This is a genomic window from Chitinophaga sp. 10T418 (genome assembly GCF_056394125.1).
The window spans coordinates 403,700-461,370 of record NZ_JBFTHG010000002.1 but is presented as its reverse complement, the minus strand read 5'-3'; the positions used below and the strand labels follow the sequence as shown (position 1 = coordinate 461,370).

Genomic DNA, 57,671 nt, shown 5'->3' with positions numbered 1-57,671 from the left:
TACAGATGCCGCCAGAATTACCACCGACAAAGCCGTAGCCCGGCTTGCATTTCCGACGAATTTTAAATTGTTTGACCTGAATTTCGCTCCTTTGCGGAATGAGGTATTCAAGGCTGTCGGTAATAAGTCAATACATGCAACAATTATCTCTCTGCCTAATGCAGACGGGCAAGTTGAACAGTTCGAAATTATAGAGGCTTCCAATTTCGAACCTGCATTGCAGGCTAAATTCCCGGAAATAAGGGCATTTTCCGGAAAAGGTATTACCGATAAGTATGCCACATTAAAGTTGAGCATTTCTCCGCAGGGGATACAAGCGATGATCTTCCGTACGGGAAAGGAAAATGAATTTATTGAACCTTATTCTGCAGACCATACTGTTTACACAGTATTCAAAAAACAGCCGAAGACTTTACCCTGGAAGTGTTCTACTCCGGAGCAAAAAATGGCCACTAATATAGGTAATCGCTTACCTGATGTGACTGCAAGAAACACCGGTGATATGAAAACAATGCGGCTGGCTCAATCAGTTACCGCCGAATACTCCAATTATTTTGGAGCCACCAGTGCTTCACAGGTTTCATTGGTACTGGCGGCTGTTAATGCTACGCTTACCCGTTGCAACGGTGTTTATGAAAAGGACCTGGCTATCCATCTTAACCTGATCGCGGCAGCCACCAATGTGTTTTATTATAATCCTTCAACAGATCCATATTCTGACGCCAGCTCAGGTGCCGGTGGAGCGTGGAACGGTGAGCTACAAAGCACCCTTACTTCTGTGATTGGTGCTGCGAATTATGATATCGGCCACCTGTTCGGTGCATCCGGCGGTGGCGGTAATGCCGGTTGTATCGGCTGTATTTGTGTGGACAATTCAAAAGGAAGTGGCTTTACTTCTCCCGCGGATGCTATTCCACAGGGAGATAATTTTGATATCGATTATGTAGTACATGAAGTAGGACACCAGTTGGGAGCTAACCATACTTTTTCCATGAGCAATGAAGGCACAGGCGTTAATGTGGAACCTGGTTCAGGTATTACTATTATGGGGTATGCCGGTATTACCAGCCAGGACATTGCTCCACATTCAATTGATATTTATCATGCTGCTTCCATTGCACAAATCCAGTCTAATCTTTCCAGCAAGACTTGCCCAATAACTACCAGTATAGCCGGCAATAACGCAACACCCGTTGCCAATGCCGGAGGTAATTTTACTATTCCTATCAGCACCCCGTTTGTGCTTACCGGTTCAGCTACTGATGCTAATGCCGGTGATGTGCTGACTTATTGCTGGGAGCAAAACGATAATGCTTCATCTTCACAAACAGGATCCAGTAGTGTGGCCAGTCCTACCAAAGCATCTGGTCCCAACTGGATATCGTTTGCACCTGGTACATCTCCAATAAGATATTTCCCCAAAATGGCCACCATTCTTGCCGGCGGTTTAGTGTCCGGCCCATTGCCTGGTGGTGATGCAGGAGCTAATACGGAAGCATTGAGTTCCGTTTCAAGAACTTTGAAGTTCCGGTTAACGGTAAGGGATAATGCTCCTTATAGCTCTACAGCTCCGGTAACTATCGGGCAGACCAATTTCGCGGATATGACCGTAACCGTGAGCAATTCATCCGGGCCTTTTGCAGTGACGGTTCCTAATACGAATGTATCATGGGCCGGCAATTCATCACAAACCATAACATGGAGTGTAGCGAATACCACGGCGTCACCTGTTAGTTGCGCCAACGTGAAAATATCCATCTCTACAGACGGAGGCACAACATTCAGCACATTGGTGGCCAGTACGCCCAATGACGGCAGTGAGGTGGTAACTATTCCTAATACACCCACTACCACCGCAAGAATAAAAGTAGAAGCCGTAGGAAATATTTTCTTTGATATTTCCAATACCAACTTCACTATTACCTCCGGTTCATCCTGTGCTTCTCCGGCAGGGTTAAATGCTTCTGCTATTACTACTACATCGGCAACAATAGGATGGACAGCAGTAAGCGGCGCAGTATCCTATGATGTGGACTATAAGGCTACCTCATCTGGTACATGGATCAATGCAGCAACGGGAACAACAGCCGTTTCTTTGGGCTTAACAGGTCTTACAACAGGAACTACTTATGATTACAGGGTAAGAACCAATTGCAGCAGCGGTAGCAGTTCTTATTCAGCTGCGCAGTTTACGACCACCTCAACAGGCACCTGTAACGCGCCTGCTGGTTTAACCAGTTCCGCTGTAACAGCTACCGGAGCTACTGTTAGCTGGACTGCTGTAAGCGGCGCCCTGAGTTATGATGTAGATTATAAGATTAATTCATCCGGTACATGGACCAATGCCGTAACCGGAACTACTTCTACTTCTGTTAATTTAAGCGGATTAACATCCGCCACATTGTACGACTGGAGAGTAAGAACAAATTGTTCAAGTGGCAACAGTACATACACTGCTGCACAGTTTACTACCTTAACGACAGGAGGTTGTTCCAATGTATTGGATAATTCAACCAATGGCACCATTGGCGGCGCAGCCACCATTCCATTTAATACGGATGTCACTGGTCTCATCAGCCCGAGTGGTGATATTGATAATTATAAGTTTGTAATCACTACAGGCGGTACTATTACGATTACATTGCGCACATTGCCTGGCGATTATGACCTGAAACTGTTGAACAGCGCAGGTACACAGATTGCTATTTCACAGGCAGGTGGTACCAGCAATGAAACCATCAGCAGAACCGTTGCTGCGGGTACCTATTATGCACAGGTGTACGGCTATAGTGGAGCCAACAGTAGTACTACTTGTTATACATTGCGGGTACAATTAGGTACTGCCAGTCGTGCAGCTGATCTTATTACCACCGATGTGAAAAAAGTGATTGTATATCCTAACCCTGCCAATAATATAGTGAATATTAAGCTTCCGGATTTCAAAGGAAAATCAGACGTTAGTATATTGGATGCGAACGGAAATGTGGTATTGCATCGTGTAGTGAGCACAGCCAGCACGCAGCTTGATATTTCCGGATTGCCTGCAGGTGTTTATATGGTAAGGATTACAGATGGAATAAAAGAAGTGAGTACAACGAAGATTATTAAACAATAAAGACAAATACAGATTCCGTTACCGAAAAGCCAGTGCCTGGAAAGGCACTGGCTTTTTTAAAATAAATTAATAAGCTGGTTTGTAAAACTGAAAATAAACGATGGGTATCATATATTGATCTTATTTCCGGTTATTTGGGCGAAACTAATTTTGGGATATTGTAATATGGAATAAATTATCCTATATTTAAGTGCTATATTTAGATGAATCTTATCCGGATTGAAAACGTTAGTAAAGAAATAAAATATCTTTAAGCCCCCGGCCTGTCAGCTATAGACATGCCAGGAATGATTCCACGAACATTAGTTCCAGCTTGTATTTGAAGAAATTAAGATTGTAAAATGATGTAGAGATGCGATTGTGCTGTTATGTGGTGCCAATTTTTTATTTGCCGCATAGATGGCTGGTCTCCATCAAAGTTTCAAAACATCTTTATCTATTGGTATTTTATTATTTAGCCCAATAATATCATACCAGATAATCATCCACTTCTGATAATATGTTTATCCAATGATGCCTGAGTACTATTCTGATAGCGTAGCGATCTTAGATGAGTTTCACCTGAGTAAAACGGAGGGACGGAGTGATTCCCGGTTTGAACAGGGAAGTTGTGTTCATTCATCAGCATAGCACCACCGCTATACTAACCATCTTTAGATTTTATTTTTTGACAACTTTCGTTTTATGAATCACAACGTTAGTGCTGTTTCCACGCAGCGTATATTTCCACGGCTAAAAGAATTCGTTGTTGTTAATAATGTAATGGCATCTGTGTCTGCATTAGTGTTTTTAACGCTGCTGGTTTACTCTCCCGTATTTTCTCATCAATTTCAAACGCATTGGGATGATCAATGGGTGGTGATTAATCCGTATACGGAAAATGGGTTGAATGTACAAAACCTATGGGCCATTCTGACCGAATTTTACAAAGGACAATATGCACCTCTTAACCAACTATCATATACAATATTATATTCCGCATTTGGCTATAACCCGTTTTGGTTTCATTTGGCTGGTGTGATGCTGCACCTGTGTAATGTGTTGCTCACCTATTTTCTCATCCGCAGCATTTTAATTCAATCAGGGCGTTTTAAACAGATTTCCATCACAAGGATTTCATTTTTCACCGCAGCTATCATGGCCCTTCATCCGCTGCTGGTGGAGTCGGTGGCATGGATATCGGCGTCAAAAATTCTTGTTTATAGTTTCTTTTACCTGGTTGGCCTCCTTTTTTATCTAAAGTATGTGTCATCAAATAAAATGATGTATTACTTACTTACAATACTTTTTTTCATCTTTTCCTTTGGTGGAAAAGAACAGGCGCTAACATTTCCGGTATGCCTGCTGTTAGTTGATTACGCCGTAAACAGGAGCCTGAAGAATAAATGGGTGTGGATGGAGAAAGTACCACTGTTTATGCTGGCATTCGTAATGGGGTATATTACTTTGCTTTCACAAAGCGCAGATAAGGTTGGGTTACTTTCCAATGCGCGCCATTATCCATTTTACCAGAACGTTATATTTGCAAGCTATTCAACTACTGAATACCTGGTGAAATGCCTGATCCCCGTTAAATTAAGCTATCTATATGTTTTTCCCAATGCTATCGGGGAGGAGGTACCTAAAAGATTTTGGATATACCCTCTGCTGTTGCTGATCATATTGTTTTCGTTCTGGGATTTCTGGAAAAAGCGATGGGTCTTTTTGGGTATTGCATTTTTCATGATTCACATTGGGATGGTGCTCCATATCATTCCCATGTCCAGATTTGCAATTGTTGCAGACAGATATGCCTACATCGCATCCATCGGAATATTTTTTTTAGTAGCATTTTTTGCAGATAAAGCACTTGACCATACAAAGTATAGCAAACTGACGCTGATCCTGGCTTTTTTATACGTCCTCTCTATTGGAATTTACGCACATGAGCGTAGTAAAGTCTGGCGAAACAGCGATACACTTAAACAGGAGTTAAAAGACTTACTTGAGAAAGAAAATGCTTCACCAGATAATCCACCAAAATGACACACTCCATGAATAATATAAGTGAGCACGGATCTGACCTGCCAGGGATAACAGTGGAATTATTTTTACTACAGTGTTGGTGACCCCAAGGGGGTCTAATTATACTTTACACACAAACAGCAAGGATTAATCAAGGATATTTTAATTTAAAATTATAACCATGAAAAAAATACTTAAAATCGCTGGCGGTATTGCCGTAGTAATAATATTGGTTTTCAACCTGCAGTATGCGCTTATTAGCTTTGATATTACAAATTCTTCAAACAAAGCATCTGCGGCATGGGTGGATACAAATGGTAATGGTAACAGGTATTGTGGATTTACCGGTGACAGGACTTTCCGGACCGGATCCTGGGTTTGGGTAGATGACAATTACTATGCTGTAGTTGAACACTGGATTGGTTACGACACCGGTTATTATGTATTTTATCCTAATAACTCAGGAAATCAGTGTGGCGCCGAATCCAACCCGTTCAGGCCGCATAATAATTACCATGATGTAACTAATATTCCACCTACGCAGGTACCTTAATGACTTTTATTTTAAATCTGCCATCCGATCCGGGTGGCAGATTTACCCGTATTCCTGAGCTGACTCAATCATCTATCAATGAAGCAACACCTATTGATCCTTTTGATACTGCTATTAGCCTCCTGCATTCAAAAAGGGAGTAACGGCAGGTACGACCTCCCCACTACAAAAATTAAAATAACTCCCCTGGATAGCCAGTCTGTGTTTATAGAAGATATCGCTGACAGTGTCTATTCTATTCGTTTGAAAACTACCAAAGACTTTTTCATTAATTATATCTCCAAATTTTTTGTGACCGACAGCCTGATCATTATAGCTGATGGTTCGCAAAGCGCTGTCATGATATTTGATCAACACGGTGTTCCCAAAACAAAAATTTATCAGTCGGCAAATACGCCTGATCAGTATGCAAGCATGACAGATGTTATTTATGATGAGCATCAACACCAGGTTGAAATATTAGATTTGAGCGTGAATAAAATATTCAGGTATGACATCAGTGGGAAACTAAATGATGTGGTTGAAATTATAGGTTCCAGGTACTTTGGGCTGACCTTTGCAAAAGGTAAAGAAATGTATGTAAGCGAGATTGTCAATAACAATAAAGAGATGACAAGGCTTAGGATCTACCGGGAGAAAGGCCAGATGGTGACCTATCATTCCCAGGAACTCTCCTATTTTCCGCTCATCCGGGAACTTGATATAGCTTTCCCTCATCAGTTTGAGAACTATAGGGATTCGGTTTTCTACTTTCCGCTGTTAGATGATAAAATTTACAACATAACGCTGGATGCGGCAACACCTATATACCAGATTGATGCGCCAAAAGAAAATATGATAACGGACGAAATGAAAGCTATCAAAACTGTCAGGGATCATTTTGCTTATTGGAAAAAAATGGAAGCTGCTGATATTATTTATGATAATAACTCCTTGTTTATTACAGACGAGTGGGTGTCGTTCAGGTATAGTTTCCAGTCAAGAATCAGCCCCAGAAATGTATTCTTTTCAAAGAAAACAGGGAAGGTACTTCAGTTGACAACATTTAACAGTAGAAAAGATACTGCTTTCCATTCGCGGAATAGAATAATAGGGAAGTTGCGGGACTATTTTGTAATGAAGGTTCCTCCGTTGATGCCGCCAGTACCGGGAAGCGATGCGGTACATGAAGATGTCAGTTTTATGTTTTTTAAACTAAAAGCTTTTTGAGCTTTCCTCGGCAAGATCTGGTATATATCAAATAAAAACAGCCTGGCACACGAAAGTGCCAGGCTGTTTGGGTAAAATTAACCTGCCTTTATATGCTCTTTCATAATGGGAGGTGATGGCCGTTATGGTAATACTGCGCAAACGCCATTGAAATATTCAAAGTAGTTACCGCTTACGGAACCATCACTCCATTCATAATGGTAAGTTCTCTTGCAGCGCGGATGTCCGCCAACTGATGAATTCTGTACATCGGTAATAATTTTTGTTCCTGTCCGGCATATACCATTAATTAACTTTTTACCTTCACCAACACAAGGGGGAGGAGGACCATAAAGGTAATTGATCGCGATGATGTCATTGGCGTTGAATGGCCGGTCGCCACCGCTGGTACATGCCAGCATCCAGCTGTTGGGATCTTCAGCTGTAGGTGTTCCCGGGATATTGATAGCTCCTACACCGGCATCTCCTTCATTGCCACCCCAGCCGCAGCTGTAGGTACGGTTGAAATAATCAGTATGCCGGAAGCCTATACAATGCCCTATTTCATGTGCAATGATGGTAGTTATATAGCCCTGGTCGGGATTGTTGCCAATGCTGTTGGCATTGAGCAGGATGGGGCTGGGAGGGGTGCCGTTTGCATCCGGAAAACCGGCAGATTGTCCCAGTACATTGGGATCATTGAAAATACCTCCGGCAATATCAATATTACCATTGGCGGCTACACGCTGAAAGGTGAGCCGGAGATTAAGTGCATTGTAACGCGCTATTGCTGCATCGGCAGCGGTAGTATAAGCTGGTGGCAGGTTGGTTACAGAAATGGTAATAACTCTGGGGAGGCCGGTAATCAGGTTAGTGGTTCTGTATTGTTCTGTATTAGCCACATGTAGCTTTTGTAGTGTCGCCGCCTGATCAATTTTTTCAGCTGTCAGAAAGATATCGCCTTCAACAATATATCCGTTTTTTGATCTTATTACATGTTGTGTATTAAATCCCTGTGCCTGTAACTTTTTTATTACGTCCGAAGGAATGTCTTCTTTTGCGGTAGATGACTGATCATGTTTGGTACAGGAAAAAAATAAAGTGAGGGCAATCCCGCATATAGCGAGCCCACTGATAAAAGTTTTCATAAATGAAGGTTATTTGAAAGGTGATTGAATTGAGTATAAAGACAGATGGCATTGCGGATAACAAATTAAAAGGGTATACAATGATTTGGTTAACTTCACTTTCCCAGGGCAGGAAGTGGCATGAATTATAAAACGGGCGATAGGTCACTTCCCTGTAAATACAATAGTACAAAAAATAGACTGATATTTTTTCAAATGAAAACGAATTAAAAATATTGACCTTTATAGGGATATAGCCATATTGTTGTGAAGCCTGCGCTGCGTTGCAAATTATTCACGAAAGTAATTCATGACGATTTTACTAATGATATCTGCTTTATTAAGAACCATGAGATGTCCGCCGCCCTTAATGCGATAATCAGGATGCACAAACCTGGTGGCTATTACCCTGTCAGTAGTCCCATGTATTTGAATAGTTCTCTCAGGTGCTTCTTTATTATCCCAATAAGCAATCCCTTTCAATGCCCAACGAAAAAAAGAAACGTCTGTATCCTGCAATAATTTCGTTAATGTCTTCTTATCATTCGGTGACCAGGCACCAAAATAACGATAGGTGAGAAAGTTGGCATGCTTTATCAGTGAACCGGGAATGATTCGATACAAACCTAATTTCATGAAAAAAAACTGAATTTTGTTCAATTCACTCTTTGTTCTGACCGAAGAGATCAATACCATTTTTTCTACCCTTATCTGTTTGGATACTTCCACTGCGATGATCCCTCCAAAAGAAAGCCCGATTATATACGGGTTTTCAACGGTGATCTGGTTTTTTATCCTGCCTGCATACTGCGTTAATGACTCATTGGGTAACGCCGGGATCCAGGAGATGTAAATTTTATGATAACCAGGGAGCTTCAGATTCTTAAATATGGTTGAATCTGCCCCGATACCACTGAAAAGATACACCGTTTTTTGTGCTGTTTTAGCTGTATCCCCCTGGGGGCGGGCGGCCACCAGGAAGCTACTGAACATAAATAATACAGAAAAAATCACTTTCACACGTTGCGCCATAGATTTCCTTATTTACTCGCCTCTTTTTTACGCATAATAACTGGCGATATTAATGAAAAAAAGTCAATCGCTAAACCATAGCGTTATTTAACCCGGGTTTCAAGAACCGTGCTAAATGAGGCAGATTTTTCATTTTTCCAGGCGTAAAGTAGGAAACCGCCTCCATGAAGTTATGAGACGGCTTTTTGGGGATACTATAATAGCGTACCTGGAATTTGCTGTTGCCTTCGTGAAAGGGAAGCTCTCTCCATTCCAGCCATTCACTGGCCTGGGTCCTCAATGGTTTTTTTCAGATTTCCTTTGGTATCAATCAGCACCAGAAAATCTTTTTGGTCACTCACTGTTTTAAACCAACCATGTTTATAGATATAAATGCCATTGGGGGTATTTTCAAAAGACAGGCTTCCCGTATAACCGGTCCCGACAAAATAGTGCAGGCCTGGTGCTCCTGCTGAAGAATTTTCATTTCTGAGCGTAAAGCCTCTTTTAAGCATTTCCCATTCTTTCTTTTCAAAAAATGTTTTTGCTTATTCTTTTGTTGTCACTTTCGTTTTTCCACGCGTTCCATTTTCAATGACCACCTTGAAAAATCTCAAAATATGCATAAAAAAGCCTGATGTTTGAAAAATTCATTCATTGCCTGAAATATTGCAGAATATACTTCTTATTTTTATCGCCAGATTATTTTCTGTTAAAGGAATTGATATGACGGATTCATGAAAATAAAAGCAGCCCTTCCTTATTATACCGAGATAAACGATTTCCTGGCATCTATCCCCTGGCCGGGGCGGACGGACAATCCGGACTTTTATTGTTTGCGTTTAAAAAAGCTTGAAAAAGATGTGCAGGTTTACCGGCCGCCTTTTAAGCGGTCATTCTATTTCCTGGCATTGCTGTTCAATTCAGGTAGGATACAGGTGAACTATGGCGATCAAACTGTTCAGGACCCGGACTCTTATCTCGTTCTCCATTCGCCTAACCTGGTGTATAGTTTTGCGCATAACAACGGGTTAGAAGGGTATATTATTTACTTTAAGCAGGAATGCTTTTCCTTCTTCAAGCCAGATTTTCACCAGCAGTTCCCTTTATTTGATCCGTTGCACACCAACCTTTTTATGTTTGACCACGCCACATTTGAGCAATTGGCCCCGCATTTTGAAGCGGTGTTTAGTGCATATGAAGGGTCGGCCAAATCACAGCATATGGAAGCAAGGTTAAAACTCTTAGGGCTGCTGTACCATTTGGAGGAATTTAGTCTTGAAAAGAAAAAGGAAATCCGCCTGGCTACAACACAGCAAATACTCCTGCGTAAATTTACCCAGTTGATCGACAATCATTATATCGATAAACGCACGGTGCAGGAGTATGCAGATATGCTTTCTGTTACTGCTAATTACCTTTCACAATCTGTTAAGCAGGTTTCAGGTAAAAATGCACTTACTTTTATAGCCGATCGACTGGCCAGCGAGGCAAAGTCGCTTATACGGTACACTGATTTTGAGATCGCCGAAATCGCCTATCAGCTCAACTTTTCAGATCCGGCCAACTTTGGCAAATTCTTTAAAAAACAGGCTGGCTTGTCACCTTCCGAGTTCCGAAAACGGCATAAGTGATTAAATCTACCTGTTTATCCAAGTTTTCGACCATCTCTTTTGCGATGTACTGCTTTTCTTTGTTCCATCAAATTAAATGTACCCGGAACGGGAAATCAGGAACATGGCAACAAAAGTATTTATTAATCTTCCTGTAAAAGACCTTAACAGGTCAAAACTCTTTTTTGAGGATATCGGTTTTCACTTTAATCCGCAGTTTACGGATGCAAACGTTACCTGTATGATAATCAGTAACGGTATCTATGTGATGTTGCTGACGGAACCCTACTTTCAAAGTTTTACTGATAAAAAAATAAGCGATGCGCGGAAAGCCACAGAGGTGTTGATCACGCTGGATGCTGCTTCAAAAGAAGAGATTTCGACCCTGGTGAACAAAGCGAAGTCGTTAGGCGCAATGGTTTACCGCAAGCCCGTTGACCATGGATGGATGTATCAGCACAGTTTTGCTGATCTGGATGGTCATCAATGGGAGTTTACCTATATAGATGAAACGCAATTACCCTGTTAAACAATCAAACAAATATTAAACATCATGAATCATCATTCAGAGGTAGACGCTTACATAGCCAATGCAGCAGATTTTGCCAGGCCGATCCTGGCACATTGGCGGCAGCTCATTCACAAAAACTGTCCGGACGTAACGGAAGCGGTTAAATGGAGTTTCCCCCATTTTGAATATAAAGGGGATAACTTATGCGTGTTGGCAGCTTATAAGAATCATTGCTCCTTTACATTTTTAAAAGCCGAATTGATGAGTGATAGCCGTCTGAAGGCAAGTAAGGATTTAAAGCCGATCCAGCGGTTTTTAGGCAAGGTTACCAAATTAGCAGACCTGCCACCTGACAAGGAATTTGTGGCGATGCTAAAGGAGGCCATGCTACTGAATGAGAAGGGCATTAAAATTAAAAGAGAAAAGCCGGAAACAGATAAACCTAAGGTATTTGAAACCCCCGATTATTTGCAGGCTGCATTAGATGCCAACCCCAAAGCAAAAGCGTTTTTTGAAAGCAAGTCCAATTCTTTCCGCAAGGAATACATTGTATGGATAACGGATGCGAAAACGGATGAAACACGGCAAAAAAGAATAAGCGAAGCCCTGGAATGGATCGCGGAAGGTAAAGGCAGGTTTTGGAAGCATCAGAAATAAGTGCTTGCCGCCGGTCAGGTACCCGGATATACCCTGGTATTTATCCACGATTCTTTGGGCGCTCCCCATCTGAGCCAGACAGGTTAGGGAACTGGAACCACCAATGGTTGGCAAATCAGAAAGACGCAATTCCCCCCTTGAATTGTCGCTTTAGCCCATCATGAGTTCGGAAAGGGCGGGGTACATTTGGGTAACAAAAATTTTAATTATGAGAAAGTTAATGATGAAGATGTCGATAACTGTTGACGGTTTTATCGCCGGCGTTAATGGGGAGATGGATTGGGTATTCAAGACCGGGGATGAGGCATCGAAAACCTGGGCCGTTGGGATATGCCGGACGGCAGGCCTGCATATCATGGGCAGGAAGTCCTTTCAGACTATGGCACCTTACTGGCCAACTTCGACTGATGTTTTTGCCACGCCGATGAACGAGATTCCCAAGGCGGTCTTTACCCGAAACGGATTTAAAGGCATCGATGCGGGGCAAACAACTAATGCAGCGCAGTCGCCCGCCGCGGCTTCCTGGGCTGAGGCGCGAATCTTCGATGGCGATCTCGCCGAAGGGATCAGGCAACTCAAAGCCGAGCCGGGCAACCCGATTTTAGCACATGGAGGCTCGGAATTTATGCGTAGCCTCATCGCAACGGGGCTCATCGATGAATACCACCTGGCTATCCATCCAGTCGCATTGGGCTCAGGGTTACCAATCTTCACCAATCTTGTAAAGCCGCTTAGCCTGAAGTTGGTAGATGTAAAGGCTTTCCCGGGAGGAGTGATAGGACACACTTATCATGTATAAGCAAGTATTACAAGTATTATTTAGCAAGTTATTATTGCTTATTAATAGCCATGTTATTATTCAATGAAAATCAATTGTCATTGATTATCTGTCTGGCGGGTGCAGTTGCGTCTGTGTGCTTCTTTTCGGACATAAGTATCCTTATTTTCATTCATACTATATTACTTCTTAATACCTGCAAAAGCAGATCGGCAATAAAAAGATTCGGGTTTTGTACCTTAAGGCTCACTGAAAATTTACAAAGTCTGCGCCAGTGTAGTGCGGGCTTTGTTATTTTAGTCCATTCTGTTAATTTATCAAAGGTATGCTACCGGTAAAATACAGCTGTTTTTATAAAGGTCACCTCATGCCCTTTATAATAGCGCACAAGATGTATTTTATCGGTAGCATATCAGAGGATACCTGTTTTATCATACCTTACGGTCAAATCTTACGCAGTAGTAGGCCAATGTGTACAAACAGAAAAACCTGCAGCAGGGGGCCAGTGCGTGATAACAGTGCCGGAACCCCCGGATTCGTTGTTGCCTCCATAAATTGCGCTTTGTTTTTGCGGGCTTAATTGCGCAATAACATTTTTATCCAATGATAATTTCGGCTTTAAGCTGTTTAGTTTCTTTTTCATCTGAAAATAATAAGTGGTTAAATAATAATCAATAAGTTAGAATGACAGCTAAGGATGTAAAATTTCATCTACATACGCTATAGCGATAACTCGGCGCGTTTAGCATTCCTTTTATCACACAAGGCTGTCTGAAGCCAATTTCTTTATAATATTTATATTTTTCAGTTGAAATTTATGGAAATCTGGCAAGGACATCATCTTCTTATTGAATATGAATGTATTAGCGTTTGAGATCCAATGTCCGGATGGCCACGCGGCATCCGCCATATTATCACCACCCAAAGTTATCAGCAAAAAGATGGTCTGAAAGCCAATGAAGAAAGATGGGTTTTTGCCTGAATAGCTTGCTGAACTTTACTGTTCAAAGAAGAATAATACCATTGAAATATCTACTAAAATCAGTTCTAATGAGAAAAGCTTTATTGATTACTTTGGGAATGAGTGCGTTTGTTTTTGCATCGTCTCAGGCACAGCGTATTCCTCTGGCTCCAAATAGTGTCATTCCTTACCAGGTAACTGTTACGCAGTTGGATTATAAAGGAAAAAGCGCGCTGGCTTTACAAATGCCGAAGACCACCAGTGACGAAAAGACACTTGCATTGCTTAAAAATACCGATTTTCATAATGGAATCATTGAAGCAACAATTTCAGGACAACCACAGATGAATGCCGGAGAAGGCGCACGTGGGTTTATTGGCATTGCCTTTCGGGTGAGTAAGGATACCTCCAAAATGGAGTTGTTTTACATTCGTCCAACCAATGGCCGGGCAAATGACCAGGTACGGAGGAATCATTCGACTCAGTATGTTTCGTTGCCGGGCTATCCCTGGTATAGATCGCGGGAAGAAACACCGGAAAAATACGAGGCTTATGCTGATATGATGCCGGCAGAATGGATCAGGGTGAAAATTGAAGTAAAAGATGAAACTGCCAAGTTCTATATCAACGGTGCTGAACAACCTACTTTGATTGTCAATGACCTGAAGCAGGGCAAAGATCTGCGTGGAGGGGTAGGGCTTTGGATTGGTCCGGAAACGCTTGGTTATTTTACAGATGTGAGCATAAATAAACTCGATTAACAATTTCGAATCTGGCAGTGCAATTCAAGCGTGTCATCAGATGGCATAGAGCATGGTCTGATCATTTGGCAACACCTCATAGCGCTTGCGCCGGGTATGGGCTATGCAGTATAATAAGGTTATGCCTTCTTTCTCCTTAAAGCAATCATAGCAAATTGCTTGCTTCGTTCACCCGCTCGCTAACAAGCCAGCCACCAAAGCGAGCATTTTTTGCATGTTTATGTCAATTATTCCCGTACTTCGTTGTCCAATGATTTTATATTAACTATTATGACGGATTTATCTCATGCTGAGAAACACATTCACTATGTCACGAATTTTCAAGATCTTGTTTCTACGCCATTTAATGGAGAGATGAATGCAATTTGCTGGACCCGTCAACTAACAGGTGATTTTTCTGAGATTGTTAGAAAGGTAGCGTTAAGCGGAAATATAACGGCAATTGAACAAGAGGAACTTCGTGAGCTTCAGTTGAGCGAACAAGGGCAACTTGCCCGTGAAATTCTTTTAAATGATTTGAAGATATTGACAGCTCACGGCGCATCGCCAGTTCTTAATGTGATCAAATACTATGATCGGGATGATACCTACCCGTTTTTTTCAACCGATGTTTATTCTTTTCATGTAGATCGCTCGCCTATACCAACCGATACCTTTTTATGCACCTACTATGGCGAGTCGAGTGAAATATTGCCCAATTCACAAGGCAAAAAGAAAATACTTATTCCAGAAATACGTGATGAACTCAAAAAACTATATCACGGAGCAGATGAAGATTTTGAATCATTCTTGAGTGAAAATTTCTTTGATCTGCATTATCAGGCTGAACCTGATGCACGTCCAATAAGCTTAGGTCTTGGTAACCTATGGAGGTTGGCGGTTGATCATCCTGAAAGCCAGGTTCCTCCTTGCCTTCATCGCGCACCAAAGGAACAACCCGGACAGAATAGGTTGTTGATGATCTGTTGAATACAAATTCTTAATAGTTGGACGATAAACTATTGACCTTCACCGCTCCTGGTTGGTTGGTAAATGTGCTTCGGAAATTCAGAAGGTATATACCGAACGGTGTCACCATTGTACCAATCATCCAATCCTGTTATGCTAAGCGTCAGGTGGTATACATAATTCTTTATGTTTTCCTGGTGAACACCAAAATCCGGTAAATCGGATTGGATGGCATCCATTTCGTCTACATAGGTGTTGTGGATGCGCTCTGCTTCCTGCATGGCCTCTTCCAGGGATATCTTATGCTGGTGCTTTAACACAAGGATATGATTGCATACTTCAAATTTGTCGTCAGCGATCTCCTTCTCCAGCGTGTACCAATCGTTTTGGATGGCCATGATCCTGCACAACAATGTTCTCAGACGCATGATAATGGGATGCTCGATGATATGCTTTGGTACCATGTAGTTCATGCCGGCTTCCGTCATATCTCCGTATGGATACATGGCAATGGTGTACTCTCTGAGAAACGACAATCGCAGCAGACTGGGATAGCGGCTCTCACGACGATAGAGCGCTTCTTCCATAATGCCATAGGTGGTATAGCGATACATGTGTCTGGCCAGGCGCTCGATCCATTCGTAAGGCATATAAGTAAGCCACTCATCCCTGCATTTGGCAATCTGTCGGTATAGCCCGGTGTCGGTGGGCTTCGGCGTATCTCCCAGTATCACTCCTATTATCCGATCTCTTTCTATGGCAATTTTATCTATCGGCCAGCGTTCATAATAGTCATCATATAATGTAAGCCATAGGAAAAAACGGGCAATGGGCCTTAGATGATCAATGTTAGTAGTAGTAGGGGACATCCAGGACGCGCCATTGGCCAGGTTATGTGCTTTGATTTTTTCTACAGCCTCCTTCGTCATAAACGTGTAATCTTCATCCAGCCACTGTCGTTCTTCTTCAGTAAAATAGCCGGGATGGGCCGGAGGAATATGGGCCCAGGGGTATTTAAGAGGTGGCATGTTTAATTTTCGCAGCATGGTTTTCTTTTTTAAAATTAGTAAGAGGTAGACGGATTTTCATGGTTTTTGCGATTGAGGGTCAACTAATGTGAAGAAAGGATCGTCTCTGCCATATTATCCTAAGTCTTGCATGGACGCTATTTTTGTCTTTAATCCTCAGAAAGCAGGAACATTGCTATGGCTGTGGTAACGTTGGTATCTCCCCAAACGCTTACCATAAAAATAATTGGCATCACTGCTATTCTGCAACATGTAGGTTTGAAATTTCAGGTAAGTACTTATGTATTTTGCTTCGAACTACCCGCATCAATGAAGCGGTACGCTTACGGTATTTTTTAGAAAGAAAACATTCGCTGTTAAAGTACAAACAGGGGCAGTGATATCGAGAATGATACAAATTAGCAATAATATGATACAAATTGAAGAAGCGATTAAAGGAAGTCTCATTAACTTTTGGAAAGTTTAATCACATTAACCTTCTAAAAATTATCTTATGAAAAAATGGACTTTCCTTTTGACTGCTGCCATCATTCTTAGCTGCGGTTTTAGCATGAAGGCAACTTCCGCATTCAGACAATCAGCTCCCACACCTGTTGCGCATGCGGCAGCCCTAACCTGGAATTTCATTTATGCCTTTGGCAATGGTCCAATACCTGGTCTAAGCTGGTCCGGCAATTATTTGTATGTTTCTGCCGGTAGTTACGTGGTATATTCTGCGAACGGATATGGATTTCTCACACCGTCTAACCCGGTTTATTGTAATGCTGCAGATAATGCAAGCACCTATGTGCAGGTTTATGTAAACGGCGGCAGCGTTTCGTACTACGATTTCCAGCAACAGTAATTGCAAATAGAACAGTGCCTTGTCTGGCGCTTTTTTATTCCGGTAATTTTATCCAACGGAGGTATGTTCTCTTCATACCACAACTCACTAAAGGTATGGGGGCCACATCTGAACAGCATTTCCGGAGATGATGAAAACAAACAAGGCTGCATTTATGTAAATGCTGCCTTGTTTGTTTAGTCGTCCTTCCTATACAATTTCCGAGCTTATTTTTAATGGGTTTTGGGAAGGTTAGCGACGCTGGTAGCTTAAATATTTGACGCGTTGTTTGACAAACAAGCGCATACAACTCATTGCTGTAAGGCGCTTCTTGTCAACTTCCGATTACAATTATGACCTATTTCCGGACCGGTGTCTGAATCTGCTATTATGCTGCTACAGGTCCCTTTATTATTTTTTGGCCTTGCAACTACAAAATTTGTCTGTCAGGATATCCGGATTAGTAATTCCATTGAATCTCTCAAGTTGATACTGATAAACTGGCAGCTGGTGTGCACATCCGGGGCCGCTGACTACATTCTTGTCGTTTGACGTATCAATCTTGAAGCTCCTTTCTACCTGGGTATAGATGTTTTTTTTGTTTTTATCGAACCACTGTGGAAGGTTTGGAATATTATCCGGCGCATTATATACCCGCAGGCTTACGCTTATTTTGCTGTTGAACGTATCGCTAAAGGTTTTATCACCTGTCATTGGCGACGCGTAAGTATAGATGCTAAGATCCATGGTTTTATCCTGGCCAACGGAGACAGCGGCAGCGTAATAGGTTGCCAGCGTGGCTCCCAGGCTATGGCCTGCAACCACTGTTTGTACATTCATGGCATCTGGCATAATACTCGCCGGATCGGCTGCAACAGACGTGAGGGAGGCAGATAATTGAGCATTAGTGGGCAGTGATACGACCACGCCTGATTGATAAAGATTGTAAAAGCCCGCTGGAACCAGTGAGTTGTTGTTAAACTCATTAAAGGAAGTTGGAACGATAAATTCGTCAGAGAGAAGTTCTGATAACGTTTCCGTACCGCGGTAGGTGATCACATAGTCTTTAGTGCCCTTATTCTGTGCTATAAAGCCGTAATAGACAGGGGAGCCATTCTCTATCATCTGTATATTATACAATAAATTGTATTTCTTCAGAAAGTCCGGGTCTACTTGTAGGATGAAGTCCTTACTTTCTATGATGGCTTTATACGCTGCTATAGAAGGATTTTGTTGTGATTTAACATCACTTGCCGCTACTGCCGTTTTGTAAATAATGTCTGCCAGGTCGACCATTTGGGCATACTTGACTGCCTCTTGCAGCGAAATGGATACAGCTTGATCTTGAGATTGAGATTGGGTTTCCATGGAAAAATGGTTTTGAGGGTGAAGATTGAATTTATTATTGAGGTACTAAAATACTCTTCTGTTTTTAGTATGKAATCCAAATTAATTAATTTTTTTCTTTTTCCAACAAAATAATTTTCAACCCGGTATCAATATATTCTTCATTATATCCAGCCTGATCCTTGGGTTTGTTTATTTTCGTTGTCTCTAAATACGCTTTTAATCTCTGTTGCAGTGCTACTATGGGCACATAGCCTAAAACTAAATTTGCAAAAAAAAATAAAATTTTGACACCGTTTGATTTACACCCCCGATGGTATTGTTATTACTTCTCGTATACTTCTCCGGTACTTAGGACTCGTCTATCCATTACATTCCCGTTATACTTCTATTACTGTTCCATTACACTCTTACTACTGTTCCATTACACTTTCACTACTCTTTCACTACTCTTTCACTGCTCTTTCACCGCACTAAGAGTTCTCCAGGTATTCCCTGACTTCTTCCCCGCTTAATCCCGAATATTCATGTTTTGAATGTCTTTGGTGTATATCATTATTCTTTGAGGTACGTTTTTCCGCATAATCCTGCAAAAGGCGACAAAATCGGAAGTTACATTTTCTCACATTTTCGCCTATGAATAATTTCGGATTGTACTTCGAAGTATAGCCTATACGATCAGATGGAAACGCTTAAAAGGCATGGCGCTAGAAATTGCCTCTCTTTAATCGGAAAAATGATAAGCTATGAGTAAACAAGATGACTTGTTCCAGTTTAACGAAGTATCCTTTTTCCATTTTACAAAACGAAAATGGATACTCCGTTAGAAAAAGAAGTGGTGTAACAATGGAACGGATCTCCAAAGATCCTGCGTTCCAAGGTGCGTAGGAAAACGGCCGGCAATAGAAGGCCATGTGCGAAGAACTACGCGGGTTTGGTGGTGGTACGTTTCATGAGTGCGATCATTTAACGGTTTTAAACCGGGATTATATACTGTAGCAAATACTACTAATAATATATATAGCAAGCCACACCCTGGTTGACAAATCCTTTAAAATCAGCGCCCATAGCAGTAGTATCAACGGTGTAATAATGTGCGCCTCTCGTTTTGTTAAAATATTCATACAAGGCACGTGTGCCTGCGGGGCGGATACCGGATGTAGGACTATACACCAGCCCTACTGACTTTTCGTATACATAACCTACCTGCTGCGTTAAATTGCTGGTTGTATAATACCGGTCAATGGTATTCAGTGAACGGTAGCTATACAATGGCACAGTGCCTGAAAATACGCCGGAAATAACATAGCCGGCAGTGCCCTCAAAGCTGATGGTATCTTTTCCGGGGCCATATTCCATAGGGTTAGTGGTATAGTAGTAATATTCAGCGCCGGAAGAAGGAGTAAAGATCCGGTAGCGGAAAAAGGAGCGCAGGCCCGGTCCAGAAGGATAGACCTGCCTGAAGGCCACAATATCAAAGAAGCTGAACCCATTCCATTCCGGTATGGGTAAACGCAGGGCATTCATCACAGAAGCGGAATCGACGCCGGGCGTTCCGGGGATAACGACAACCCCGCCCGAACCGGAATAGTTAGTGTCCCGGAAACCGAAACAATGCCCTAGTTCGTGGGCTATGACAAGTGTCTTTTGACGGTCGTTCAGTACAGCTGCCAGGTTGACCCTTATGCTAGGCCCGCAGTTGCCGGCTGAAGTCGGAAAACTGGAAGTAGAGACGGCCTGAGAGCTTGTGTCAATAAAGGAGCTGATCACCAAACGGGCATTTGCAGGAGTGGACACACGCGTGATCTTAATCCGGCAGCCCGCAGCATTCCACGCCTGGATCGCCTGGTTAATGGGCGTTTGCCAGGCAGTCGGCAAGGCGCTTACATAAATAGTGATGCGGGGGGCCACCGAATCGGCCACGCGAAAGGTACTGACGATCTGCTCTGTATGCACATCCCGGGCTGCTGCCTGCGGCGATGGCGATTGCACTACATCCTTACGGCAGGAGAACAGGAAGAGGCTCAGCAATAAAAAAGCATATGCGGATAACCGCAGCGGTTGGATAGAAATGGGTTTCATTGGCTTCAATCATTAAGGGTTTATAAGTTGGGATAACTACCTTAAAGATAGGACAGTATAGGTTGCTATGGATATTCATTTTAGTTATTTTAATGCCGGTTCTGCCACTACCGGCATACCCTTCAGTATATCAATTTATTACAGCATGAAAAAAATACATCGCCATTATTTCTGACCCTTTTTACCATTAAAGCTGGTAATGGTTTTTCCATCATAACGATACACCCCATCTAAAGCGCCAAACCAAATATTTCCATCATTAGCTTCTAAAATCCCAAAAAACATTGGTTTATTTGTTATTTCGGTTACCGTTGCCTTTTTGGGTAAGGAATTTCCGTCATACCGTGAAAGTGCCCAGGCCTGATTAGACAAGGACTGTCCGTCATACCGGGTAAGTACCGAAGCCAGGCTATTATCCCTTTCTGAACTAGTCCAGATATTACCTTTTTTGTCCTCGATTATATAACCAACAAACTTCTGGGTAAAATAGGAAAATGCACTGCCGTCATAGCGCCAAAGACCATCATTACCTCCCAGCCAGATATTACCTTTTTTATCTTCGATTATAGAACGAACATTCTTAAAAGGTTTGTCCTCATGGGTGAAAACAGCGAATGTTTTTCCATCATACACGAAGGTATTGCCTCTTGTAGCAAACCAAAACTTACCTGTTTTGTCTTCAATAATAGAATTAACTTCATAAGGAGGTCTATCCGGAAACGTTTTTCCTGTCCGATCTTCATTCATCGCATCTCCATTGATGATATAGTTCCGAAAAGATTTCCCATCGTAACGGCTTGCTCCTCCAAAAACGCCGAACCAGATGTTGCCTTTTTTATCTTCATAAATACTACCAACATCATTATTAAGAAGTCCATCCCTGGTTGTGAAATTTTGAAAGGATTTCCCATCGTAATAATAAACACCTGAACCAATAGAGCCGAACCACAAGTTACCTTTGCTATCTTCTAAAACAGAAAAGAAGCGGGCCGAGGTCACTTTACTGGTAATATTGGTAAAAGATTTTCCATCGAATCGAAAAATACCATCAAATGCAGCCATCCAAATGTTACCCTTTCTATCTTGTATGATATTACGGGTAATGCTGTTCGGTCCGTGGGAGGCAATTACCTCTTTGTTTTCAGGCCTGATATTTTCTTTTGAGAGGTTTGTTTTGTTGTGTTCTCTACAGGAAGTGCAAAGAACAAGCATCAGGAACAAAGCATATATGTGTATGTATTTCATAAATTAGTTTATTTATTGTCATGAATTCTCTTAAAGGCAAGAAGGGAAAATTTCCTTTTCTCTTATTTGATCTTCCTGAACCTGCCCCTTCCGATAAGTACCATAGTTATTTCATGCTTGTCTTTGGTATCGAAAACGAATGAAGCTCCATCCGGATTGATAAACTCACCTTCCCCTCCAACCGGAAGTGCTTTGTATCTGTAGCCCCTGTCATTGCCATACAATATGCCTTCCGCCAGTTCAAATCTGATCTTCCATTCTTTATTATCCGTACTCAGGTATTCACCTTCCAAAAGGTTCAGGTATTTAATTGGAACTTTTTTGATCAGGTCATCTGTCTTTATACCATTGTCTTTTAATATTTTTATGCCGCGTTCGTTACCCGGATTTAATTGTACAGATTTCCTGTAATTTTCGAGGGCAGTTGTTTTGTTTCCAAGTGCCATGAGTGCTTCTCCATAGCTATCGTAAGCATTTGATGATTTGGGAAATGCCTGCATATTGAGTTTGAAGATTACCGCTGTTTCTTTCACTTTCCCCTGCTGAAGGAATTGGTAACCTGTCCTGTTCATTTCACCCTCATTGAGGTAGTATCCCGTGGAGTCTTTAATGTCTTTATAATATTCAAGTGCAGCGGAAACTCCCTCTTTTTCGATTCGGTCTCCCAATGAATAAGCAACTGATTTTTTAGGAAGGTCGTAGGATTTATCATAAAGAATGGCAGCAATGGCGTTCGTCATTTCATCGAGAGGAGCTCGTCCTGTGTTATTCAATAACACCATGAAGGATTTATCTGAAGGTATTCGGGTGAGCTGTGTGTTAAAACCGTCTATCCCGCCACCATGGCCGATTGTTTCTATTCGTTCGGCCGTATTACCTAAGGGCATCGCATACATGTCCCAACCATAGCCATAATACCCTCCGTTTGTTGGAATATGTTTGATAAATAACAGCTCCATATTTTCTTTCCGCAGCAGTTGATTGCCATACAATGCCTGGTTCCAGAGGTACAGATCTTCAACTGTTGAATACAATGCTCCCGCAGCGTATGGGACTGACATGTCAATAAAATTTGCATTGATATAAAGCCGCCCATTTTTTTCATAGCCACGAGCCCTGTTCTTCAGCAAAGGTTTGGAATGATCATATCCGGTATTCTTCATATTGAGCGGCATAAAGATGTTCTCCTGTAATACCTGCTCGTAAGATTTACCTGTTACTTTCTCAATGATGTAACCCAACAGCATATACCCTGAATTGCTGTACGCATTTTTTTCTCCGGGTTTGAATTGCAGCGTTGAGTCAGCAAACAGATTCACAAGCTGCAGGGGGCTGTAAGCATTACGGCTGATGTTCTTAAAGAATCCGGGAAAGGAAGTTATATCTGGAATACCAGCACTGTGTGTGAGCAGGTGGTGAATAGTAATGATCTTTCCGTTTTTTTTAGGATAATCAGGAAGGTAGGTGGAAATGGGTACATCTAATTTCAATTTACCTTGTTCAACCAATTGCATGATCAACATGGAAGTAAATTGCTTTGTGATGGAACCTAATCTGAATTTAGTGTCTGGCTGGTTGGGAACATTCCATTCTATATCCGCCAATCCAACTCCCTTTTTGTAAATAACGTTACCTTTTTCAGCGACGAGAACAGCTCCATTAAATTGCCCGTATTCTGCATATATACTAATTAACTTATCAAGTTTGTCGGCTTTGGTTTGTCCATAAGAGGCATTAAAAATGCCTGCTATAATAAAGACCGTAAGGAAAACAGTCTGAATAATTGTTCTGTTGGATATACTCATCATTGTTTTAATTTGTTTTGATATTGGTAACAGCTGCATGGTTCAAATAGCGAGCAATGCACATACTGCCGTTCTGTCTCATTGTAGTTGTAAATTGAATAGCTTCCCTCAGTCCTTTGATCGAAAACCCTGAAGATAGCGGGGGAGTGTTCCGGGGGTATCTGGCTAATGAAGTGCCGGGGGCCTGTTTATTAATGACAGCCCTGGCGTCATGGTTTTGCTGAACCTGTGCGGGGGAATAAATTATTCCTGCCACCGGCAGAATAATCAGGCTGTACAACACGTTTTTTTTGTTTTTCATATCATATCAAAGTTGATTCATCGAAATTACTTTGATATCTTTCAGCCCTGGTAATCAGGATTGTAAATTAAAATGTAACCTTTGTAAATAAATTGCAACATTATGTTTGAAAGCCGAAAACTGAGGAAAGGGGAGTACCTGTACGGGCTGATGCTGCTTATGCTTATCTCCGTAATCTGCGTAGCTTTCAGTATGACCGGCAATGACGATTTTGATATTGCCAGGAGGGAAGTTTTGCTCCGCAGGATAGGACATGAAGTACTCTTACAGTCGGGCGACAGTACTTCAAGGGTGCTCCCGGTAAAAAAGATCGCTGAAAATGAGTACCAAATCAGGTTTGAGAATGACTTTACTTTTCAGCCGGACGTCCTGGTGAATACTACCCGGCGGTTGTTGGCCAAAGACCCCCTCGCACGTGATTATGTGGTGAATGTTCTGAATTGTAGCAACTCCAGTGTAGCCTATGGATACGCTATATCCCAAAATACAAAAGATGACATTGTAACCTGCAAAGGCAGAGTGCAACCCAGAGCATGTTACATGATCAATGTTAAATTCAAACCGATAGGTATAAATACTGCAATGAATGGATATTTGCTGGGCAGCCTGCCATTTTTCGCATTTGTTGGTTTCATTTTTCTGAGATCTGTTAAGCCACGGAAAGCCTTACCTAAGGTTCAGGGTACCAGGATATTCACTTTGGGCTCGGTTTTATTTGATGCGGAGAAGCGGCAGTTGATAATAAATGAAAAGACAATAGAGCTGACCGGAACCGAAACACGTGTACTGCTCATGTTCGCGATGTCTCCCAATGAAACTATAGAGAGAAGCCGGCTGCAAAAAGAGATATGGGAAGATGAAGGTGTTATTGTKGGGCGCAGTCTGGACATGTTCATATCAAAACTCAGGAAAAAACTGGAATTGGATCCGAATACCAAAATTGTTGTTATACGCGGCAAAGGATATAAACTTGAAATCAGCGCTTAAGAAGTATCTCTTCGCCCCCAACGGATCTTTTGCATGTCAGTTTGGCATTGTGAGACTTTATCGTGAACTGCTAATACGGTATCATTTAACAATTGTCCTTACCGTAGATCGAACCCTAAACAACGCTTTCCGGGCGACAACGAAGTTATTTTTTTATAAGTGTGTCTGCCAGATTGATAGCCTGGTATTGTTGTTTAATAAACCCTTCAAGTTGTCTTGTGGTTGGTAGGTTATCCAGTTGGTATTTTTCAACCAGAGGCAAGGTCCTTACAATTTTCAAAGCTGTATGAAGGTCTGAAATTCTAATTTCGTTTATTGCAAGGGCTTTCAGTAATTCGTTGTGTTTGGCAATTCGTGAATTATATTTTGTCAGGCTGCTGGCAATTAAAAGTTTCATTTTGTCTCTCAATAACGAATCTTCAATTTCTGAAACATTTCTGTCTATTGATCTGAAGTATGATTGTATTTTCCCGTTAAACTTGTCAAATAATTCAATTGAGTCGTTCTTACTGCTATTGAGATCATTAATTTTTACTTCCAGTCTTTTTAACTCAACGTCCTTACTGACAAGCTCACTGTAAAGGCTTTCAAGTAAATCGTCGGCATGTCGCCCTTTTGAAACAACATCGAAAGAACTATTGTCCTCCAATGCTTTTGGCGTCTCTTGTTGGGGCTTGTCCTGTATGCGGTTGTTGTGACAGGAAGCAAGTATAAATACTAAAATTGTCGATAAGAATATTTTTGTCGTCATACAGAATAATAAGGGTTTAGTGTCTGGTGCCCACATGGGCTTCGCAACGTACAATTGCAATTTAGTTCAAAAGTTTAACAGGTGTAACGGTTTAAATTGGGAGGCATTAGCTTGTAAGCATTTCCGCACAGGAACATTGTCAGGTGGGTGATCCTGCTGTTTGCAGCACTTAGGAATATTACTTAATATTGTACGATGCAATCCCAGGTGAGAATGCCTCATATTGATAACCTGTATTGCCTGAAAAAACTGTATATGTATCATATAGAAATACAATCTCCATTTACCCGCCGCCCTGATGTTTATCCTGACTGCAATAGCCAAAAAGCGATTGACCTGTACCAGGAGATCGATTGGGGAGGCCTTTATCAACAGATCGAAGACACCGGAAGTAGCCCTGAAAGTCCGTTTTACTTTTTTGAAATAAACCGGCAAAATCACCTCGGTGAAAAAGAGACACTTTGTATTTCCGGATATAGGAGGGACCTTGTTAGCATAGAATATTTGCGACCAAAGATGGAACGTGTAGGATTTTTTAAAAAGAAAGATGTGCTCAATCCCGCATTTGCTACCCAAATGGATGCCATGGATACCACTTTTGCATTTTCCTGCCTGCAGGCTTTTATTAAAGGAGATACCGGCTACCTGGAGCAGAATATGTATAATAAAGAGGAGGATCAATAAACGCTCCGAAGGGCCTTCCTGTATAGGACGATTATTGGAAAGTTGTCATGATCGGAAACATTGACATGATTCCTCACCCGCCATTAAATAATTTAGCCTGCTAATAGACTGCATTTCAAAAAGAGATAAAACAAACAAGGCAGCAGCAATGCTGCCTTGTTCAATATTTTCGGGATGCTTGTAGTCTTCCTCTTTTTACCGGGTTATCCCTATTTTTTGCAATGTTATTTTCATGGAATCATTTCCCAGCATTCCCGTCAGTGCTAAATTTCCTGTTGCATTAACCGGAGAGATGATACCCTTGAAGAGAGGCATTTCTTTCGGAGCATTCCAATTTATTTCCAGATCAGTATTCTTTTTTTTATAATTTCCGTACCATCTCCTTGCTACCCCGTTGAATTCAAAGACACATCCGTTTTTAATATCAAAGTATACTACTGTAAGTACACTATCTGCACAGCCTTTAGGACTAACAACCTGCCGATTAACCGTTATCTGTGTCACTTTGTATTTACCCGTGAGTTGTGGATCTTTATCTGGTTTGCCACGCAGGGTAATTAACAGCACGGGGATATAAATAATAGAAAGACGTAGTGCTGTTTTAAAATATTTAGGAAGATGAAGCCTGGGTAGCTGATCTTTTGCGACAAAGAAGATTTCTTTTAAACGGTCAAATTCTATGAACAGGAAATACAAACAGCCTGACAACATAATAGCTGCGTGCACGACCACGCTCGTACCGATTTGATAAAAAATATCCATCAGTAAGATGTTTACCAGTATAGGTAACAGGATAAAAACAGCTGCCAGTCTTGTTCTATGAAATAATAGTAGCGCAGCTCCCATTATTTGAGATGCTGCAATAATACAGCCCAAAGGATAAGAGTAACTGAAAAAATACCAGAACAGGTCTTGTGATGAAAAATTACTGTAAGGAAGATCCAGCTTGCTTGCCGGAACTACAAATTGTGAATGAAAAATCTTTTCCCATCCAAATGTTGCCAGGTCATATGCTACACCATAGCGAATGATACCTTGCCAGAAGGCAAGGGTAGCAGGATTATTTGTTTTTCGAATTTGCCATATTACAGCGTAAATAATGGCAGCAACCAGCATAAGCGTTGGAACGTTAACTATAAGCTGGACAGGCAATATTGTTCTGAAGAATGTAAAACCTGTACGTAACGTAGTGGTTCCAATTACCAATCCTGCGAGTGTACAGACAATGAGTTTTTGGGAGAACTTAATTTTTTGCATTTAATGCTAAATTGGTTGACAGATATAAAGTACAAAATAGGATTCATGAAAATAAATTTTCCATATACGACTTACAATACGACACCGTTGGATAAGGATTTTAGCCTAAATAAAAACAGGACAAGCGAGCATGAATCTCATTTGTCCTGTCAGGTCGGGGCAACTGGACAACGTTCGAACTTATTTATGGCAAAAAAAATCAGAATTGATAGCTTTCATGAGAAATCAGCACAAAAATTACCGGCAATGAAATAAAGGCTCTATAGCTATTGGATGAAGGTCCAATATTCACCGTAGCATTGTGGGTCTTTTATCGCGGGAAAGATAGACTTACAAATAGGACGGGGGCTAAATTTAGTCCCCGTCTTATTTTACTATTATTGGACTCTACATCTTGCGTCATCGCCGGCACTGATGATGTCGGGGTTATCATTACCGTTAAGTTGCTCCAGTAGATACCTGTAAACGGGAAGTTGATGTGCACATGCTCGTCCTGTTTGAGGATTGTGGTTTACATTTGGATTATTTGTTGAATCAATCTTGAAACCACCAGTGACATGGGTATAGATATTATTGCCTTTTAAATCAAGCAACACTGGAAGTTTAGGAACTGCATCTTCTTCATTATAAATACGAGTGCTTTCACCGATGCTGGTGCTAACGGAAGATGTGAATGTCTTGTTTCCTGTCATGGGCGATGCAAAAGTATCGAGGTAAAGATATTTCCCTAGTTTGAAAGCGGCAGCTGCAGCAAAATAGGTTGCCACTGTGGCGCCCAGACTATGCCCTGTTACCGTTATCCTTTTTTGGTCGCCCGTTGCAGGCATATATTTTTGCGGATCGGCTGCGAGTTGGCTTAATGAAACGGGTTTAAAGGTGTTGTCTCCTGGTAGGACAATCCGGCCTGATTGAAAAATACTATAAAAGCCTTGTGCTACTAATCCGGTTTTATTATAAATCTCATTGAATTGAACCAGCGCAATTTTCTTGTCTGCTGAGTATTCAAAATCATTTTGTGTACCTCGAAAGACTATCACATAATTGCCAGACGTCTTATGCTGTGCGATAAAACCAAAATAGGACCAGATATTAGAGCCGTTGTCGTTCTCTTGCACCTGTATATTGTATCGTACGCTGTATTTGATGAGAAATGAGGTGTCTAGCAACAGCGAATAGGCAGGATCTGAAACTATATCCGTGTATGCAGCCAGGGAAGGATTGAAATCTCCCTTCTTCGCCTTTTTGTTAATGCCGACCGCTATGGCGACGAATCCGCATGTAGAAATGGCTTCAGAATAGGTAATTGCTGCTGATGTTACTTGAGGTTCCATAGAGTATTAATTTTTAGAAGTGAAGAATGAAATGATTATTTGAGGTATGACATGACATCTATTTTGAGGTATAAAATCGAAGTTAGTATTTTTTTTTATTATTCCAAATGAACATCGCAACCCCAATGATATTGGTTTACTTGCTTCAAAACAAACCAATAATTAAATAAGTAGATGGTATCGCGGAAACTTAAAAGGCATGAAGTAGCTGTACAACTTTTGAACCTTTTCCTGCATGATTTGCAATTGGTAGCTGATTTGATACTTTAGGCGGAAGCCAACCAAATCAACTAAATTTGCTTTTTATGCTTTGGTTTAACACAATTACGACTAAAACTATTATACGATGATCTTGCCAAAAGATAGAGATCCAAGGTTTATAACTGTAAGACGCGGTGGTACTTTAACAGATTCAAATCATCGTTTACTTGCCCTATGGGCTGCTGATTGTGCAGAACATGTATTGCACTTTTTCGAAGCAGTACAACCTTCTGACCCTCGTCCACGTTTAGCTATCGAGCAGGTTCGGGCATGGGTACGCGGCGAGATTAAAATGATGCGTTGTCGTGCAGCAGGTGGCCATGCCATGGCTGCAGCAAGAGATTTAAAGGGTGCTGCTCGAAACGCGGCTTATGCTGCGGGGCAGGCAGCTGTGACGGCGCACGTCGCAGCCCATGAACTGGGAGCGGCCGCCTATGCAATTAAAGCGGTTAAGGAATCTGTCAAAGAAAATGAAAAAGAAGATATGGGGCAAAAAGAATGTCAATGGCAGCGTAGTCAATTGCCGGATGATATTCGCGAACTTGTGATGGATGATCAAAAGCTAAGGAATCATATCTGTTGGTTTGCATTCAATTGCTGATATTACCTGTTATACCGGAGATAACAGGATTCGAGCCTAATCGCCTTTGATTCTCTATTACATGTGCAAAAAAGCAATTCATCACGTAAAACTGTTGGAATATGTAAATTATGTTATTCTTTTTTCTTAAAATCATATTTTGGAGTCAAAAAAAGAATAACATAATTTATATGACAACTCAACGATACTATCGGCCAGAATTGGACGCTTTACGTTTTATTGCCTTTCTATGTGTGTTTTTTGTACATCGGCTAGATCTTGCACCTGTTGACCAAACGAAATATTACTGGTATCATAACATAAGTCTGCTCGGCAATTTCGGTGTGCCTGTTTTTTTCCTGCTAAGCGCTTTTCTAATAACCGAATTATTGACCCGTGAACGGGAGCAGACTGGAAAAGTTCACCCAAAATCATTTTATATCAGGCGTATCCTGCGTATCTGGCCACTTTATTTTCTGGTTTTTTTTGGATGGGTGCTATTAACACCTCTTTTTCCGGAGTTTGCTTTGCCACCTGCTGCGTGGGTGGCTTTCACGCTGTTTGCCGGAAATTGGTATATCTCGATAAATGAGTGGCTTCCAGCTTATCCACTTAATCCACTTTGGAGTATATCTGTTGAAGAGCAATTTTACATACTTGTTCCGTTACTTGCAGCTTACGGGGGGCGTCTGGGGTTGAAAGTAGCGGCTTTTCTATTCCTGGGTATCTCCTATGTGTTCATCATTCACTATGGCTTGAACCCAACAAATGGTTTTAACAGCGCATGGACTAACAGTTTTGTACAATTTCAATTCTTTTCAGCTGGCATATTGCTTTCCCTTTACTTAAAAGGTAAACTACCGCAATGGTCGTTGGTTATACGCTTTTTAATGGCCTTTGCTGGACTATGCTGTTGGTTGGCGGCGTCTATGGCGTGTGGTATTCACGCCGATGCCCCGCACCTATCCAATGTATTTGAGTCCGTAACCGGTTGGCTATTGATACTTACCGGGGTGATTTTATTGTTTTTAAGCTTACTGGGAGTCCGGGAGAAGTTTTTGCCTAAGCCTGTTGTTTATTTAGGCCGTATATCTTATGCTCTTTATGTTTTCCATATTTCTTTTTTCTGGCTTGTTTATAAAACGTTTAGTAAGGAATTGATCGCATTTAGTAAATTCCTGCATTTATACGAGTGGAGAAATACGGTGGGGTTTGTAGTTGCTTTTATACTTACCGTCATTACTGCCGTGCTTTCTTACCGGTTCTTTGAGAAGCCATTTCTGCAACTGAAGAAACGGTTTACATTTGTTCCTTCAAGGGACTGATACCTTATTTTACGGTAAACAACATAAAAATATGGTACTTTAAGACGGGAAATGGATGATAGTTCCAGGGAATTTGGGGGCAAATGTTACTAAAATAATTGACATTAAAAATGAAGTATCTGTACAACCTGATAAATCAGAAATACATTTATTATTTCCTGTTTTTAGTTATTCATGTGGGGTTTATTACACTCAATAAGAAGCTATATTCTGAAGACGATAACTGGGTTTCATTTTTGCCCACCTTCCTTGTACATTTCAGTTTAATGGTCATCGTAACCTGTTCCAATGGGCTATTGTTACTGCCATGGTTCCAAAAAACAAAGAATACTTTTACTTATCTGGTGATGGTCATTGTTTTAATTGCACTTTATACGTTTACAAAAGGCTGGTATGATTATCATCAGTTTGCGTTGAAACTTTCAGACGTAGCAAACAGCAATTACGGGCATTTTATCTGGAGTGCCTTTCTGGATGCGATCTGGTTCGTAATGGTTTCAGGCATGTTGTACATTGCACAAACGCAATATGAAAAAGACCAGCGATTAAAAAATATTCAAATAGCTCAATTGGGTTCAGAGCTTAAATACTTAATGGCGCAGATCAACCCTCATTTTTTATTCAATGGATTAAATACAATTTATGGACTAATTGAAAAAGACAATTTGCCTGCCAGGAATATGCTGGTGCAGTTTTCTGATTTATTACGTTACAATTTGTATGAAGCCAATGTAAAGAGAATTGACATAGAGAGAGAAGCATTTTACCTGGAGAATTATGTAAATATGCAAAAGGCCAGAGCAGGTAATGGGTTGAAAATTGAGCTCTGCATTGAGATTCAAAATAACAGCCAAAAAGTTATTCCATTGCTATTCTTACCTTTTGTAGAAAATGCTTTTAAATTCGTTAGCTATGATAATGAAAAGGAAAGCTACATCAAAATATCATTGATACAAAAGTTCAATCAAGTCTTATTTGAATGTGAAAATTCTTACGAAAAAAACGATCAGGTAAATGGAGGAATTGGTCTGGAAAATGTTAAAAGAAGACTGGAACTTCTATATCCGGATGCACATACACTTCAAATAACAGATAGAAACGAGCTCTGGTCTGTAAACCTAAATCTGACAGCATGAACAAACTCAGGTGTATTATAGCCGATGATGAACCAATTGCAAGAAAAGTATTAAGAGAATTTATAGCTGACATTCATTTTCTGCTATTAGTGGCGGAGTTTGAGAACACCAGAAAGCTGGAATCCTGGCTGCAACAGAATAATGCAGATATTTTATTCCTGGATATTCAAATGCCTCAGAAAACGGGCATTCAATTTTTGAGAGAGAACAGTATCAAACCGATGGTACTATTTACTACTGCCTATCCCGAATATGCACTGGATGGATATGACCTGGACGTTTTGGATTATTTGCTGAAGCCTATTTCTTTTAAGCGTTTTTTGAAAGCCACACAAAAGGCTAAAGAATATGCAGAGATGAGTCAGAAGCACATCATCCCGCTACCTTTTTTGTTTGTACGCAGCGAGAAAAAAATAGAGAAAATAAATTATGCGGATATTCTTTTCATTGAAACTGCAGGTAACTATGTTTTAATCCATACAACGGAAAAAAAATTAATGGCCTACCTTACACTTAAAAGTATAGAAGAACAGCTTCCTGCAAATGAATTTATTAAAGTACACCAGTCATTTCTGGTTAGCTTTTCTAAAATTGACAGTATTGATAACAATACAATATGGATAAAAAATATAGAAATTCCTATTAGCCGGAATTATAAGGAAGCCTTTTCTCAATATGTGTTAAAATATAGTTTAAGGCGGTAAGAGTTAAGGTTGTTTGAAATAGAGACTGCGGGTATTAAACACGCAATTGCCTTTGGCAATAACAGCCAGATACTAAATTTCGTGGTTGGGCTTTTACTATATAGTGCTTTATCAATATTGGCAGCAATGAAACAAGAGACATTCCCGTCTTTTATTCAACACCGTAACGTCTCTTGTTGCATGCCCATGAACATAAGTAGCAACTTTAATCATAGCAGGAAATATTTTAGTCAGCCATATCCTTATTCCGAGTCGTTGTACTTAGGCAAAATAAGCCTACCTCATGTAAATTATACAAGATTATATAAATTGGAATGGACGCCCAAAGTATATGTGATATAAATAATTGTTTACCAGATATTTGTTGGGATTTGTGACTTTGATTTTAGTCACTGTCTAAGTACCCTTTTAAGTCGGAAAAAGAGGAAATTAATTGATTCAAATTGTCACAGATTGGAACAAATAAAAATGCCTGTAACATTTAATTTACAGGCATTTGATATCATTTAATACAAAATGTAATGTCGCCCTGCCTGTACAATTTTCGAACTATTTTATTCACGACTTAAAGCTACTTGCTCGTCTAACTGTCTAATATTTAAGGTTGTAAGCAATCCAATCGTCTACCAGCAATACATCCGCATGGCGGGGGAAAATTTTAGTGGTGAGCACACGGTGCACTTCCTCGTCGCCATCAGTGCAGCAATCGGCCAGTACTGTTAAACGATAGTCTTTATCAGTTGCTTCGCGCAAAGTTGACAACACTACACCACTGGTAGAAAAACCGGTAAGTACCAGGTGTTGAATACCAAAAGCCCGTAAAACCAGTTCCAGGTCGCTGCCTGAAAACGCACTTAACCGGCGTTTCATAACGGTAAGCTCTCCGTCTTGCGGAGCTAAATCCGGGTGGACTTTGGTAAACTCATTCATATTTACCGTGGCAAGGCGCTCTTTGACGGCGGCAACGCCCTTATTATTCATGCTTACTTCAGGCGCTCCTTGTCTAAAACCAACAGTTACATAAATTACTGGGATTTTATTTTCCCGCGCACTTGCTATGGCTTGCGCAACCTTAGGTAGCGAACCTGCAGCGTTGGGAAGAATTCCAACTATTCCTGCTTGCACATCCATTACAAGCAGGGCGGTGTTTTTATTGTTTTGTTCCATTCTCTTTTATTTAGATTTTTTTAAGGAACAAAAATCGGAAACACGAAAAAGAATAAATAGTAAAAAATCATTGATTTATTGAACCGGATGTGTTCTTAAAATAATCCATGGGCGTTTTGCCAGTAAATATTTTAAAATCTTTTATAAAATGCGATTGATCAAAATATCCATAGTCATAGGCAATGTCAGATAAAGATTGATTGTTGTATTTTCTATTGATTAAGCTTGTAAGCCGTACTATGGAAGAAAATTGCTTAGGAGATGTGCCTGCAGTTTTTCTGAACTGCTTTTCAAAAGCATCTAAGCTTACATTTAAAATTGATGCAAGCTCTTTTATTTTTATAGTGCCATTCGACAGAACTATTTTTTGAACGGCAGTTTTTATTAAATTATTAGAACGATTGCCGCTAAACAAAGAAAGCAGAAAGTTTTCAATAGTATGGATTTTTTGAAGATTATTACTGTCTTTGGCCAATTGTTCTTCAACACTTAAAACAACTTGCCTGGGAAGGAAATCGTATAATGATATACTAACTCCTGAAAAATTTTGCAAGGGTTCTTTAAAAAATAAAGCGGATTCACATGGTTTAAATTTTACTAAAATTGTTTCTGTGTTCTTTGATAAAAAAATAGGTTTCACCGATTTTCTTAATCCTGTAATGGCAGAAGGCGGCAAGTCTTTTTGAATGTCATTTACCCAATAACTGTGTTGTCCTTTGCTTCTAAAAGATAGAATGGGTGAGGTTTCGGGAATTATAGCGTCTGAAATTGCTTGTTTTGTTTTTACAACCAAATAATTTTCAACGTGGTTTCTTAATATTCCTGTTGGTTTGTATATTTCGAAAATCATTTCTTATTATTGAGAATAACTTAGTTGTATTCGAACTCCCAATTTACTGATTTTAAGCGTCGTATAAAATTAGTCTTTCTGCGACTACATTGGTGGAAGATACAAAACCCTATAAATGAGTAATTTATAGGGTTTTATATTTTTTAGTCGCCCTGCTTGTACAAATTTCGAACTTATTCTTAATTGATTTAAGGTCCTTGGCCAATCTGGCGATTTGAAATGAATGTTTTGGATTATTCGTATTTTTAGCGAAAGGACCAAAACGACCCTACAATATGATTAAGCGGCAAATAATATTTTTGTATACAGCCCGGGCAAAATATGACAAATTGAGTAATGAAGATAAAATGGGGTGGGATAAATATATTAAATGGAGCCGATTGATACATTTGACGGAATTGATTTCACTAGACACAGGTCTGAATGAAGTGTTAGTTGAACCTGATCGTGAGAATGACGATGACTGGAAGCATATTGTTTTTGATGATTGTTATGAAACAGGCTTCTTTTCAAGCCTGGATTATGTATTGAAAAGAACAAATGAGAAGGCAAGATTTAATTTACTGGCGGTAGCCATTGAGCCTGAACATGATTGTGCATTGATTAATTTGGAAAACTTCTGTTTCCTTGGATATGATMTTCTTGATCAATATTACTGTACCAGTGCTTTGACGAATTGTGGAGGTTTCGATGAGACATTTTTGCCAACTGATCTAAACAGCGTTGGCCTTATTGAGGATTACAAAAAGGCATTTGATATAAAGAAAAGACTTTTTGAAAATAATCCGGATGAAGAGCATGCAGATACACAGGTGATTGCGGTTTGGCGACATCAAATAATCGGACAATAATGAAGGATAGCAATATTTCCAATATGGACATTAATAAAAAAAATCTAGAAGTACAATTGAATAATGGCGATAAGTTCCTGGCTAACTTAAGGTGGTTTCGCGGAGCGAACCGCTACAATAATGGAGCTACGCATTATAAGGATAAATATCATTTTCGATTTATAATAGGAAGAGCGAAACGAATTAGTATTAAAAGATCACAGGATTCGAACCCATATTTAATTGAGAATGAAGGGGATTAGAAAAAATATCTAAGAGTATTGAAACTAAAACCCGCTATCAGAGCGGGTTTGGAAAATGGTCGGGATGACAAGATTCGAACTTGCGGCCTCTTCGTCCCGAACGAAGCGCGCTACCGGGCTGCGCTACATCCCGAGGAGATGCCCTAAATTAGAAATCTTTTTTTATCCCACAAATTTTTATATAAAAAAGTATAAAAGCAATCAGTAATTAGCCCCCAGATGTAATGAATCCCAGGTCATTGCGACCACAAATAGGATACCATGTGTTTCATATGAACGAATGCCACCCATTGCACAGCCACGACCTCATAACTAACCTGGAAATTGCTTACATTTGGGTAACTACCCCATTGAGCACCCGCAAAATACCAGAACCAGTAAAAGACTTAGAAATGAACATGAATCAACTGTCATTGTGATCTGAAAATCTAAAACTAAAGTTATGCCTAAGTATGTTATCGAACGGGAGCTTCCCGGTGCAGGTAAATTGTCAGGAGACGAATTGAAAGCACTTTCACAAGCTTCCTGTAATGTCCTGAATAATATGGGGCCGCAAATTCAATGGATACAAAGCTATGTGACGGCCGATAAAATTTATTGTATTTATATCGCGCCTAACGAAGAAATGATCCGTGAACATGCAAAACAGGGCGGATTTCCAGCTAATTCTATCAGCGAGGTGAGTACCGTAATTGATCCTGGAACGGCTGGTTAAATCATCCCGCAGCATCTGAAAAAGGAAAGAAAACAAGCACCCTTGGAATTGAATTAAAACAGCGGTTCGAATGATTGTTGATTGTTCACCTCTTTGATCAATTTACCTAATTGATTGTAAGATGCCTTGTATAGAAACACCGCCATACTAATCCTCCGAACCCCACATTCAGATAGCGCCTGTATGGACGAAAGTTTAGGGGAACCAACTATATTTAAAGGTAGTGTGGTAGATGAAGCGATTTCTTTAATAGTTACCGTATCTGAAACCGCGGTAACAAACAGGCCATCAGCCCCCGCATCCTGATATGATTTTGCTCTTTTTATGGTCGTTTCCAGCGGGGAGTCAATTTTCAAAAGAAAGCCATCTGTTCTTGCGTTTATAAAAAGTTTTTGATTGTTTTTTTCCAGATGATTTTTAATGCTATTGAGTTTTTTCAGATAGATATCTTCTCCCTGGGCATCTTCCAGATTGATCCCCGCTACTCCTATATCAACAAGTCTTTGGATGTTTTCTGTCAGCTCTGTCAGGTTATTGGTATATCCTCTTTCCAAATCAACTGATAAGGGAATAGTTGTACTTGCTTTTATCCTTTGTACAATATAAAGCAGTTCGCTGAATGGCATCTTTTCACCGTCTTCATACCCCAAAGAGTTTGAAATGGCGCCGCTTGATGTGCCAATGGCATTATAACCATTTTGTTCTATTATTTGGGCACTCTTTGCATTCCAGGCATTTGCAAGAATTAACGGTGTTTCTTTATGGTGTAACTGGTAAAATGTTTCGTAATTGTCCATAACGATCGTTTGGATTATCTATTTTAAAATACATCAACTCCTTTACCGGTTGTAATCAGGCTGAATAAACTTTTTTCTACAAGTTGCCCCCAGGCACCAGAGCAGCCATTGTAACATTCGATCGTAGGCTTAAGCCCCTGATGTGTAAAAGTGAGTTTGGTTTTTTCACCTTCTTTGGAGATATCAAAGACGACTTTTGTATTCATCCATTCTTCTTTGTGCGCTACAAAATTTATTTTGCTTTCAGTTATCAGCCATACCACTCTTTTGGCGGGAGTAATTTCCACTATTTTTTGTTTTGAAAAATGCATATCCCCCATCTGATAGGTAAACTCATCATTGAGTTTGCTGGTATTACCTTTAATTTCTCCCTGCCACCAGCCACGAACATTGTTCACGGCATTGAATACTTCTTCGGGAGATTGATCTACCAAAATGCTTGTCGTAAAATCTTTTTCTTCCATAATTGCTGTTTTACTTTTATTAAATGAATGTGATTTAATAGTTGCGCTATCTGGTGCCGTTTGTGTGTAACCAACCGGTGGAAATAAAATGGTCACAAAGCAGCCAATGAGTATTGCTGTCAGAATATTATCTTTTCCTTTCATCTTTCTTTTTGTATTAGAAAATTATTATTGAATTAGTTTGATATCAGAGGTTCTTTCACTTTCGTGTTTACCAAAGGTACAGTCTTATTCAGGTAGTGTAATGGTGTGAAATGGACATTTTACGGGGTTGATTTGGACATATTAATGCCATACCTTTGTTTAAATTCCAACAATGAAGCAGGTAACTATTATTGTCCCTCAGGGAAAAATAAACCTTAGTAGCGTAGCTGGTTCCTATGAAATTCTGAGTGGCGCCAATGCATATTGGAAACGGACTGGGAAAAAGCCTATGCTGGAAATATGCATGGCAGGGTTTGTGCCCGAATTAAAAACAGATGCCGGTTTTTTTTCGATTCATCCGGTAGATATTACCAGGATAAAGAAAACTGACTTGTTGATCATTCCTTCCATTTCCTATGAGGATAATTTGATTAGGGAGAACGCAGCACTTATTACCTGGATAAAGGAGCAATATAAAAACGGTGCTGAAATAGCAACAATGTGCTCAGGTGCATTTTTGCTGGCTGCTACAGGATTGCTGGATAGGAAGACCTGCTCCACACATTGGGATTTGGCTGATAAATTCAGGCAATTGTTCCCGAACATTGATCTTCAGGCCGATAAATTAATTACTGCTGACAAAGGGATATATACTAATGGTGGTGCCTACTCGTTCTTAAACCTGATACTTTTTTTAGTGGAAAAATATTTTGACAGGGCAACCGCTATTTACTGTTCAAAAATTTTCCAGATTGATATGGATAGAACATCGCAGTCACCTTTTTTTGTTTTTCAAACGCAAAAAGAACATGGTGACGAAATGATTTGCCAGGCGCAAACTTACATTGAAGAAAATCTGAGAGAGAAAATTTCTTTTGAAGAACTGGCTTTAAAGTTAGCAACAGGCAGGCGAAATTTTGACCGGCGTTTTATCAAAGCTACCGGTAATACCCCTGTGGAGTATCTGCAACGGGTAAAAGTAGAAGTTGCCAAAAGTATCCTGGAAAAAGGAAGAAAGAATATAAATGAAGTAATGGACGAAGTAGGGTACTCGGACGATAAAGCTTTTCGGGAGGTTTTTAGAAAAATAACCGGGATGTCGCCACTTGAGTATAAAGAAAAGTATAATAAAGTAGCAGTGAGTTGAGGAGATGTTGGCTACGAATACCAACTCCCCGTCATTTTGCGGCCGAGAAGCCCGGGCATTATTTTGTGTGCCCAGTCTTTACCCAATCAAACACCATCGGGAAGATACCTTCCATAAAAACGTTCGACTGCCGGATGGCTGTCCTGTCATTGACATCCTGGTTTACAGATACCACGGCATCCAGACCAGGAATTAAAATAAGGAATTGGCCACCCCAGCCCATGCCATATGTCAAGGCTTCTCCATTGAAGGTTTTATGATAAAAAGTAAGCCCGTAGGTGGTATTGGTGAGGCCCCAGGGGGCCGGATAAGTCCTGGTGGGGGTAAGTAGCAGCTGTGCCCATTTTTGAGAAACGATCTGATTGCCTTTGTAACGGCCGTTATTCAGCAACAATCTTCCTATTTTATTTACATCAGTGGTACTCATATGTACGCTTAATAATCCACTGGCATCATGATAGCCATCTTTCATTTTGGGCCATTCTACCTGCTGGATGTCCAGGGGCGCAAATAAGTACTTGCGGGCAAAGTCGAACGTGGTTTGCCCGGTGGCCTTTGTGAGGATGAGGGACATCAGGTGAGAAGCAGCGTTGTTGTAGTGCAACTCGCTGCCAGGGGCCGACAACAATGGCTGTTTCAGGACATATCCGGATGGATCGCTGATATTCAGATAGATATCCAGCCGCTCCAGGTTTTCGTGCCATAAGCCGGATGCCTGGTTCATTATATCTCTCAGCGTAATAAGCAGCCTGCGTTTGTCCGGGTCATCTTTCAGGGCGGGCAGGATGTCGGCCACTGGTACATCCAATGAAGGGATAAATCCCTTATCAATAGCGATGCCTATGAGTACGGCGCAGATATTTTTCGTCAGTGATTGATTGTTGAATAGCTCTTCCTTTTTTTTGCCATTAAAAGACCTGTTGTAAATGACACTGTCTTTTACAGATACCACCAGCGAATAAATTCCCCGGTTATCGCGGACAAGGGAAGAAGTATCAAAAGGAGTTTGGGCGCTTACGGCTAACGTAGAAAAAACCAATAAAAAGAAAGTAATTATTCTCATGATGGCAAATTGTTTATGGTTGAATTATCTGTTGAATAATGCGGCATACATATGTCCGGATCCATACAGCGATGGTCTTTCATTTAGTTTAACGGCAGCTGTAAAACCAGCTTTATGAAACAGGGCTTTTAAAGCCTGGAATGGCATGGGGTAGGGGACCCAGGGATTAGCTTTGGTTGTTTCATACTCTACGATCAGAAAGGAACCATTTTCATGGAGATGTGCACTTATTTTATCAATAAAAAGAGGTTTCTCCCGGACATAATGCAGCGAATTGGCCATCAGTATTCCATCCAGTCCGAATACCGGGATATCCTCTTCCAGGAAGTCCAGCTGTCCGGGTTTTATATCAATATGATGTGGGTTGGCGAGGGCCGATAAGTGGGGGTTTCCTTTATCCCAGGCATAAATGGTACTGCCTTTTTCCAACAGGTTTGCCAGGGCATAGGTGAACAGGCCCGAACCACATCCAAGGTCGGCCCAGATACTCTTAGGCGAAGCGGTAATATCTATATGCGCTATCAGGGCAATGGCATCTCTTAAATCCATAACATGAAAGATAACTTATTTTCCTTTTTGCCGATAAATTTGAGCCACTCAATCAGGATAGTTCCCGGTTACAGGTAAAAAACTGATTAGTTGTCTATTGTACGTTTAATAATCCGTCAACTTCATTCATTTCCTGCCGTGTTGGAATCCTGATATTTTTATGTTCTTCCATTATGGTATTTGAATCAAATTTGACCAATTGCCGGAAAATATTTACATTACCTGAACATATTAAAGTTTTAACCAGCCAATATTTAATACCAAAATCAGTTTTGCTGTAAAAGATCCACGCATGCCTGCAACGATAGACGTAAGTTTTGATGAAGCTGCTTTATGGAAGCGATTTAGAGCTGGTGACAAAGCTGCTTTTACACTGATTTACCGGGAATATACGGTGTCCCTGTTTCAATATGGTTCCAGGTTTTGTACAGACCCGGAGAAGTTAAAGGACATCATCCAGGATCTCTTTATCGAGATGTGGAATACCAGGGCCAACATCAGTGAGCAAGTAGCCATACGGTTTTATTTATGCCGTAGTCTCAGGTATAAATTGATCCGGTCTGATTACCAGTACCGCGCAGCTACAGGTAAGCAAAACAAATACCTTCACGACATTACGCAGTCAGAAGCCACAGTAGAGGAACGGATCATTGACTCGGAAATCAGCGACTCCCGTAGCATATTGCTGGATGATGCCATTAAAAAACTTTCCAGGCGCCAACAGGAAATTATTACTCTCCGTTTTTATATGGGTTTTACCAATGCCCAGATTGCAGAAATGATGCACATGAAGTACCAGTCTGTCAGCAACCTGCTTTACAGCGCGCTGGGACGCATTAAAGAAACGCTCGAAGCAACGCCGTTTGCCCGGCGTTTACTGGAAACATTCTACCTGTTTCTCTAACCAGTTGATCATCTTACTATCCTCCAATAGTATATAAATGCAGCATTTCTGCTGCGGGATACCTGTCTTTCCCTTTATGGCAGGGCGCTATACCTGAAGGTTAAAAAAACTTTATTTTTTTTGAGTATAAAATGAAAGCTTTTGTCATTTGTTATTAAAGGGCAGTTGATTGCCTCCTAAATAAATTATTGCATGAAGCATTTTGGAGAGGATACCTGGGAATTTATCCAGGATGACCGCTTTGTTCAATGGGTATTGTTTCCGGACGCAGCTAATACTACGTGGTGGGAACAATGGATGGCAGCCCATCCGGAGCGTGTACCTGTTCTGGAAAAGGCCAGGAGCATGGTGTTGGCATTGGGTAAAAGCTCGAAGCCAGCCGCTGTAAATGAAATGCTGCTGGAGGAGGTGTATGCCGTCCTGGATCATCATCTGCAGGAAGAACGTCGGGAGGAGAAGCCTGCACCTATACGCCGTATGTTGTATTATAAATGGTGGGGGGCAGCGGCCGCAGTATTGGGGGGAATCATACTGGTATTCCTCTACCTGAAAAAAGATAACAAAATGCTGGTGGCGGAAAAGCTGAAAAGCCATATAGAGGATGAGCAACTGATACGCGAAAATACGACGAACGTCAACCAGGTGGCTTATTTAACGGATGGTTCATCTGTAGTGCTAAAAGCGGGTGCCTCCATCAAACATGACCTTTTTTTATGGCATTCCCAAAGGGAAGTATACCTGAAAGGAGATGCTTTTTTTGATATTGCCAAAGATGCCGCCAGGCCATTTTTTGTTTATACACCTGCATTAGGGATCCGTGTGCTGGGAACCAGTTTTAACGTATCTGAAAAGAATGGGAGTCTTACCATCACGGTGAAAACAGGTAAAATAGCGGTGTATAACCTGGCAGATAAGCAGCAGCATACTTATATTGTAACGCCTAATCATCAGATCCATTTCAATACCCGGACGGCCGCGTTTGTGGCTGATTCGCTGGATAACAGACAGCTCGCAGCCATACAGCCTGCCACTGAAGTATCGTCTTTTGTATTTGACAATACACCGGTAACTACCATCTTTAATGCACTGGAAGCAGCTTACGGTATTAAGATTAATGCCAGCGAAGAGGTGTTTGGGAAATGCATGATTACTACCACTATCACCAATGAATCATTTGAGAATAAGCTTAAGATAATCTGCGCGGCGATTAATGCCGGCTATACGATCAGGGGGGATCAGGTATATATTACCGGTAAGCCCTGCAGTTAAAGGTATTGTTCACTTGTAATTCCACTAAAACGTTCCCTATGTTTACTTGATATTATCAGCCAAAAAAAAGTGACGATGCGCTAACATCGTCACCTGTAATTTTTTCCTGTAAGGTCTGGACAACTGGTACAGGAAACGAATTGTCGTACTAATCATTTTATTAATCACAACAAAACACTTGAAGTTATGCACAAATTTGCAAACTCCAACCGGACTGTCATATTTTTTATGAGGGTTGCACTCCTACAAACAGGTCTTTTGTTTTGCCTGATCACCTGCTCGTTTGCTAAAAATGCACACGGACAAGAGGTGTTGAGCAAAAAGGTGTCATTAAACATGCCGCCCAGTGACCTGCGTAGTATTCTTAAGACCATCACAGAAAAGACAGCTGTAAACTTTACCTACAGCAGCAGCACTTTACCGGCGAAGCAACGAATTGCAGTAACTGCCCGCGAGGAGCAACTGGGTGATGTATTGCAGCGTTTATTCAGCCCCTTCCACATCACTTTTGAAGTGATCAATGAACAGATTGTTTTGAAGAAAGCCAAAAGTAATGAGTCCGCTATGAATATAGAAGGGCTGAACGTACTTTTTCAGAAGATCAGCGGGATCGTAAAGTCCAATACCGGAGAGGCATTGCCTGGTGTGAATGTAATGGTGGCAGGTACTAACCGGGGTACTGTAACAAATATAAACGGTCATTTTGAGCTGGAAGCGAAACAAGGAGATGTGCTCATTTTTTCTTCCATCGGCTTTGCACAGCAACGCGTCACCGTTGGCGCCGATGCTGTGTTGAATGTGGTACTGGCTACCTCTGCTACCTCACTGGATGCGGTAGCTGTCACAGCATTGGGTATCAAGAGAAATGTACGAACGCTGGGCTATTCACAGGAAGAAGTAAAAGGAGGAGAAGTGGCCAGATCCAACGCGCCTAATGTGGTGAATGCATTGGCCGGTAAAATGGCCGGTGTGAATGTAACCAATCCAAATGGCGTAGACGGTGGTACCACACGTATTGTCATTGGCGGTAATAACACCATACAGGGCGATAACCAGCCTTTAATCATCGTGGATGGTATGCCTATGGCTAATGACCTGGCGCAGCCTTACGACGTACGTAAGTCGCCCACAGGTAGTGCCATGTACGCGGGGAATAATGCAGATGCCAGCAACACCAGTTCTCCGAAAGACTTTGGTAGCCCTATAAATATGATTAACCCGGAAGACATTGAAACGATCAGCGTGCTGAAAGGACCCACCGCTGCGGCTTTGTATGGTGGCAAAGGTGCTAATGGGGTGATTCTGATCACGACCAAGAAGGGCGCTCAGCGCAGCGGATTAGGCGTGGATTATACCTATGGATTTAAAAGTATTGATCCATACCGTTACCTCGAATTGCAGAATGAGTACGGAGCAGGCGGTATGGTTTCCCTGAATGCACCACAATACTTAACAGATGCCAATGGTAAGCCTAAGTTAACAGAAAACTGGAACGGTATGTACGTGGATCCTAAAACAGGATCCGGTCCATACGGCGTAAATACTTACAACCAGGTAGGATGGCCAGGCTCCGGCGTTTCCTGGGGACCTAAAATGGATGGTAAAATGATTACCTGGTGGGATGGCACACAAAAAGCCGATTTACCGCAACCTGATAATATCAAGTTACTGTTCCGTAACGGTATACAGTCATCCCATAATGTATCACTGGCAGGTGGAAACGACTGGGGATCTATCAGGGCCTCCTTTTCCCGCCTGGATAATACCGCGGTACTGCCCAACAGTGGCTACTACCGTAATACTTTTAACCTGGGGGCTAACATGAAGCTGACCAAAAGGGTGAATGTACAGTTAACAACTTCTTACATTGTTAATCAGTATCATAACCCTCCGCAATTGGGTAATGATGATGGTAACTCCTGGATGAAGCGACTGGTATACAATGCTGGTAGAAACTACGGTGGCGAGGATATTGGTATCTATAAAAATGAAGATGGTTCCCAGAATACGTTGACGAATTTTCCCTGGGTGGGAAATGGCGGCGCCACTGTATGGAATATCTATGAAAATAACACGAACCAGAATAGACGAAAATTACTGGCAGGTGTTCAGTTGAATTATGAAGCCACTGATTTTCTGAATTTCATTTTCCGTGGTGGAATTGATAACAACACCAACGAAATGACTACGAAGAATACACCCACCGATGTGCTAGGTATTAAAGGATATTATGGACATGGTACAGAGCGGGATAATGCGTCCAATATGGATTTCATCGGTACGCTGCATAAAGATAAAATGCTGGGCGGCGCCATCAATGCCAAGTTTTCCGTGGGAGGAACCGTATACCAGCGTGAAATGTATGGCATGTTTGGCTACAATGACACCTGGGCGCTGCCTAATGTATATTCCCTGAATAGCGGCACTTATCTTGGCAATCCGCATCCGGTAACAGAAAGCCAGTTACGCAAACGCATGAATTCTGTATACAGTTTTATTAACCTGTCATACAAGGATTTCCTTTACCTGGATGTAACCGGTCGCAATGACTGGTCATCTGCCTTACCTAAAAATCAGTGGTCTTATTTCTTCCCTTCTATTGCGGGTAGTTTTGTGTTTTCTGATGCCTTCAAAATAGATCCTTCCATCCTCAGCTTTGGTAAGATAAGAGTTGCCTGGGCACAGGCAGCCACCGATCCGTTGCCTTTCCAGATCAACTATAACTATTCCACCGTGACATTCGCCGGTCAGGCAGCTACCATGTTGCCGAACACATTGCCGGCACTTAATTTTAAACCTGCTATCAACACCACTACAGATTTTGGAGTAGTGTTAGGTTTTCTCAATAACCGCCTGAACGCAGACTTCAGGTATTATAAAGGAAAATCGAGGAACCAGATACTCGGCTCTCCGCTGCCCCTCAGCTCAGGTGTGAGCCGCATTGTGGTAAATACCGGTGTACTGGAAAATTCAGGTATAGAATTAATACTGCGTGCGAAAGTAATTGACCAGAAAAATTTTGGCTGGGATGTATCCCTCAACCTGGCGCATAGCAACAACAAACTGCTGTCTTTATCTGATGGAACAGAGCGCGTGGATATGGGCAGTGCCTGGGGTGATGGTGGCGCACATGGTCCTGTTATTTCAGCAAGGGTAGGAGATCAGTACGGTACGATATACGGATATGATTATGTATTTGATCCGAAAACACACCTGCCTTTGATGGTCCAGAATCCATATGGCAAACCGGAAATGAATGGAACCATGTACCAGGCTACAGATGGTTTAGTGCCTTTGGGAAATGCTACCCCTAAATTAACCGGTGGCATCACCAATACCTTCAGCTTTAAAGGAATTTCTGTGAGCACATTGATTGATGCAAAAATAGGTGGTGACATCTGGTCGGGTACTTATGCTACTATTATGCAGCAGGGACAGGCAAGGGAAACGCTGAAAGAAAGAGATGGCGGCGGTTTGGCCTATACTACACCTGATGGTACCAAAACCAACTGGGGCGTGGTATTGCCAGGCGTATTTCCTGATGGAAAGGTAAATGATAATGTAGTGCATTACTATTATAAATATATGCCTTACGGCGTATGGAGCAGTACAGACCTTGGATCTGGCGTGAAGGGAAGTGACTGGATCAACAGAAATTCCGTTCTCGAAAACACGTGGGTAAAGATGAGAGAAATATCAGTTAGCTACCAGGTGCCGCAAAGTTTTATCCGGAGGACAAAAGTCTTCCAGGCAGCATCATTGTCGCTCGTTGGAAGGGATCTTTTTTACCTCTATACTTCTTTGCCGGATCACATCAACCCGGAAGGCGTAAATGGTGCAGGAAATGCGCAGGGGCTGGAGTTTATGTCTATGCCTAGTTTCCGCTCATTAGGTTTCCAGGTAAGAGTTTCTTTCTAAAGGAAACAGATCTACTCACCGATTAAAACGTGCAAACATGAACAAAGCAAATAAAATATTTTTCTATATAGCCGGTATTTCCATCACGTTCGGCGCCTGTACCAAGGATTTTCAGGATATCAATACCACCCCGGGATTGCCTACTACCACCACTATCCCGCCACTGGTAAATGGAGTGATCAGTACCTTGTTCCTGAAAGGCCAGGAACAAGCGGCCATTCATAATGAATATTATTATCCGGTTACCCAGTTGGCAACGATCAGTGGTAATTCCGGTTACCTGGTGCAGAATGGCGCATTGGATATATGGACAGACTATTATGCCGCGCTACAAAACCTGAATCAGATCCAAGATAAAATAGATGCTTATACAGGAGACAAAGCAGAAATGGATAATGTGCAGGGAATCACTTACATTTTACGGGCGTATAAAACACTGCGTATTACTGATCAGTTCGGGGATATACCTTATTCCAAGGCAGGCCGCGCTTATGCCAATGACGTCGCTAATTTCCGGCCGGCATATGATTCCCAGGAAAGCATCTATAAAAGTGTGTTAACACAGCTTAAATGGGCTTCCCAACATCTTACCACTGCTGCCAGTACGCCGGGAGGTAAACCCTATGTGACACTCGGTTCTTCCGAAACATTGTTTAACAGCAATATCGCCATGTGGCAGAAGTTTGGCAATTCTTTACTGCTACGTTACGCTATGCAGATAGTGGAAAAAGACGTCGCCACTGCTACTCCTTACCTGCAGTATGCTTTGAGTGGTGTTCCGCTGATCGGGGAAGGTGATGACGCAGGTATGTGGCCGACAAAATTGAATTATGTGTTGAACGATAGCCGCTTCTGGTCTTTCACCTCTCATAAATTTGTCCGCTTAAGCACTACCTGCTGGAATATGATGTCCGATGGCACTGCTGCTTCACAGATCTTTGATCCAAGGGTAGCGCTGTTCTTTGAAACCAATCAGGCAGGCAAATGGGCGCCATTACAGCCGGGAAGCACTGCCAGTGATAATACCAATCCTTACCAGGATAAAAGAGATGCTACTTTCAGCAATAAAGATAATTGCGTATTCTCTCCCTTCAATTACCTGATAGTAAGAGATATTTATTATCAGCCTGAATTATTTATGACGGCTGCTGAAGTACATTTCCTTAAAGCCGAGGCATTGGCTCGTGGCCTGGGAGTAGCTAAAAATATGGTGACTGCCGGAACAGAGTATACCGCTGGTATTACCTCTGCCGTGAACTTCTGGTATTTCATTGCGCACAATACCAATGTTACAAATGATAACTGGTCGGCTGTAGCTCCTGCCAGTCCTACTGCGGCACAGATGGCCACATTTCTGGCCAATCCCAAAGTGGCCTTCACCGGCACTGATGATCAGAAGCTGGATAAAATCTATGCACAGGAATGGTTGTCTTTTTTCCGCCAGCCATGGCTAGCCTACAATTTATGGAGAAGGACCGGTCGCACGCCTCGTGATGGCAACCCGGCTACCTATGCAAACTTTAACAGGTTGCAATATCCACAGCAGGAATCGATTGACAACACTGTAAATTATAAAGCCCAGTCTGATCGGATGGGTGGTAACTCTACTACCGTAAAAGTCTGGTGGATGAAATAGCATAGTGAATGATGTCGAGAGTAGCAGCCCTGGAGAAGATCATCTCTCCGGGGCTGTTTTGTTTTTAAGCCGGTTACATCGTATCAGCATAGCAGTAATTTATTTAATTTGCTATTTTCCACCCTCAATCGCTATACCACTACGATTGAAATTATTAGAAAGGGAAGGGGTGAGAGAATGTAATAATGTGTAAATTTCCGGAATGAGCGAAGGACAGCAGGTAGATTTTTGGGTGCCATTTGCTGACCGTTAAAAAATAAGCTACACAAAGATGATCGTCTTTAAAATGCAATCATATATCGAAGCAATTGAGAAAGATGCCTCCCTCTATGAAGAAAGAAATTTTGAAAAACGTAGTGAAGCCATTGATTTCCTCGGATTTCAATTAATAGATCAGATAGATGAATTCCTGCAGGAATCATCTTCACCGGATAAACTGCTGCAGCTCCGGCGGCGGGCAGAAGAAATAGTCTTGGCACTGGAAGCAACAGACCGGAAACTGTTTCAAAGCATTCAGTCAGCTATCCGGCTAAAAGGATGTACTGGAACCCTATTCAAAAAGCTGATTAAGCAGTACGTTGATTTTAATGCAGCAGTGGATCAGGAAGAAATTGGTTATGATAACCTGGATGTATTTATCAATGGGTTGTCGCTTTTTGAAACGATGCCGGAGCAGACGAAAGACTTAGAGCCGGAGATGGTCTATTATCAGAAAACACCGGCCCGGATTATTTTCGAGCTGGTAGAGAAATCTGATTTCCGGAAAGACGATGTTTTCTTTGATATAGGAGCGGGCCTTGGTCAGGTAACCATCCTGGTAAATTTGCTGGCGGGCATCACCACCAAAGGGCTGGAATTTGAGCCTGCCTTTTGCGATTATGCACAGGATTGTGCGGCGGCACTTAACTTATCAGACGTAACATTTATCAATGTAGATGCACGACAGGCAGATTATTCCGAAGGCACCGTGTTTTTTATGTTTACCCCCTTCAAAGGAGAAATCCTGGACACCGTACTGGACATGCTGAGACGGGAGTCGTTACAACGGAAAATAAAAATCATTACCTATGGCCCCTGCACTACCCAGGTGGCTGCACAAAGCTGGCTGCATATTGCCGCTCCGGAGCAAAGTAATATATACAGACTCCATATTTTCAGTAGTTTTTAAAGTACCCTTTTTCTAAACAATTGTCCCGTTCCGTTAATTCCTCCTCCTTATTTAATACCTAATTTTGCAGCTGACTTCAAAGAAAAAGCAGCATGAAAATTTATCCTGGATTATTTGTCCTGACGGTACTGGCAGCATGTGCCGGAAATAGCAGCCCCGTTAAACAGGCGCCTGCAAAAGATTCCATGACAGCGATGACGCCGGAGGAAGTGGAATATGATACCGCATTGGTGGCCAATAAACGAGATCCGGTATGCAGAATGCCCATACGGGCAGGCATATACGATACCGCACATTATAAAGGAGCTGTTCTTGGTTTTTGTTCCTCTTCCTGTAAAGACAGCTTCCTGCTGAAACCAGACAGCTACACACTCGTCATGAAATGAAACAGTGCATTGTTATCGCCTTGATACTGGCATCGGGATGTACGCAAGCGGTGAAGCAGCTCCCGATATTGGGCGAACCAGCTGTGACGTCGCATCAACAGCATGGAACTACGGTATACGACACCATTTACCCGGTCATTCCTCCTTTTTCGTTTACAGATCAGGATAGTCTGACCGTTAACGAAACGGCATTTTCCGGTAAGATCTATGTGGCCGACTTCATTTTTCTTTCCTGCCCTAATATATGTCCTAAGATCACAGCGGAAATGAAGCACGTATACGATGCTTTCAAAACGGAGGATCATGTACTTTTCCTGTCACATACCATTGATCCGGAAGATGATTCTATTCCCCGGTTAAAAGCATATGCCGGCAGCCTGGAAGTAAGCAGCCCTAAATGGCGCTTTGTTACCGGCCACCTGGATAGCATTTACCACCTGGCGGAGAAAGGATATTTCTCCACTGCTTATAAAGATAGTACCGCTCCCGGTGGCTATGTGCATAGTGGTGGCCTGGTACTGGTAGATAAAAACCGGCATATACGCGGGGTATATAATGGCACAGATCCAAAGGAAGGAAACCGGCTGATAAACGATATTCACATCTTACTAAAAGAAAATTGAAAAGAGCACTGACCATATGGCTCTTGTGCATCATGCTTTTACAAAGCACAGGCAACTGCTTTATTGTAGCAGCGTTTTACCTGAACAGGAATTACATTGCATCCACGCTTTGTATTAACCGTTTCAATCTCATTCCCGTATGTAAAGGGGCCTGCTTCCTGGAACAAAAAATGAAGGAAAACAGCCAGCAGCAGCAGGGAAATACCGACAGCATCCGGTATAAGGAAATTACTTTGTTTTGCCAGCCACATGAACGGATACCGGCAAAACAGTTATCCTCCGAAAGCCTTATTATATTTGGTGATTATCGCTCACCGCATTTCCCCCGACAGCTACTCACACAAGTATTCAGACCACCAGCTCCTGCCGTGTAATTATTCCTGCATTACACATTTATTATGGAAGATCTGTCATCTTCCCTGGATTACTATTGCCTAAAAATAACGGTATGAATACGATCATTCTCTTAAACAGAGTATCGGTAGGCATTTTATTATGCTGCCTGATACTACTGCTTTTAAAGCTGTTGTAAATCACAGCGCTGTTTTACTAAAAGTGTCAAAAATATTATAACATGGATTTTCCAATGTTTCACCTCGACTGGCTCAATGACCGGTTCCTCATCGCTATGATTGCCATTGTACATGTTTTCATCAATCACGGACTAGCAGTGGGATTTATTCCTTACATCACCTGGCTGGAACAGAAGGGCGTTAATATGGCGGGGCCTTCACAAATCACGCACCCGGAATGGGATGCGATGGTGTACAAAAAAATGATGGTAGCATTTATTATCACCACGACTATTGGAGCCATGACCGGTGTGGGGATTTGGTTTGCGGCCGCGCTGATCAGTCCTGCTTCTATCGGAAGCCTGATCCGGGTATTTTATTTTGCCTGGTTTGTGGAGTGGCTTACGTTTGTAACAGAGGTAGTATTGATCATGATCTATTTCCTCACCTGGAAGCATGCGAATACCAATCTTCGTGCAAAACTGCGTCACATCAGGTTTGGATGGTTCCTGTCGTTGTTCTCCTGGATTACGATGGTCATAATAGTATCTATACTTGGCTTCATGATGGACCCGGGCAACTGGCATCAGCACCATAGTTTGCTGAATGGGTTTACGAATCCTATATACCTGCCGCAGCTTTTCTTCAGAACACCCGCTGCCATGATATTGGGAGGGATCTTCGGCATGTTGCTGACTACCATTTTCGCAAAGAAAGGAACCATGGAAAGAAGTGTAGCCCTGAAATATGCTGCCCGCTGGATATTGGTCTGGGCGCCTGTAGCGCTCACTGCTTCCTGTATTTACTACAACGTGATGCCGGAAGCGATGCGTTTAAATATGAGTACTGCCGTGGGTACTATGGAGTTTGCACAATACTATGAACTGCTGCGCTATATTATACCAGCCGCGCTATCTCTGTTGGTATTGATTAGTATCTGGGCATTGTTGCGACCACGCGCTATTCGTTTTGCATTTGTATTGTTGCCATGCCTGGCAGCTTTCGGCTTCCTGGGCATATTTGAACGCGTAAGAGAATTTATCAGGAAGCCATATGTGATCGGCGGCTATATGTATTCCAATTTATTGCGGGAAGAAGACTATTCCCTGTATAAAAGAGATGGAATATTGAAGTATGCTACCTATGCCACCACTGCAGTAATAACGGCCAACAATCAATTGACTGCGGGCAAAGATGTATTTATGTTGTCCTGTAGCCGCTGCCATACCACCAACGGGATTAACTCCATTGTAACTGTATTTGAACGGGTATACGGTGCAGGTAGGCCGCTGTCTGAAAATGACATGGAAGCCTATATTCCCAATATGCATAATGGCAGAACATACATGCCGCCCTTTCCGGGAAATAAAAAGGAATTACATGCATTGGCTGTCTACATACGGCATCTGCAGCTAAGCGGAGAATCATTGGAAGGGGCACAAACGGAAGGCGTGATAGTAAACCCACTAAACGATGTATCCGCTGCAGAAGAGTTGATAAAAGAAGAAGAAAAAAAGAAGTAACGACTAAAAATTGATGACATGACCTATTGCTTATTGGCCAATACGCCCGTTCCCAGGGATATTCCGCTGGATTTACCTTTGCCTGAATGGTTATTGGTGGTGCTGTTGGTGCTTTCTTTTCTCGCGCATATTGTATTCGTAAACCTGATGCTGGGAGGATCTGTGCTTACGCTGTGGGCACAAATCAAAGGACTGAAAGACAAAGAATACGATACCCTGGCGTATGAAATAGCCAGGACTATTACCGTGAATAAAAGTCTGGCGGTAGTACTGGGTGTAGCGCCATTACTTAGTATCAACACGCTTTATACTATTTATTTTTATTCTGCCAATGCACTGACGGGGATGATGTGGATCTCCATTATTCCACTGGTTACTTTTGCATTTCTGCTGACCTATCTGCATAAATATACCTGGCATAAACTGGAGCATAACAAGCCATTGCATATTGCTATTATCGCAGCGGCAGTGTTGCTGTTTTTATTTATCCCGCTCATCTTTCTGACCAACATCAACCTGATGCTGTTTCCGGAAAAATGGGGTACCATCCGTGGATTTGTCAGTGCATTAACATTGCCCAATGTTTTCCCCCGTTACCTGCACTTTCTCTGTGCCTCTATGGCCGTTACAGGATTGTTTTTATTTTGGTATTTCGGGAGAAGAAAATATCCTTTTGAACGTGCTTTCAACAGGCTTACCCGTTACGATATCAAGAGGAAAGCCTATTCCCTGACATTCACATTTTCCCTGTTTCAGTTTATGATAGGTCCCATTGTACTCATCACACTTCCTGCCAAAGGGGTGAACTGGCATCTGTTGCTGGTCATCTTTGCCGGCGCTGCGATGGCTTTGCCAGCTATGTACTGGATGTGGAAAGGTATCACCGGGCCTCCTGAGCAGATCAGTCAGCATTTTGGGAAAGTGGCAGTGACCATGACCATCACGGTGTTACTGATGGGTAGCGGGAGGCATGTATACCGCGCCAATGCCCTGGCTCCCCATAAAAAGATGATGGCGGCGAAAACAGCGGCATTTGAAAAGCTATCGGCCGAAGCACGGCAACATCCGGAAGAAGAAGCGCTGCCTGCGTCTGAAGCCGCACAGGGTGAAACCGCAAAAGGAGCCGCTATTTTTCAGGCCAACTGCAGCGCATGCCACCGGCCTTACGAAAAATTAGTAGGTCCGCCCATGACAGAAATGGTAAGCATCTACCAACATAATACCGATGGACTTAAAAACTGGGTCAGGGCCCCGGGCAAGAAAAGAGCCGGATACCCGCAGATGCCGGGATTTCCTCAGCTGTCGGCAGCAGATCTTAACGAATTATCTAAATATATTCTTTCTATTAAATAGCTTTTTATATGTGGGCCACTACATTTTTTATCGCCATCATCCTGTTGCTTTTTTGCATCCTGCGACTCCTGATACTGATCAGCACCGCGATACAGTTGTTATCGAAACAAACGGCGCTTATGAAGGAAAAGAGCGCCGCCGAAGAGGAATATCAGTTTGTAAAGGGTTTGTATTGATGTGGAAGCCCTGCCGGAAAAAGGCGGGGCTTTTCACAAAACAGCCAACCCGCTTTTTGAACTAGTTCAACTTTTTCCGCCGCCGGGTGTTCTAATTTTGCATTCATAATAATGGAGTATTATGGAAACAACAAAATTAGTATATATCATGGACCCGCTTTGTGGCTGGTGTTATGGTAACGTCAACAGCACCGTGCAGGTATTTGAAGCATACAAAGACAGGATTCCTGTTGAAATCATTCCCGGCGGTATGTGGGCCGGTGAAAACGTGCGAAGACAAAGCAAACAGATGGCCGCCTATTTCAAAAAACACGACCTGCAAATTGCCGACCGTACCGGTTCTACCTTTAGCGATGCGTATTTTAAACTGATAGAAGATGAACACATCTTACTGGACAGTGAAATTCCTTCCAGGGCTATTGTTACCCTGCAACAGTTATGGCCGGAAAAAAGCGTTGCTTTCATGGTCGCCGTACAAAAAGCCCGTTATTTCTATGGAAAAGACCTGAATATCGATCGTACTTATGAAGATATTTGTGCATCGCTCGATATCCAGCCAGATCTTTTCATCGCGCACTTTCACTCAGCGGAGATGACGGCGGCCACCCGCCTCGCTTTTGCACGGGCCGCGGGTTATGCTACATCTTATCCCACGCTTTTGCTGGAAACAAATACAGGGATGGTATTGATTGAACAGGGGTATGCTACTCCGGAAACCATGATGGCGCGTATTGCGCGGGAAATAGCTATAAAATCATAATCACGGAATACAATAAAAAGCGGTTCAGTTTCTTTCGAAGTTGAACCGCTTTTTATAATAGTTGTCCTTATTAATTAATGCCAATAGCGTCTGACAACTGTTGCTCCAGCTGTATATAGGCGGGAGGACAGGTGTTTCTGTCAGTAATCTTGAAATTCAGGCCATCAGTAGCTTGCATATGAAAGCGCACCGGGGTATTGTTGTAATGCGTATACACCTGGTATAGTTGCTTTTCCCTGATATTCACCGGGTGCATATCAAATTTTACTTCTGCTTCATCTACCTGGGCAGAGAACGTGAACTTCTTTATTACTGGTATCGCCATATCTGAGTTTCTACTAAAGTTGGGAGCGCGAAGGTCTGGTATTAAAGTAGTATTTGCAAATCGGATTTGGAAAGCGTGTTGTGTTTTACGGATGTTCTTTCTGAAGAAAATAGTACTTTAGGCAGTTGTACATCCCGCCATATCATATGAATAGGAGAAAACATTGGACAAACGATCAACTCTTTACCCGGCTTTTAAATAATAAATCGGATAAAACATATTGGGATAATATCATCGAACTGCGAAAGCGGGGGAGTGAGGATATTTTTACCAGGTGTTCTCATATGGCGACTACAGGAGATGATATTGAAAGAGAAATCGCCATGGACGTGCTGGCGCAGCTTGGATCTGCTCCCAGACCATTTTACAACCAAACTATTACGCTTTGCTTTGACTTGCTGCAAACAGAAAAACATCCCGAGGTATTAAGCGCCATTTTGTATGCGATTGGCCATAATAATCAACATCTGGATGCCCGGCAAATCAGTAGCATCGCTTTGTTTAAGTGTCATCCGGATAAAAGTATCCGTTCTGGCGTTGTATATGCGCTGCTGGGGGTAGATAAGGAAGAAGCTATCAACATACTGATTGAGTTAAGCGCCGACAAGGTGGCGGACATAAGAAACTGGGCAACTTTTGGTATTGGAAGCCAGATTGAAAAAACCTCGGAAGAGATCATAGATGCCTTGTGGAACCGGATCAACGACAAAGATGAGGACACCCGGCTGGAGGCTATTTCCGGGTTAGCCATCAGAAAAGACCCGCGAGTAAAGGATATGCCGGACCCCGGGCAATTAACAGACTTACTATAGTGTAGAAATGCTCATCATACTGAACGTTCCACTGATCCTTTTACTGCTGCCATTCTGCAGAATACGTTTGCTTAATTCATTTATTTGCTGTAAAATTAGGTCAGGTAACAATTTAACCCGATGAGACGATCAATCATACGCAGTTGCCTCGGCAGTCTGTGTTGTCTGGGCGCAATGGCAGTAGCCACTGCCCAAAAGCCTGCTGACAAGGCCAACAAACTGGAGAAAATAGACGCCGTTTTATCGACCATACTACAGGAGGCACATGGCGCCGGGTTTGCAATAGCCGTGGTAGAAAAAGATAAGGTCATATTTTCCAAAGGGTTCGGTTACCGTGACATGGCCCGTAAACTGCCAGTAACACCGCATACGCAGTTTGCGATAGGCTCCTGTACCAAATCATTTACCAGCACTCTGCTGGGTGATTTACGCAAACAGGGAAAAGTAGATTTTGATAAACCCGCCACTACTTATTTACCCGCCCTGGATTTTTCTGATCCTGCATTGAACTACCAGGTCACATTACGGGATATGATGTGCCATAGAACCGGCTATTCCCGTTACGACCTGGCATGGTATCTTTTTAATACCAGCTCACGGGATACGTTGTTACAGCGTATACATTATATGAAACCTACCGCTCCATTACGCGCCCGCTGGCAGTATAATAACTTTATGTTCATGGTGCAGGGAATGGTGGCAGAAAAGTTAACCGGTCAATCCTGGGAACAGAATATCAACAGCCAGATTTTTCAGCCGTTGGGAATGAGTGAATCTTCTATAGGCACCATTGCCCTGGCGGCGGCACCCGAGCCATCACGGGGATATACGCTCGACAAAGACGAAGGTATCAAAGAAATAAAGTATCATCCCATCATCGCAATGGGTCCTGCCGGCGCAATCAACAGTACTGTAATGGATATGTCCAAATGGCTGATCACCTGGATGCATGGCGGGATGTATAATAACAAAGAAGTTATCCCGGCAGATTATGTGAAAGAAGCCACTTCTTCGCAGATGATCATGGATGCAGGTGCCCCGGATCCTAAAACACCTCATGTGCAATTTGGTAACTACGGATTTGGTTGGATGCTGTATACCTATCGCGGTCATTATCGGGTGGAGCACGGTGGCAACGTAGATGGATTTACTGCGCTGACTACCTTTTATCCTTTGGATAGTATTGGCATCGTTGTCCTCAGCAACCAGATGAATTCCAAAATTCCGGCTTTGGTAATCGATGTCGTTTCCAATCAGTTGTTCGGTGTGGCGGCCCTGCCTAAAAAGAAGGACATGTCCGGCGGTAAGGATACTACCAAACCATACATTGATCCTGATTTTAAAGCGCATGCGCCTACCCATCCAATCACCGCTTTTGTGGGCGTTTTTAAAAATGATGCCTACGGTAATCTGAATATTTACAACAGAGCAGATTCTTTGTTT

General features: G+C 41.9%; 56 protein-coding genes and 1 tRNA gene (2 of these 57 running past the window's edge). 35 read left to right on the top strand and 22 right to left on the bottom strand.

All coding sequences use genetic code 11. The features are described 5' to 3' along the window. The 4 genes from AC1DCV_RS06205 to AC1DCV_RS06190 form a co-directional block, all read left to right on the top strand. Positions 1 to 3,115: the 3' portion of a reprolysin-like metallopeptidase gene (locus AC1DCV_RS06205; protein WP_477022368.1), read on the top strand. 77 nt of this gene lie to the left of the window's left edge; the window shows 3,115 of its 3,192 coding nt (coding positions 78-3,192); its start codon lies beyond the left edge, outside the window; it ends in the stop codon at positions 3,113 to 3,115. Between the two features lie 684 nt (positions 3,116 to 3,799). After that, on the top strand, positions 3,800 to 5,140 hold the full coding sequence (locus AC1DCV_RS06200) for a hypothetical protein (RefSeq protein WP_477022367.1): 1,341 nt from the start codon (positions 3,800 to 3,802) through the stop codon (positions 5,138 to 5,140). Between the two features lie 160 nt (positions 5,141 to 5,300). Beyond that, complete coding sequence (locus AC1DCV_RS06195; protein WP_477022366.1) at positions 5,301 to 5,672, top strand: hypothetical protein; 372 nt, start codon at positions 5,301 to 5,303, stop codon at positions 5,670 to 5,672. 78 nt (positions 5,673 to 5,750) lie between these two features. Further along, a complete protein-coding gene (locus AC1DCV_RS06190) occupies positions 5,751 to 6,881 on the top strand; it encodes a 6-bladed beta-propeller (RefSeq protein ID WP_477022365.1) in 1,131 nt (376 codons plus the stop codon). A gap of 122 nt (positions 6,882 to 7,003) precedes the next feature. Here AC1DCV_RS06190 and AC1DCV_RS06185 read toward each other — a convergent pair whose 3' ends face one another. From AC1DCV_RS06185 to AC1DCV_RS06170, 4 genes are all read right to left on the bottom strand, one after another. Beyond that, positions 7,004 to 8,008, bottom strand: a complete 1,005-nt coding sequence (locus AC1DCV_RS06185) for a M57 family metalloprotease (protein WP_477022364.1) — start codon at positions 8,006 to 8,008, stop codon at positions 7,004 to 7,006. Positions 8,009 to 8,278: 270 nt separating this feature from the next. Next, positions 8,279 to 9,019 carry a hypothetical protein gene (locus AC1DCV_RS06180; RefSeq protein WP_477022363.1) on the bottom strand — a complete coding sequence of 247 codons (741 nt, stop codon included), beginning with the start codon at positions 9,017 to 9,019 and terminating at the stop codon, positions 8,279 to 8,281. A gap of 70 nt (positions 9,020 to 9,089) precedes the next feature. Further along, a complete protein-coding gene (locus AC1DCV_RS06175) occupies positions 9,090 to 9,299 on the bottom strand; it encodes a carbohydrate-binding domain-containing protein (RefSeq protein WP_477022362.1) in 210 nt (69 codons plus the stop codon). Continuing rightward, positions 9,280 to 9,513 carry a hypothetical protein gene (locus AC1DCV_RS06170; RefSeq protein ID WP_477022361.1) on the bottom strand — a complete coding sequence of 78 codons (234 nt, stop codon included), beginning with the start codon at positions 9,511 to 9,513 and terminating at the stop codon, positions 9,280 to 9,282. Before AC1DCV_RS06170 ends, AC1DCV_RS06175 begins: the two co-directional genes overlap by 20 nt. Positions 9,514 to 9,735: 222 nt before the next feature. Between AC1DCV_RS06170 and AC1DCV_RS06165 the strand changes: the two genes are divergently transcribed. The 4 genes from AC1DCV_RS06165 (at position 9,736) to AC1DCV_RS06150 (ending at position 12,578) form a co-directional block, all read left to right on the top strand. Then, the gene (locus AC1DCV_RS06165) at positions 9,736 to 10,632 is read left to right on the top strand and encodes a helix-turn-helix domain-containing protein (protein WP_477022360.1); all 897 of its coding nucleotides are present in this window, start codon (positions 9,736 to 9,738) and stop codon (positions 10,630 to 10,632) included. A 103-nt stretch (positions 10,633 to 10,735) separates the two neighbouring features. Beyond that, positions 10,736 to 11,140, top strand: coding sequence for a VOC family protein (locus tag AC1DCV_RS06160; protein ID WP_477022359.1), 405 nt, complete (start codon positions 10,736 to 10,738; stop codon positions 11,138 to 11,140). Positions 11,141 to 11,164: 24 nt separating this feature from the next. After that, the gene (locus tag AC1DCV_RS06155; protein ID WP_477022358.1) at positions 11,165 to 11,779 is read left to right on the top strand and encodes a YdeI/OmpD-associated family protein; all 615 of its coding nucleotides are present in this window, start codon (positions 11,165 to 11,167) and stop codon (positions 11,777 to 11,779) included. Positions 11,780 to 11,987: 208 nt separating this feature from the next. After that, positions 11,988 to 12,578 carry a dihydrofolate reductase family protein gene (locus AC1DCV_RS06150; protein ID WP_477022357.1) on the top strand — a complete coding sequence of 197 codons (591 nt, stop codon included), beginning with the start codon at positions 11,988 to 11,990 and terminating at the stop codon, positions 12,576 to 12,578. 430 nt (positions 12,579 to 13,008) lie between these two features. Here the strand turns inward: AC1DCV_RS06150 and AC1DCV_RS06145 are convergent, their stop codons facing one another. Further along, entirely contained in the window at positions 13,009 to 13,200 is a 192-nt protein-coding gene (locus tag AC1DCV_RS06145; RefSeq protein ID WP_477022356.1) for a class I lanthipeptide, read from the bottom strand. Positions 13,201 to 13,607: 407 nt separating this feature from the next. Here AC1DCV_RS06145 and AC1DCV_RS06140 point away from each other — a divergent pair, with 407 nt between their 5' ends. Then, positions 13,608 to 14,279, top strand: a complete 672-nt coding sequence (locus AC1DCV_RS06140) for a hypothetical protein (RefSeq protein ID WP_477022355.1) — start codon at positions 13,608 to 13,610, stop codon at positions 14,277 to 14,279. Positions 14,280 to 14,549: 270 nt separating this feature from the next. Then, positions 14,550 to 15,248 carry a hypothetical protein gene (locus AC1DCV_RS06135; protein ID WP_477022354.1) on the top strand — a complete coding sequence of 233 codons (699 nt, stop codon included), beginning with the start codon at positions 14,550 to 14,552 and terminating at the stop codon, positions 15,246 to 15,248. 29 nt (positions 15,249 to 15,277) lie between these two features. Here the strand turns inward: AC1DCV_RS06135 and AC1DCV_RS06130 are convergent, their stop codons facing one another. Beyond that, positions 15,278 to 16,273, bottom strand: a complete 996-nt coding sequence (locus AC1DCV_RS06130) for a terpene synthase family protein (RefSeq protein WP_477022353.1) — start codon at positions 16,271 to 16,273, stop codon at positions 15,278 to 15,280. Between the two features lie 475 nt (positions 16,274 to 16,748). On the opposite strand from AC1DCV_RS06130, the gene AC1DCV_RS06125 reads away from it, so the two are divergent. Continuing rightward, positions 16,749 to 17,099, top strand: coding sequence for a hypothetical protein (locus AC1DCV_RS06125; protein WP_477022352.1), 351 nt, complete (start codon positions 16,749 to 16,751; stop codon positions 17,097 to 17,099). Positions 17,100 to 17,489: 390 nt separating this feature from the next. Here the strand turns inward: AC1DCV_RS06125 and AC1DCV_RS06120 are convergent, their stop codons facing one another. The 5 genes from AC1DCV_RS06120 to AC1DCV_RS06100 all read right to left on the bottom strand — a co-directional run bounded on the left by AC1DCV_RS06120 (position 17,490) and on the right by AC1DCV_RS06100 (position 23,858). Next, on the bottom strand, positions 17,490 to 18,446 hold the full coding sequence (locus AC1DCV_RS06120) for a lipase family protein (RefSeq protein ID WP_477022351.1): 957 nt from the start codon (positions 18,444 to 18,446) through the stop codon (positions 17,490 to 17,492). Positions 18,447 to 19,433: 987 nt separating this feature from the next. Beyond that, a complete protein-coding gene (locus tag AC1DCV_RS06115) occupies positions 19,434 to 20,507 on the bottom strand; it encodes a M57 family metalloprotease (protein WP_477022350.1) in 1,074 nt (357 codons plus the stop codon). Positions 20,508 to 20,672: 165 nt separating this feature from the next. Further along, the gene (locus AC1DCV_RS06110) at positions 20,673 to 21,752 is read right to left on the bottom strand and encodes a ligand-binding sensor domain-containing protein (RefSeq protein WP_477022349.1); all 1,080 of its coding nucleotides are present in this window, start codon (positions 21,750 to 21,752) and stop codon (positions 20,673 to 20,675) included. A gap of 62 nt (positions 21,753 to 21,814) precedes the next feature. Next, the gene (locus AC1DCV_RS06105) at positions 21,815 to 23,560 is read right to left on the bottom strand and encodes a serine hydrolase (RefSeq protein WP_477022348.1); all 1,746 of its coding nucleotides are present in this window, start codon (positions 23,558 to 23,560) and stop codon (positions 21,815 to 21,817) included. Positions 23,561 to 23,564: 4 nt separating this feature from the next. Then, on the bottom strand, positions 23,565 to 23,858 hold the full coding sequence (locus tag AC1DCV_RS06100; RefSeq protein WP_477022347.1) for a hypothetical protein: 294 nt from the start codon (positions 23,856 to 23,858) through the stop codon (positions 23,565 to 23,567). A gap of 102 nt (positions 23,859 to 23,960) precedes the next feature. Here AC1DCV_RS06100 and AC1DCV_RS06095 point away from each other — a divergent pair, with 102 nt between their 5' ends. Beyond that, positions 23,961 to 24,845 carry a winged helix-turn-helix domain-containing protein gene (locus AC1DCV_RS06095; protein WP_477022346.1) on the top strand — a complete coding sequence of 295 codons (885 nt, stop codon included), beginning with the start codon at positions 23,961 to 23,963 and terminating at the stop codon, positions 24,843 to 24,845. Between the two features lie 145 nt (positions 24,846 to 24,990). Here the strand turns inward: AC1DCV_RS06095 and AC1DCV_RS06090 are convergent, their stop codons facing one another. Continuing rightward, entirely contained in the window at positions 24,991 to 25,596 is a 606-nt protein-coding gene (locus tag AC1DCV_RS06090) for a hypothetical protein (RefSeq protein ID WP_477022345.1), read from the bottom strand. A gap of 195 nt (positions 25,597 to 25,791) precedes the next feature. Here AC1DCV_RS06090 and AC1DCV_RS06085 point away from each other — a divergent pair, with 195 nt between their 5' ends. Next, complete coding sequence (locus AC1DCV_RS06085) at positions 25,792 to 26,280, top strand: hypothetical protein (protein WP_477022344.1); 489 nt, start codon at positions 25,792 to 25,794, stop codon at positions 26,278 to 26,280. Between the two features lie 195 nt (positions 26,281 to 26,475). Here AC1DCV_RS06085 and AC1DCV_RS06080 read toward each other — a convergent pair whose 3' ends face one another. Continuing rightward, a complete protein-coding gene (locus AC1DCV_RS06080) occupies positions 26,476 to 27,537 on the bottom strand; it encodes a hypothetical protein (protein WP_477022343.1) in 1,062 nt (353 codons plus the stop codon). 45 nt (positions 27,538 to 27,582) lie between these two features. On the opposite strand from AC1DCV_RS06080, the gene AC1DCV_RS06075 reads away from it, so the two are divergent. Continuing rightward, complete coding sequence (locus tag AC1DCV_RS06075; protein ID WP_477022342.1) at positions 27,583 to 27,792, top strand: hypothetical protein; 210 nt, start codon at positions 27,583 to 27,585, stop codon at positions 27,790 to 27,792. A 122-nt stretch (positions 27,793 to 27,914) separates the two neighbouring features. Here the strand turns inward: AC1DCV_RS06075 and AC1DCV_RS06070 are convergent, their stop codons facing one another. After that, a complete protein-coding gene (locus tag AC1DCV_RS06070) occupies positions 27,915 to 28,868 on the bottom strand; it encodes a lipase family protein (RefSeq protein ID WP_477022341.1) in 954 nt (317 codons plus the stop codon). Positions 28,869 to 29,214: 346 nt separating this feature from the next. On the opposite strand from AC1DCV_RS06070, the gene AC1DCV_RS06065 reads away from it, so the two are divergent. The 4 genes from AC1DCV_RS06065 to AC1DCV_RS06050 all read left to right on the top strand — a co-directional run bounded on the left by AC1DCV_RS06065 (position 29,215) and on the right by AC1DCV_RS06050 (position 32,874). Continuing rightward, positions 29,215 to 29,730: a putative immunity protein gene (locus AC1DCV_RS06065; protein ID WP_477022340.1), complete on the top strand. Its 516-nt coding sequence runs from the start codon at positions 29,215 to 29,217 to the stop codon at positions 29,728 to 29,730. A gap of 170 nt (positions 29,731 to 29,900) precedes the next feature. Continuing rightward, positions 29,901 to 31,034 carry an acyltransferase family protein gene (locus AC1DCV_RS06060; RefSeq protein WP_477022339.1) on the top strand — a complete coding sequence of 378 codons (1,134 nt, stop codon included), beginning with the start codon at positions 29,901 to 29,903 and terminating at the stop codon, positions 31,032 to 31,034. A gap of 266 nt (positions 31,035 to 31,300) precedes the next feature. Then, on the top strand, positions 31,301 to 32,170 hold the full coding sequence (locus AC1DCV_RS06055) for a sensor histidine kinase (RefSeq protein ID WP_477022338.1): 870 nt from the start codon (positions 31,301 to 31,303) through the stop codon (positions 32,168 to 32,170). Next, the gene (locus tag AC1DCV_RS06050) at positions 32,167 to 32,874 is read left to right on the top strand and encodes a LytR/AlgR family response regulator transcription factor (protein WP_477022337.1); all 708 of its coding nucleotides are present in this window, start codon (positions 32,167 to 32,169) and stop codon (positions 32,872 to 32,874) included. The genes AC1DCV_RS06055 and AC1DCV_RS06050 overlap by 4 nt, the downstream gene beginning before the upstream one ends. Before the next feature lie 591 nt (positions 32,875 to 33,465). On the opposite strand, the gene AC1DCV_RS06045 is transcribed toward AC1DCV_RS06050, so the two are convergent. Both AC1DCV_RS06045 and AC1DCV_RS06040 read right to left on the bottom strand, forming a co-directional pair. Beyond that, the gene (locus AC1DCV_RS06045; protein ID WP_477022336.1) at positions 33,466 to 34,041 is read right to left on the bottom strand and encodes a cysteine hydrolase family protein; all 576 of its coding nucleotides are present in this window, start codon (positions 34,039 to 34,041) and stop codon (positions 33,466 to 33,468) included. A 67-nt stretch (positions 34,042 to 34,108) separates the two neighbouring features. After that, entirely contained in the window at positions 34,109 to 34,891 is a 783-nt protein-coding gene (locus AC1DCV_RS06040) for a helix-turn-helix domain-containing protein (protein WP_477022335.1), read from the bottom strand. 275 nt (positions 34,892 to 35,166) lie between these two features. Here AC1DCV_RS06040 and AC1DCV_RS06035 point away from each other — a divergent pair, with 275 nt between their 5' ends. After that, complete coding sequence (locus AC1DCV_RS06035) at positions 35,167 to 35,742, top strand: hypothetical protein (RefSeq protein ID WP_477022334.1); 576 nt, start codon at positions 35,167 to 35,169, stop codon at positions 35,740 to 35,742. Positions 35,743 to 36,040: 298 nt separating this feature from the next. Here the strand turns inward: AC1DCV_RS06035 and AC1DCV_RS06030 are convergent. Continuing rightward, positions 36,041 to 36,117: transfer RNA gene (locus AC1DCV_RS06030), tRNA-Pro, on the bottom strand. A 309-nt stretch (positions 36,118 to 36,426) separates the two neighbouring features. Here AC1DCV_RS06030 and AC1DCV_RS06025 point away from each other — a divergent pair. Next, positions 36,427 to 36,699, top strand: a complete 273-nt coding sequence (locus tag AC1DCV_RS06025; RefSeq protein ID WP_477022333.1) for a DUF4242 domain-containing protein — start codon at positions 36,427 to 36,429, stop codon at positions 36,697 to 36,699. A 53-nt stretch (positions 36,700 to 36,752) separates the two neighbouring features. Here the strand turns inward: AC1DCV_RS06025 and AC1DCV_RS06020 are convergent, their stop codons facing one another. Both AC1DCV_RS06020 and AC1DCV_RS06015 read right to left on the bottom strand, forming a co-directional pair. Continuing rightward, positions 36,753 to 37,496 carry an isocitrate lyase/PEP mutase family protein gene (locus AC1DCV_RS06020; RefSeq protein ID WP_477022332.1) on the bottom strand — a complete coding sequence of 248 codons (744 nt, stop codon included), beginning with the start codon at positions 37,494 to 37,496 and terminating at the stop codon, positions 36,753 to 36,755. Positions 37,497 to 37,519: 23 nt separating this feature from the next. Then, positions 37,520 to 38,104, bottom strand: a complete 585-nt coding sequence (locus AC1DCV_RS06015; RefSeq protein WP_477022331.1) for an SRPBCC family protein — start codon at positions 38,102 to 38,104, stop codon at positions 37,520 to 37,522. Between the two features lie 172 nt (positions 38,105 to 38,276). On the opposite strand from AC1DCV_RS06015, the gene AC1DCV_RS06010 reads away from it, so the two are divergent. Continuing rightward, the gene (locus AC1DCV_RS06010; protein ID WP_477022330.1) at positions 38,277 to 39,251 is read left to right on the top strand and encodes a GlxA family transcriptional regulator; all 975 of its coding nucleotides are present in this window, start codon (positions 38,277 to 38,279) and stop codon (positions 39,249 to 39,251) included. Between the two features lie 58 nt (positions 39,252 to 39,309). Here AC1DCV_RS06010 and AC1DCV_RS06005 read toward each other — a convergent pair whose 3' ends face one another. Then, complete coding sequence (locus AC1DCV_RS06005) at positions 39,310 to 40,314, bottom strand: serine hydrolase domain-containing protein (RefSeq protein ID WP_477022329.1); 1,005 nt, start codon at positions 40,312 to 40,314, stop codon at positions 39,310 to 39,312. Positions 40,315 to 40,338: 24 nt separating this feature from the next. Beyond that, on the bottom strand, positions 40,339 to 40,863 hold the full coding sequence (locus tag AC1DCV_RS06000; RefSeq protein WP_477022328.1) for a class I SAM-dependent methyltransferase: 525 nt from the start codon (positions 40,861 to 40,863) through the stop codon (positions 40,339 to 40,341). A 292-nt stretch (positions 40,864 to 41,155) separates the two neighbouring features. Here AC1DCV_RS06000 and AC1DCV_RS05995 point away from each other — a divergent pair, with 292 nt between their 5' ends. From AC1DCV_RS05995 to AC1DCV_RS05940, 12 genes are all read left to right on the top strand, one after another. After that, the gene (locus tag AC1DCV_RS05995; RefSeq protein ID WP_477022327.1) at positions 41,156 to 41,767 is read left to right on the top strand and encodes an RNA polymerase sigma factor; all 612 of its coding nucleotides are present in this window, start codon (positions 41,156 to 41,158) and stop codon (positions 41,765 to 41,767) included. A 192-nt stretch (positions 41,768 to 41,959) separates the two neighbouring features. After that, a complete protein-coding gene (locus AC1DCV_RS05990; RefSeq protein WP_477022326.1) occupies positions 41,960 to 43,036 on the top strand; it encodes a FecR family protein in 1,077 nt (358 codons plus the stop codon). 186 nt (positions 43,037 to 43,222) lie between these two features. After that, entirely contained in the window at positions 43,223 to 46,954 is a 3,732-nt protein-coding gene (locus tag AC1DCV_RS05985) for a SusC/RagA family TonB-linked outer membrane protein (RefSeq protein ID WP_477022325.1), read from the top strand. Between the two features lie 37 nt (positions 46,955 to 46,991). Continuing rightward, the gene (locus AC1DCV_RS05980) at positions 46,992 to 48,590 is read left to right on the top strand and encodes a SusD/RagB family nutrient-binding outer membrane lipoprotein (protein ID WP_477022324.1); all 1,599 of its coding nucleotides are present in this window, start codon (positions 46,992 to 46,994) and stop codon (positions 48,588 to 48,590) included. Between the two features lie 286 nt (positions 48,591 to 48,876). Beyond that, positions 48,877 to 49,758: a class I SAM-dependent methyltransferase gene (locus AC1DCV_RS05975; protein ID WP_477022323.1), complete on the top strand. Its 882-nt coding sequence runs from the start codon at positions 48,877 to 48,879 to the stop codon at positions 49,756 to 49,758. A gap of 92 nt (positions 49,759 to 49,850) precedes the next feature. Further along, positions 49,851 to 50,144: a YHS domain-containing protein gene (locus tag AC1DCV_RS05970; RefSeq protein WP_477022322.1), complete on the top strand. Its 294-nt coding sequence runs from the start codon at positions 49,851 to 49,853 to the stop codon at positions 50,142 to 50,144. Continuing rightward, entirely contained in the window at positions 50,141 to 50,767 is a 627-nt protein-coding gene (locus tag AC1DCV_RS05965; protein ID WP_477022321.1) for an SCO family protein, read from the top strand. Before AC1DCV_RS05970 ends, AC1DCV_RS05965 begins: the two co-directional genes overlap by 4 nt. 32 nt (positions 50,768 to 50,799) lie before the next feature. Beyond that, on the top strand, positions 50,800 to 51,141 hold the full coding sequence (locus AC1DCV_RS05960; protein WP_477022320.1) for a hypothetical protein: 342 nt from the start codon (positions 50,800 to 50,802) through the stop codon (positions 51,139 to 51,141). A gap of 200 nt (positions 51,142 to 51,341) precedes the next feature. After that, entirely contained in the window at positions 51,342 to 52,802 is a 1,461-nt protein-coding gene (locus AC1DCV_RS05955; RefSeq protein WP_477022319.1) for a c-type cytochrome, read from the top strand. A gap of 18 nt (positions 52,803 to 52,820) precedes the next feature. Further along, a complete protein-coding gene (locus tag AC1DCV_RS05950; RefSeq protein WP_477022318.1) occupies positions 52,821 to 54,155 on the top strand; it encodes a c-type cytochrome in 1,335 nt (444 codons plus the stop codon). A gap of 8 nt (positions 54,156 to 54,163) precedes the next feature. Beyond that, on the top strand, positions 54,164 to 54,331 hold the full coding sequence (locus AC1DCV_RS05945; RefSeq protein WP_477022317.1) for a hypothetical protein: 168 nt from the start codon (positions 54,164 to 54,166) through the stop codon (positions 54,329 to 54,331). A gap of 121 nt (positions 54,332 to 54,452) precedes the next feature. Further along, positions 54,453 to 55,091: a DsbA family protein gene (locus AC1DCV_RS05940; protein WP_477022316.1), complete on the top strand. Its 639-nt coding sequence runs from the start codon at positions 54,453 to 54,455 to the stop codon at positions 55,089 to 55,091. Between the two features lie 70 nt (positions 55,092 to 55,161). On the opposite strand, the gene AC1DCV_RS05935 is transcribed toward AC1DCV_RS05940, so the two are convergent. Further along, complete coding sequence (locus AC1DCV_RS05935) at positions 55,162 to 55,416, bottom strand: hypothetical protein (protein WP_477022315.1); 255 nt, start codon at positions 55,414 to 55,416, stop codon at positions 55,162 to 55,164. 146 nt (positions 55,417 to 55,562) lie between these two features. Between AC1DCV_RS05935 and AC1DCV_RS05930 the strand changes: the two genes are divergently transcribed. Further along, positions 55,563 to 56,228, top strand: coding sequence for a hypothetical protein (locus tag AC1DCV_RS05930; protein WP_477022314.1), 666 nt, complete (start codon positions 55,563 to 55,565; stop codon positions 56,226 to 56,228). A 120-nt stretch (positions 56,229 to 56,348) separates the two neighbouring features. Further along, positions 56,349 to 57,671 carry the 5' portion of a serine hydrolase gene (locus AC1DCV_RS05925; RefSeq protein ID WP_477022313.1) on the top strand. It continues 504 nt past the right edge of the window, so only the first 1,323 of its 1,827 coding nucleotides appear in the window; its start codon is at positions 56,349 to 56,351; its stop codon lies beyond the right edge, outside the window.

What these genes read in the sequence shown, in the direction of transcription:
- AC1DCV_RS06075 (WP_477022342.1), top strand. Translation starts at nt 27,583, where the DNA reads ATGAAAATAAATTTTCCATATACGACTTACAATACGACACCGTTGGAT.
- AC1DCV_RS06135 (WP_477022354.1), top strand. Translation starts at nt 14,550, where the DNA reads ATGACGGATTTATCTCATGCTGAGAAACACATTCACTATGTCACGAAT.
- AC1DCV_RS06170 (WP_477022361.1), bottom strand. Translation starts at nt 9,513, where the DNA reads ATGCTTAAAAGAGGCTTTACGCTCAGAAATGAAAATTCTTCAGCAGGA.
- AC1DCV_RS05995 (WP_477022327.1), top strand. Translation starts at nt 41,156, where the DNA reads ATGCCTGCAACGATAGACGTAAGTTTTGATGAAGCTGCTTTATGGAAG.
- AC1DCV_RS05930 (WP_477022314.1), top strand. Translation starts at nt 55,563, where the DNA reads ATGAATAGGAGAAAACATTGGACAAACGATCAACTCTTTACCCGGCTT.
- AC1DCV_RS06070 (WP_477022341.1), bottom strand. Translation starts at nt 28,868, where the DNA reads ATGGAACCTCAAGTAACATCAGCAGCAATTACCTATTCTGAAGCCATT.
- AC1DCV_RS05960 (WP_477022320.1), top strand. Translation starts at nt 50,800, where the DNA reads ATGCTTTTACAAAGCACAGGCAACTGCTTTATTGTAGCAGCGTTTTAC.
- AC1DCV_RS06010 (WP_477022330.1), top strand. Translation starts at nt 38,277, where the DNA reads ATGAAGCAGGTAACTATTATTGTCCCTCAGGGAAAAATAAACCTTAGT.
- AC1DCV_RS05975 (WP_477022323.1), top strand. Translation starts at nt 48,877, where the DNA reads ATGCAATCATATATCGAAGCAATTGAGAAAGATGCCTCCCTCTATGAA.
- AC1DCV_RS05955 (WP_477022319.1), top strand. Translation starts at nt 51,342, where the DNA reads ATGGATTTTCCAATGTTTCACCTCGACTGGCTCAATGACCGGTTCCTC.
- AC1DCV_RS06085 (WP_477022344.1), top strand. Translation starts at nt 25,792, where the DNA reads ATGCAATCCCAGGTGAGAATGCCTCATATTGATAACCTGTATTGCCTG.
- AC1DCV_RS05965 (WP_477022321.1), top strand. Translation starts at nt 50,141, where the DNA reads ATGAAACAGTGCATTGTTATCGCCTTGATACTGGCATCGGGATGTACG.
- AC1DCV_RS05980 (WP_477022324.1), top strand. Translation starts at nt 46,992, where the DNA reads ATGAACAAAGCAAATAAAATATTTTTCTATATAGCCGGTATTTCCATC.
- AC1DCV_RS06125 (WP_477022352.1), top strand. Translation starts at nt 16,749, where the DNA reads ATGAAAAAATGGACTTTCCTTTTGACTGCTGCCATCATTCTTAGCTGC.
- AC1DCV_RS05940 (WP_477022316.1), top strand. Translation starts at nt 54,453, where the DNA reads ATGGAAACAACAAAATTAGTATATATCATGGACCCGCTTTGTGGCTGG.
- AC1DCV_RS06115 (WP_477022350.1), bottom strand. Translation starts at nt 20,507, where the DNA reads ATGAAACCCATTTCTATCCAACCGCTGCGGTTATCCGCATATGCTTTT.
- AC1DCV_RS06120 (WP_477022351.1), bottom strand. Translation starts at nt 18,446, where the DNA reads ATGGAAACCCAATCTCAATCTCAAGATCAAGCTGTATCCATTTCGCTG.
- AC1DCV_RS05985 (WP_477022325.1), top strand. Translation starts at nt 43,223, where the DNA reads ATGCACAAATTTGCAAACTCCAACCGGACTGTCATATTTTTTATGAGG.
- AC1DCV_RS06050 (WP_477022337.1), top strand. Translation starts at nt 32,167, where the DNA reads ATGAACAAACTCAGGTGTATTATAGCCGATGATGAACCAATTGCAAGA.
- AC1DCV_RS06165 (WP_477022360.1), top strand. Translation starts at nt 9,736, where the DNA reads ATGAAAATAAAAGCAGCCCTTCCTTATTATACCGAGATAAACGATTTC.
- AC1DCV_RS06195 (WP_477022366.1), top strand. Translation starts at nt 5,301, where the DNA reads ATGAAAAAAATACTTAAAATCGCTGGCGGTATTGCCGTAGTAATAATA.
- AC1DCV_RS06180 (WP_477022363.1), bottom strand. Translation starts at nt 9,019, where the DNA reads ATGGCGCAACGTGTGAAAGTGATTTTTTCTGTATTATTTATGTTCAGT.
- AC1DCV_RS06155 (WP_477022358.1), top strand. Translation starts at nt 11,165, where the DNA reads ATGAATCATCATTCAGAGGTAGACGCTTACATAGCCAATGCAGCAGAT.
- AC1DCV_RS06055 (WP_477022338.1), top strand. Translation starts at nt 31,301, where the DNA reads ATGGTCATCGTAACCTGTTCCAATGGGCTATTGTTACTGCCATGGTTC.
- AC1DCV_RS05945 (WP_477022317.1), top strand. Translation starts at nt 54,164, where the DNA reads ATGTGGGCCACTACATTTTTTATCGCCATCATCCTGTTGCTTTTTTGC.
- AC1DCV_RS06005 (WP_477022329.1), bottom strand. Translation starts at nt 40,314, where the DNA reads ATGAGAATAATTACTTTCTTTTTATTGGTTTTTTCTACGTTAGCCGTA.
- AC1DCV_RS06185 (WP_477022364.1), bottom strand. Translation starts at nt 8,008, where the DNA reads ATGAAAACTTTTATCAGTGGGCTCGCTATATGCGGGATTGCCCTCACT.
- AC1DCV_RS06140 (WP_477022355.1), top strand. Translation starts at nt 13,608, where the DNA reads ATGAGAAAAGCTTTATTGATTACTTTGGGAATGAGTGCGTTTGTTTTT.
- AC1DCV_RS05990 (WP_477022326.1), top strand. Translation starts at nt 41,960, where the DNA reads ATGAAGCATTTTGGAGAGGATACCTGGGAATTTATCCAGGATGACCGC.
- AC1DCV_RS06100 (WP_477022347.1), bottom strand. Translation starts at nt 23,858, where the DNA reads ATGAAAAACAAAAAAAACGTGTTGTACAGCCTGATTATTCTGCCGGTG.
- AC1DCV_RS06000 (WP_477022328.1), bottom strand. Translation starts at nt 40,863, where the DNA reads ATGGATTTAAGAGATGCCATTGCCCTGATAGCGCATATAGATATTACC.
- AC1DCV_RS06090 (WP_477022345.1), bottom strand. Translation starts at nt 25,596, where the DNA reads ATGACGACAAAAATATTCTTATCGACAATTTTAGTATTTATACTTGCT.
- AC1DCV_RS06150 (WP_477022357.1), top strand. Translation starts at nt 11,988, where the DNA reads ATGAGAAAGTTAATGATGAAGATGTCGATAACTGTTGACGGTTTTATC.
- AC1DCV_RS06015 (WP_477022331.1), bottom strand. Translation starts at nt 38,104, where the DNA reads ATGAAAGGAAAAGATAATATTCTGACAGCAATACTCATTGGCTGCTTT.
- AC1DCV_RS06160 (WP_477022359.1), top strand. Translation starts at nt 10,736, where the DNA reads ATGGCAACAAAAGTATTTATTAATCTTCCTGTAAAAGACCTTAACAGG.
- AC1DCV_RS06110 (WP_477022349.1), bottom strand. Translation starts at nt 21,752, where the DNA reads ATGAAATACATACACATATATGCTTTGTTCCTGATGCTTGTTCTTTGC.
- AC1DCV_RS06105 (WP_477022348.1), bottom strand. Translation starts at nt 23,560, where the DNA reads ATGATGAGTATATCCAACAGAACAATTATTCAGACTGTTTTCCTTACG.
- AC1DCV_RS06080 (WP_477022343.1), bottom strand. Translation starts at nt 27,537, where the DNA reads ATGCAAAAAATTAAGTTCTCCCAAAAACTCATTGTCTGTACACTCGCA.
- AC1DCV_RS06025 (WP_477022333.1), top strand. Translation starts at nt 36,427, where the DNA reads ATGCCTAAGTATGTTATCGAACGGGAGCTTCCCGGTGCAGGTAAATTG.
- AC1DCV_RS06145 (WP_477022356.1), bottom strand. Translation starts at nt 13,200, where the DNA reads ATGAAAAAGAAACTAAACAGCTTAAAGCCGAAATTATCATTGGATAAA.
- AC1DCV_RS06060 (WP_477022339.1), top strand. Translation starts at nt 29,901, where the DNA reads ATGACAACTCAACGATACTATCGGCCAGAATTGGACGCTTTACGTTTT.
- AC1DCV_RS06065 (WP_477022340.1), top strand. Translation starts at nt 29,215, where the DNA reads ATGATCTTGCCAAAAGATAGAGATCCAAGGTTTATAACTGTAAGACGC.
- AC1DCV_RS06020 (WP_477022332.1), bottom strand. Translation starts at nt 37,496, where the DNA reads ATGGACAATTACGAAACATTTTACCAGTTACACCATAAAGAAACACCG.
- AC1DCV_RS05950 (WP_477022318.1), top strand. Translation starts at nt 52,821, where the DNA reads ATGACCTATTGCTTATTGGCCAATACGCCCGTTCCCAGGGATATTCCG.
- AC1DCV_RS05935 (WP_477022315.1), bottom strand. Translation starts at nt 55,416, where the DNA reads ATGGCGATACCAGTAATAAAGAAGTTCACGTTCTCTGCCCAGGTAGAT.
- AC1DCV_RS05970 (WP_477022322.1), top strand. Translation starts at nt 49,851, where the DNA reads ATGAAAATTTATCCTGGATTATTTGTCCTGACGGTACTGGCAGCATGT.
- AC1DCV_RS06200 (WP_477022367.1), top strand. Translation starts at nt 3,800, where the DNA reads ATGAATCACAACGTTAGTGCTGTTTCCACGCAGCGTATATTTCCACGG.
- AC1DCV_RS06190 (WP_477022365.1), top strand. Translation starts at nt 5,751, where the DNA reads ATGAAGCAACACCTATTGATCCTTTTGATACTGCTATTAGCCTCCTGC.
- AC1DCV_RS06130 (WP_477022353.1), bottom strand. Translation starts at nt 16,273, where the DNA reads ATGCTGCGAAAATTAAACATGCCACCTCTTAAATACCCCTGGGCCCAT.
- AC1DCV_RS06040 (WP_477022335.1), bottom strand. Translation starts at nt 34,891, where the DNA reads ATGATTTTCGAAATATACAAACCAACAGGAATATTAAGAAACCACGTT.
- AC1DCV_RS06045 (WP_477022336.1), bottom strand. Translation starts at nt 34,041, where the DNA reads ATGGAACAAAACAATAAAAACACCGCCCTGCTTGTAATGGATGTGCAA.